Origin of the sequence: Paraburkholderia sp. (assembly GCF_050742655.1) — a bacterium.
In the GTDB taxonomy this organism is placed as follows: Bacteria; Pseudomonadota; Gammaproteobacteria; order Burkholderiales; family Burkholderiaceae; genus Paraburkholderia.
Map to the genome: position 1 here is coordinate 113032 of NZ_JBOIGG010000004.1, position 57671 is coordinate 170702.

50 protein-coding genes (2 of these 50 only partly in view) are annotated in these 57671 nt (G+C 65.4%); 24 read left to right on the forward strand and 26 right to left on the reverse strand.

The annotated features are described in order from the left end of the window. Window positions 1-3230: the 3' portion of a translocation/assembly module TamB domain-containing protein gene (locus tag ACREXZ_RS07740; protein WP_431763464.1), read on the forward strand. Its footprint begins 1000 nt before the window's first position; 3230 of the gene's 4230 nt are visible here — the last part of the coding sequence; the start codon falls outside the window, past its left edge; it ends in the stop codon at window positions 3228-3230. A gap of 141 nt (window positions 3231-3371) precedes the next feature. Here ACREXZ_RS07740 and metG read toward each other — a convergent pair whose 3' ends face one another. Together metG and ACREXZ_RS07750 are read right to left on the reverse strand one after the other, a co-directional pair. Then, window positions 3372-5501: a methionine--tRNA ligase gene (gene metG, locus ACREXZ_RS07745; RefSeq protein WP_431763465.1), complete on the reverse strand. Its 2130-nt coding sequence runs from the start codon at window positions 5499-5501 to the stop codon at window positions 3372-3374. Between the two features lie 346 nt (window positions 5502-5847). Then, complete coding sequence (locus ACREXZ_RS07750) at window positions 5848-6498, reverse strand: OmpA family protein (protein WP_431763466.1); 651 nt, start codon at window positions 6496-6498, stop codon at window positions 5848-5850. A 292-nt stretch (window positions 6499-6790) separates the two neighbouring features. Between ACREXZ_RS07750 and apbC the strand changes: the two genes are divergently transcribed. From apbC to argH, 7 genes are all read left to right on the forward strand, one after another. Further along, window positions 6791-7879, forward strand: a complete 1089-nt coding sequence (gene apbC / locus ACREXZ_RS07755; RefSeq protein WP_431763467.1) for an iron-sulfur cluster carrier protein ApbC — start codon at window positions 6791-6793, stop codon at window positions 7877-7879. 131 nt (window positions 7880-8010) lie between these two features. After that, window positions 8011-8547 carry a superoxide dismutase family protein gene (locus ACREXZ_RS07760; RefSeq protein ID WP_431763468.1) on the forward strand — a complete coding sequence of 179 codons (537 nt, stop codon included), beginning with the start codon at window positions 8011-8013 and terminating at the stop codon, window positions 8545-8547. 150 nt (window positions 8548-8697) lie between these two features. Further along, window positions 8698-9267: a dCTP deaminase gene (gene dcd, locus ACREXZ_RS07765; protein WP_431763469.1), complete on the forward strand. Its 570-nt coding sequence runs from the start codon at window positions 8698-8700 to the stop codon at window positions 9265-9267. Window positions 9268-9349: 82 nt separating this feature from the next. Continuing rightward, entirely contained in the window at window positions 9350-11635 is a 2286-nt protein-coding gene (locus ACREXZ_RS07770; RefSeq protein WP_431763470.1) for an Orn/Lys/Arg decarboxylase N-terminal domain-containing protein, read from the forward strand. A 2-nt stretch (window positions 11636-11637) separates the two neighbouring features. Then, a complete protein-coding gene (locus tag ACREXZ_RS07775; RefSeq protein WP_431763471.1) occupies window positions 11638-12366 on the forward strand; it encodes a lysozyme inhibitor LprI family protein in 729 nt (242 codons plus the stop codon). A 177-nt stretch (window positions 12367-12543) separates the two neighbouring features. Next, the gene (locus ACREXZ_RS07780) at window positions 12544-13389 is read left to right on the forward strand and encodes a helix-turn-helix transcriptional regulator (RefSeq protein ID WP_431763472.1); all 846 of its coding nucleotides are present in this window, start codon (window positions 12544-12546) and stop codon (window positions 13387-13389) included. A gap of 137 nt (window positions 13390-13526) precedes the next feature. Then, complete coding sequence (argH, locus tag ACREXZ_RS07785) at window positions 13527-14933, forward strand: argininosuccinate lyase (protein WP_431763473.1); 1407 nt, start codon at window positions 13527-13529, stop codon at window positions 14931-14933. An 88-nt stretch (window positions 14934-15021) separates the two neighbouring features. Here the strand turns inward: argH and ppc are convergent, their stop codons facing one another. Continuing rightward, window positions 15022-18171, reverse strand: coding sequence for a phosphoenolpyruvate carboxylase (ppc, locus tag ACREXZ_RS07790; protein WP_431763474.1), 3150 nt, complete (start codon window positions 18169-18171; stop codon window positions 15022-15024). 536 nt (window positions 18172-18707) lie between these two features. Here ppc and hemC point away from each other — a divergent pair. Genes hemC through ACREXZ_RS07805 form a run of 3 tightly spaced genes read left to right on the forward strand, consistent with a single transcriptional unit; the run spans window position 18708 to window position 23013 of the window. Beyond that, on the forward strand, window positions 18708-19700 hold the full coding sequence (hemC, locus tag ACREXZ_RS07795; protein ID WP_431763475.1) for a hydroxymethylbilane synthase: 993 nt from the start codon (window positions 18708-18710) through the stop codon (window positions 19698-19700). Beyond that, on the forward strand, window positions 19700-21820 hold the full coding sequence (gene hemDX, locus ACREXZ_RS07800) for a fused uroporphyrinogen-III synthase HemD/membrane protein HemX (RefSeq protein WP_431763476.1): 2121 nt from the start codon (window positions 19700-19702) through the stop codon (window positions 21818-21820). Before hemC ends, hemDX begins: the two co-directional genes overlap by 1 nt. 2 nt (window positions 21821-21822) lie before the next feature. After that, entirely contained in the window at window positions 21823-23013 is a 1191-nt protein-coding gene (locus ACREXZ_RS07805) for a heme biosynthesis protein HemY (protein ID WP_431763477.1), read from the forward strand. Between the two features lie 73 nt (window positions 23014-23086). On the opposite strand, the gene ACREXZ_RS07810 is transcribed toward ACREXZ_RS07805, so the two are convergent. From ACREXZ_RS07810 to ACREXZ_RS07835, 6 genes are all read right to left on the reverse strand, one after another. Continuing rightward, on the reverse strand, window positions 23087-23281 hold the full coding sequence (locus ACREXZ_RS07810) for a YqaE/Pmp3 family membrane protein (protein WP_431763478.1): 195 nt from the start codon (window positions 23279-23281) through the stop codon (window positions 23087-23089). Window positions 23282-23347: 66 nt separating this feature from the next. Beyond that, window positions 23348-23668 (reverse strand): type II toxin-antitoxin system PemK/MazF family toxin, encoded by a 321-nt coding sequence (locus ACREXZ_RS07815; RefSeq protein ID WP_431763479.1) that lies wholly within the window; start codon window positions 23666-23668, stop codon window positions 23348-23350. Next, on the reverse strand, window positions 23662-23910 hold the full coding sequence (locus ACREXZ_RS07820; RefSeq protein ID WP_431763480.1) for an AbrB/MazE/SpoVT family DNA-binding domain-containing protein: 249 nt from the start codon (window positions 23908-23910) through the stop codon (window positions 23662-23664). Before ACREXZ_RS07820 ends, ACREXZ_RS07815 begins: the two co-directional genes overlap by 7 nt. Window positions 23911-24015: 105 nt before the next feature. Beyond that, complete coding sequence (locus tag ACREXZ_RS07825) at window positions 24016-25335, reverse strand: MFS transporter (RefSeq protein WP_431763481.1); 1320 nt, start codon at window positions 25333-25335, stop codon at window positions 24016-24018. Between the two features lie 252 nt (window positions 25336-25587). After that, entirely contained in the window at window positions 25588-26346 is a 759-nt protein-coding gene (locus ACREXZ_RS07830) for an SDR family oxidoreductase (RefSeq protein ID WP_431763482.1), read from the reverse strand. A gap of 118 nt (window positions 26347-26464) precedes the next feature. Beyond that, the gene (locus tag ACREXZ_RS07835; protein WP_431763483.1) at window positions 26465-27904 is read right to left on the reverse strand and encodes an aldehyde dehydrogenase family protein; all 1440 of its coding nucleotides are present in this window, start codon (window positions 27902-27904) and stop codon (window positions 26465-26467) included. A gap of 194 nt (window positions 27905-28098) precedes the next feature. Between ACREXZ_RS07835 and ppa the strand changes: the two genes are divergently transcribed. Further along, window positions 28099-28626, forward strand: a complete 528-nt coding sequence (gene ppa / locus ACREXZ_RS07840; RefSeq protein WP_431763484.1) for an inorganic diphosphatase — start codon at window positions 28099-28101, stop codon at window positions 28624-28626. An 88-nt stretch (window positions 28627-28714) separates the two neighbouring features. Here ppa and ACREXZ_RS07845 read toward each other — a convergent pair whose 3' ends face one another. The 3 genes from ACREXZ_RS07845 to ACREXZ_RS07855 all read right to left on the reverse strand — a co-directional run bounded on the left by ACREXZ_RS07845 (window position 28715) and on the right by ACREXZ_RS07855 (window position 31415). Further along, on the reverse strand, window positions 28715-29020 hold the full coding sequence (locus ACREXZ_RS07845) for a GIY-YIG nuclease family protein (RefSeq protein WP_431763485.1): 306 nt from the start codon (window positions 29018-29020) through the stop codon (window positions 28715-28717). Window positions 29021-29024: 4 nt separating this feature from the next. Next, window positions 29025-30050, reverse strand: coding sequence for an aldo/keto reductase (locus ACREXZ_RS07850; protein ID WP_431763486.1), 1026 nt, complete (start codon window positions 30048-30050; stop codon window positions 29025-29027). 195 nt (window positions 30051-30245) lie between these two features. Beyond that, window positions 30246-31415 (reverse strand): GNAT family N-acetyltransferase, encoded by a 1170-nt coding sequence (locus ACREXZ_RS07855; RefSeq protein WP_431763487.1) that lies wholly within the window; start codon window positions 31413-31415, stop codon window positions 30246-30248. A gap of 144 nt (window positions 31416-31559) precedes the next feature. On the opposite strand from ACREXZ_RS07855, the gene ACREXZ_RS07860 reads away from it, so the two are divergent. Both ACREXZ_RS07860 and glnK read left to right on the forward strand, forming a co-directional pair. Beyond that, on the forward strand, window positions 31560-33248 hold the full coding sequence (locus ACREXZ_RS07860; RefSeq protein WP_431763488.1) for an NAD+ synthase: 1689 nt from the start codon (window positions 31560-31562) through the stop codon (window positions 33246-33248). Window positions 33249-33336: 88 nt separating this feature from the next. Then, complete coding sequence (glnK, locus tag ACREXZ_RS07865) at window positions 33337-33675, forward strand: P-II family nitrogen regulator (RefSeq protein WP_074265470.1); 339 nt, start codon at window positions 33337-33339, stop codon at window positions 33673-33675. Window positions 33676-33895: 220 nt separating this feature from the next. On the opposite strand, the gene ACREXZ_RS07870 is transcribed toward glnK, so the two are convergent. The 5 genes from ACREXZ_RS07870 to ACREXZ_RS07890 form a co-directional block, all read right to left on the reverse strand. Next, window positions 33896-35005 (reverse strand): porin, encoded by a 1110-nt coding sequence (locus tag ACREXZ_RS07870; RefSeq protein ID WP_431763489.1) that lies wholly within the window; start codon window positions 35003-35005, stop codon window positions 33896-33898. Window positions 35006-35568: 563 nt separating this feature from the next. Further along, window positions 35569-36348 carry an ABC transporter ATP-binding protein gene (locus ACREXZ_RS07875; RefSeq protein WP_431763490.1) on the reverse strand — a complete coding sequence of 260 codons (780 nt, stop codon included), beginning with the start codon at window positions 36346-36348 and terminating at the stop codon, window positions 35569-35571. A 17-nt stretch (window positions 36349-36365) separates the two neighbouring features. Further along, window positions 36366-37079 (reverse strand): ABC transporter permease, encoded by a 714-nt coding sequence (locus ACREXZ_RS07880; protein WP_431763491.1) that lies wholly within the window; start codon window positions 37077-37079, stop codon window positions 36366-36368. Beyond that, window positions 37076-37765, reverse strand: coding sequence for an ABC transporter permease (locus tag ACREXZ_RS07885; protein WP_431763492.1), 690 nt, complete (start codon window positions 37763-37765; stop codon window positions 37076-37078). The genes ACREXZ_RS07880 and ACREXZ_RS07885 overlap by 4 nt, the downstream gene beginning before the upstream one ends. 304 nt (window positions 37766-38069) lie before the next feature. Then, window positions 38070-38846, reverse strand: coding sequence for an ABC transporter substrate-binding protein (locus ACREXZ_RS07890; protein WP_431763493.1), 777 nt, complete (start codon window positions 38844-38846; stop codon window positions 38070-38072). Window positions 38847-39242: 396 nt separating this feature from the next. On the opposite strand from ACREXZ_RS07890, the gene ACREXZ_RS07895 reads away from it, so the two are divergent. After that, on the forward strand, window positions 39243-39941 hold the full coding sequence (locus tag ACREXZ_RS07895) for a pirin family protein (RefSeq protein ID WP_431763494.1): 699 nt from the start codon (window positions 39243-39245) through the stop codon (window positions 39939-39941). A gap of 101 nt (window positions 39942-40042) precedes the next feature. Here the strand turns inward: ACREXZ_RS07895 and ACREXZ_RS07900 are convergent, their stop codons facing one another. Continuing rightward, window positions 40043-40594 carry a periplasmic heavy metal sensor gene (locus ACREXZ_RS07900; RefSeq protein ID WP_431763495.1) on the reverse strand — a complete coding sequence of 184 codons (552 nt, stop codon included), beginning with the start codon at window positions 40592-40594 and terminating at the stop codon, window positions 40043-40045. 222 nt (window positions 40595-40816) lie between these two features. Between ACREXZ_RS07900 and ACREXZ_RS07905 the strand changes: the two genes are divergently transcribed. Further along, window positions 40817-41542, forward strand: a complete 726-nt coding sequence (locus ACREXZ_RS07905; RefSeq protein ID WP_431763496.1) for a response regulator — start codon at window positions 40817-40819, stop codon at window positions 41540-41542. Next, window positions 41526-42842 (forward strand): ATP-binding protein, encoded by a 1317-nt coding sequence (locus ACREXZ_RS07910; RefSeq protein ID WP_431763497.1) that lies wholly within the window; start codon window positions 41526-41528, stop codon window positions 42840-42842. Before ACREXZ_RS07905 ends, ACREXZ_RS07910 begins: the two co-directional genes overlap by 17 nt. A 32-nt stretch (window positions 42843-42874) precedes the next feature. Here ACREXZ_RS07910 and ACREXZ_RS07915 read toward each other — a convergent pair whose 3' ends face one another. Next, entirely contained in the window at window positions 42875-43141 is a 267-nt protein-coding gene (locus ACREXZ_RS07915; RefSeq protein ID WP_431763498.1) for a hypothetical protein, read from the reverse strand. Between the two features lie 144 nt (window positions 43142-43285). Then, complete coding sequence (locus ACREXZ_RS07920) at window positions 43286-44962, reverse strand: sensor domain-containing diguanylate cyclase (RefSeq protein ID WP_431763499.1); 1677 nt, start codon at window positions 44960-44962, stop codon at window positions 43286-43288. A 561-nt stretch (window positions 44963-45523) separates the two neighbouring features. Here ACREXZ_RS07920 and ACREXZ_RS07925 point away from each other — a divergent pair. Both ACREXZ_RS07925 and ACREXZ_RS07930 read left to right on the forward strand, forming a co-directional pair. After that, on the forward strand, window positions 45524-47275 hold the full coding sequence (locus ACREXZ_RS07925) for an ABC transporter permease (RefSeq protein ID WP_431763500.1): 1752 nt from the start codon (window positions 45524-45526) through the stop codon (window positions 47273-47275). Window positions 47276-47298: 23 nt separating this feature from the next. Beyond that, complete coding sequence (locus ACREXZ_RS07930) at window positions 47299-48645, forward strand: ABC transporter ATP-binding protein (protein ID WP_431763501.1); 1347 nt, start codon at window positions 47299-47301, stop codon at window positions 48643-48645. Window positions 48646-48706: 61 nt separating this feature from the next. Here the strand turns inward: ACREXZ_RS07930 and ACREXZ_RS07935 are convergent, their stop codons facing one another. The 3 genes from ACREXZ_RS07935 to ACREXZ_RS07945 form a co-directional block, all read right to left on the reverse strand. Then, entirely contained in the window at window positions 48707-49240 is a 534-nt protein-coding gene (locus tag ACREXZ_RS07935; protein WP_431763502.1) for a hypothetical protein, read from the reverse strand. Then, window positions 49237-49815, reverse strand: coding sequence for a hypothetical protein (locus tag ACREXZ_RS07940; protein ID WP_431763503.1), 579 nt, complete (start codon window positions 49813-49815; stop codon window positions 49237-49239). Before ACREXZ_RS07940 ends, ACREXZ_RS07935 begins: the two co-directional genes overlap by 4 nt. A 196-nt stretch (window positions 49816-50011) precedes the next feature. Beyond that, the gene (locus tag ACREXZ_RS07945) at window positions 50012-51067 is read right to left on the reverse strand and encodes a sigma-54 interaction domain-containing protein (protein ID WP_431763504.1); all 1056 of its coding nucleotides are present in this window, start codon (window positions 51065-51067) and stop codon (window positions 50012-50014) included. Between the two features lie 323 nt (window positions 51068-51390). Here ACREXZ_RS07945 and ACREXZ_RS07950 point away from each other — a divergent pair, with 323 nt between their 5' ends. The 5 genes from ACREXZ_RS07950 to otsA all read left to right on the forward strand — a co-directional run bounded on the left by ACREXZ_RS07950 (window position 51391) and on the right by otsA (window position 55327). Then, a complete protein-coding gene (locus tag ACREXZ_RS07950) occupies window positions 51391-51552 on the forward strand; it encodes a hypothetical protein (RefSeq protein ID WP_431763505.1) in 162 nt (53 codons plus the stop codon). A gap of 190 nt (window positions 51553-51742) precedes the next feature. After that, window positions 51743-53146: a sigma-54-dependent transcriptional regulator gene (locus ACREXZ_RS07955; protein ID WP_431763506.1), complete on the forward strand. Its 1404-nt coding sequence runs from the start codon at window positions 51743-51745 to the stop codon at window positions 53144-53146. 37 nt (window positions 53147-53183) lie between these two features. Further along, on the forward strand, window positions 53184-53375 hold the full coding sequence (locus tag ACREXZ_RS07960) for a hypothetical protein (RefSeq protein ID WP_431763507.1): 192 nt from the start codon (window positions 53184-53186) through the stop codon (window positions 53373-53375). Window positions 53376-53478: 103 nt separating this feature from the next. Next, entirely contained in the window at window positions 53479-53688 is a 210-nt protein-coding gene (locus ACREXZ_RS07965; RefSeq protein WP_431763508.1) for a hypothetical protein, read from the forward strand. 214 nt (window positions 53689-53902) lie between these two features. After that, the gene (gene otsA / locus ACREXZ_RS07970) at window positions 53903-55327 is read left to right on the forward strand and encodes an alpha,alpha-trehalose-phosphate synthase (UDP-forming) (RefSeq protein ID WP_431763509.1); all 1425 of its coding nucleotides are present in this window, start codon (window positions 53903-53905) and stop codon (window positions 55325-55327) included. A gap of 104 nt (window positions 55328-55431) precedes the next feature. Here otsA and ACREXZ_RS07975 read toward each other — a convergent pair whose 3' ends face one another. The 3 genes from ACREXZ_RS07975 to ACREXZ_RS07985 form a co-directional block, all read right to left on the reverse strand. Beyond that, window positions 55432-56805, reverse strand: a complete 1374-nt coding sequence (locus ACREXZ_RS07975) for an MFS transporter (RefSeq protein ID WP_431763510.1) — start codon at window positions 56803-56805, stop codon at window positions 55432-55434. A 90-nt stretch (window positions 56806-56895) separates the two neighbouring features. Then, window positions 56896-57399, reverse strand: a complete 504-nt coding sequence (locus ACREXZ_RS07980; protein WP_431763511.1) for a YbhB/YbcL family Raf kinase inhibitor-like protein — start codon at window positions 57397-57399, stop codon at window positions 56896-56898. Between the two features lie 93 nt (window positions 57400-57492). Next, a protein-coding gene (locus tag ACREXZ_RS07985; RefSeq protein ID WP_431763512.1) for a very short patch repair endonuclease crosses the window boundary here: on the reverse strand, window positions 57493-57671 show its final stretch. 301 nt of this gene lie beyond the right edge of the window; 179 of the gene's 480 nt are visible here — the last part of the coding sequence; the start codon falls outside the window, past its right edge — the gene reads right to left on this strand; its stop codon occupies window positions 57493-57495.

The following is a 57671-nucleotide window of genomic DNA, read 5'->3' on the forward strand; positions in this document are numbered from 1 at the left end:
CGGGCGCAGTTGCGACTGCTGGCAGTGCGGCTGCTGCTTCTGCAGCAGTTGCATCCGTCGCATCCGCTTCGAGCACGCCGCGTGTCGATCTGGCAAATGCGTCGAGCGCTTCAGCGGCATCAAGCACCGCAGCACCCCATCCACCCGCCAACCCCGCCTCCCGCCCAGCCGCCTTCGCAGTTACAGGCACCGTATCGATCGTCAACGCAAAGCCCGGCGCGCCCGATCAGCATCTGCTACCGCTCATCGACGCACACGCCGACGTGCGGCTCGACGCATCGACACAGCGCCTGTCGAACCTGAACGTGCGACTCGTGAAGAACGCGACGGTAACCGGCGGCGGCATGCTCAAAGGCAAATACGGGCAGTTCGATCTCAAGGTGGCCAGGCTCGATCTGAACGCGCTCGCATCGAGCGTGCGGCCGACGCAGCTCGCTGGCCCGATCGGCATCCGTCTGAACGACGACGTGCAGAGCATCACGCTCGACCTCGTCGATCCGAAGGCCGGGCTGCGTGCGCAGGGCAAGGTCACGTTCGACCCGGCACGGATGAGCTTCAACGATGTGCGCGTGAGTGCGGGCAAAGGCCGCGTCGATCTGTCCGGCGCGATCAAGCACGATGCGAGTTCGACCTACAACCTGAAGGGGACGCTGACCGATTTCGATCCGCTGGTCTTCACGTCGCAGGCGCCAGCGAAGGTACCTGCGAAACCAACGCCAGGCAAACCCGCCCCACGCCACATCGAAGCCCGCGTGAACGGCACATTCGCCGCAGCCGGCGTGCTCGCCCCCGGCTTCACGACGAAGGCCGATTTCCGTCTCGGCGAGAGCGTCTACGACGGTCTGCCGCTGACCGGCGGCGGCACCGTCCAACTAGCCGGCGCGCGTTTGCTGCCGAGCCGCGCGAACCTGTCAGTCGCGGGCAACGAAGTCGATCTGCAGGGCAGCTTCGGCGGTCGCGGCGACCGGCTGCGCTTCCACGTCGACGCGCCGCAGCTCGAACGGCTCGGCTTCGGGATCGCCGGCACGATCGCGGCGACCGGCGACCTCACCGGCTCGTTCGATCATCCGAACGTCGTGCTCGATTACAACGCGGACAGCGTCGTGTTCGGCTCGAACCGGCTCGGCCACGCGCAGGGTCACGCGGAATTGCGCGACGGCGCGAACGGCGCGCTCGTGTTCACGACCGATGCGCGCGACCTGAGTACCGCCGGCATCGACCTCGCGACGCTCACCGCGCGACTCGACGGCACGCGCGCGAACCATACGCTGACGGCCGCGGCAACCGGCAAGGTGCACGACCGCGCGATCGATCTGACGCTCGGCGCCAACGGCCATCTGACCGAAGCACGCGACGGCACGCATTGGGACGGCACGGTCACGCGTCTGCAGAACCGCGGCACGCCCGCGCTCAATCTCGAGCAGCCGCTCGCGGTGAACGCGGGTGCCGAGCGGGTGACGCTCGGCGCGACGCGACTCACGCTCGAAGGCGCGGTGCTCGATCTGAAGTCGTTCGCGCTCGATCACGGACGCATCCGTTCGGCCGGCTCATTGACCGACGTGTCGCTCGCGCGGCTGCTTGCACTGCGCGAGGAGCTCACGGGTGCGTCGTCGCCGGTGAAGACCGACCTGGTGTTCGACGGCGACTGGGACTTCACGCTCGGCGACACCGCAAGCGGCCACATCCAGATGAAGCGGCGCGGCGGCGACGTGACGGTCGAAGTGGGACGCGGCATCGCGTCGCTCGGCATCACGGACATCGCGGCGCGCGCCGACTTCAGCGGCGGCAATCGCGTCAACGCGACGGTACATGCGCAGGCGAGCCGCCTCGGCGTGATCGATGCGGACGCGCATACCGCGCTTGCGCTGCGCGACGGCGCGCTCGCGGTCGACGACGAAGCGCCGCTGACCGGCCGCATCGACGCGAACCTGCCGTCGCTGAAAACCACCGGCGGCCTGTTCGGGCCGAGCTATCTGCTCGACGGCCATCTCGCGCTGAAGCTCGCGCTCGGGGGCACGGTCGCGAAGCCGAACCTGTCGGGCTCGCTCGTTGGCGACGGATTGTCGGCGACGCTCGTCGACGAAGGCATCCAGTTGAAGGACGGCGTCGTGCGCATCGCGCTGTCGGAAAATCTCGTCGACTTCCAGCAGGTCGAGTTCCACGGCGCGAGCGGCACGCTGCGCGCGACCGGCCGTGTGCGTCTCGACGGCGCCGAGCCGGATCTCGCAGCGAACATCGTCGCCGACAAGCTCGAACTGTTTGCCGCGCCGGACCGCCAGCTGTCGCTGTCGGGCAGCGCGAGCGTCGCGAACGCCGGGCCCCAGGGCGGCATGGCGATCAACGGCAAGTTCACCGTCGACCACGCACTGTTCGACCTGCCCGAGCAGTCGGCGCCGCGTCTCGGCGACGACGTCGTGATCGTGCGCGCGGACGGCACCGTGCGCGGCGAACCGCAGCCCGTCGATACCCCGGGCGCCGCCGCCGCTGCCGCCGCCAAGCCGGTCGGCCGCTTCGCGCCGCGCGCGAACGTCGACCTCGATCTTGGCAACAACTTCCGCTTCCGCGGCCAGGGCGCGGACCTCGGGCTGCGCGGCACGATCACCGCGATGAGCGCGCCGAACCAGCCGCTGCGCGCCGTCGGCAACGTGCGCGTGACCGAGGGGTCGACGTACACCGCGTTCGGTCGCAAGCTCGGCATCGAGAACGGCTTCTTCACGTTCAATGGCCCGGTGTCGAATCCGGGCATCAACATCCTCGCGATGCGTCGCAACCAGCAGGTCGAGGCGGGCGTGCAGGTGACGGGCACGGTGCAGGCGCCGAATGCGAAGCTCGTGTCCGAGCCGAACGTGCCCGACAACGAAAAGCTGTCGTGGCTGCTGTTCGGACACGGCACCGATCAGGGCAACAACCTCGGTCAGCAGAGCACGATGACGACCGCGCTCGCGCTGCTCGGCAGTGCGAGCGGCAAGCGCATCGCGCAGACATTCGGGCTCGACGAATTCTCGGTGGGACGCAGCGAGGTGGGGCTGACCGACCCGCAGGTCGTGATGGTGTCGAAGGCGATCAGCGAATGGCTCGTGCTCGGCTACGAACAGGGACTGCAGTCGGCGGCGAACGCGATCAAGGCGACCGTGAACCTGACGCGTTACTGGTCGGTGGCCGCGTACGGCGGTACGTTCCAGGGGATGGATCTGCTGTACACGCGGCGCTTCGATCGCTGGCGCTGGTGAGGAGGTAGCGCGGGGTGCGCTGTGGCTACGCGCTATAGGTGACTGTTTGTGTGGCTGTTGAAGTTGCTGCCGTGGCTACCGTTGGTGCGGCAGTCGTTGTCGCGGGGCGGCGCCTCAAAAAGCGCGCCGCCCAACCAGCATCTAGCTGACCCGCATCCCCGGCTTCGCGCCGCTGTGCGGCTCGAGCAGGTAGAGGCCCGGTTCGGCTTTCTCGTCGGCGGCGGATGCGGCGAGCACCATCCCTTCGGACAACCCAAACTTCATCTTGCGCGGCGCGAGGTTCGCGACCATCACGGTCAGCTTGCCGATCAGATCTTCCGGCCGGTACGCCGACTGGATTCCCGAGAACACGTTGCGGGTCTTGTCCTCGCCGACGTCGAGCGTCAGCTGCAGCAGCTTGTCCGAGCCCTCGACCGCGCGGCAGTCGACGATCTTTGCAATACGCAGGTCGACCTTCGCGAAGTCGTCGATCGAGATCGTGCCGGGCGCTTCTTCGCCTTTCTTCGCGGGCTTGTTCTTCGCGCCAGCCGTGCTTGCCGCAGCCGGCGCAGTAGTCGTTTCGGTCGCCTGCAACGAGCCGCGGTTCGCCTCGAGCAGCGCGTCGACCTGCTTCGGATCGACGCGCGTCATCAGATGCTGATACGCATTGATCGGACGCTGCGACGTCAGCGGCACGTTCGCGTCGCTCCATACCTGCGGCTCGATGCCGAGGAACGCCTCGACGGACTGCGCGAGCTTCGGCAGCACCGGCTTCAGCGCAAGCGACAGCAGGCGGAACGCTTCGATACTGACGCTGCAGGTTTCATGCAGCGCGACGCCGTTCGCCGGGTCTTTCGCCTGATCCCACGGCTTGGCCGTATCGACGTACGCGTTGACGGCGTCGGCGAGTTCCATCGTCGTGCGCAACGCACGACCGTACTCGCGCGCCTCGTAATGCACGGCGATCTGCGGTACTGCGGCGCGCAGCGTGTCGAGCAGCGGATGGCGCATCGCGCTGTCCTGCACGCGACCGTCGAAGCGCTTGATCAGGAAGCCCGCCGCGCGGCTCGCGATGTTCACGTACTTGCCGACGAGATCGCTGTTCACGCGCGCCTGGAAGTCCCCGAGGTTCAGGTCGAGGTCTTCCATCGTGCTGTTCAGCTTCGCGGCGAAGTAGTAGCGCAGCCACTCGGGGTTCAGGCCGGCGTCGATATAGCTTTGCGCGGTGATGAACGTGCCGCGCGACTTCGACATCTTCGTGCCGTCCACCGTCAGGAAGCCGTGTGCGAACACGTTGGTCGGCGTGCGATGGCCCGAGAACTCGAGCATCGCCGGCCAGAACAGCGTGTGGAAGTACAGGATGTCCTTGCCGATGAAGTGATACTGCTCGGTGGTCGAATCCTTGCGGATCCACGCGTCGAAATCGATGCCGCGTTGTTCGCACAGGTTCTTGAAGCTTGCGTAGTAGCCGACCGGCGCGTCGAGCCACACGTAGAAGTATTTGCCGGGGGCACCGGGGATCTCGAAGCCGAAGTAGGGCGCGTCGCGCGAGATGTCCCAGTCGGCGAGCTTCGCGTCACCCGCGTCGCCGAGCCATTCGCGCATCTTGTTGGTTGCTTCGGGCTGCGCGAGACCGCCGACCCAGCCGCGCAGAAAGTTTTCGCAGCGCGGGTCGGACAGGCGGAAGAAGTAGTGCGTCGACGTCTTGCGGATCGGCGTCGCACCGGAGACGACCGAGTACGGGTTGATCAGGTCGGTGGGCTGGTAGGTCGAGCCGCACACTTCGCAACTGTCGCCGTATTGATCTTTCGCGCCGCACTTCGGGCATTCGCCCTTGATGAAACGATCCGGCAGGAACATTTCCTTGACGGGGTCGTACGCCTGTTCGACGTCGCGCGCCTCGATCAGGCCGGCCGCCTGCAATGCGGTGTAGATCGACTCCGACAGCACGCGGTTCTCTTCCGAATCGGTCGTGTAGTAGTTGTCGTACTGCACGCCGAAGCTTGCGAAATCGCGGGTATGTTCCTGCCACACACGGTCGATCAGCTGCTTCGGCGTGATCCCTTCTTTTTCCGCGCTCAGCATGATCGGTGTGCCGTGCGTGTCGTCGGCGCCGACGTAGTAGACCTCGTGCCCATGCATCCGCAGCGCCCGGACCCAGATATCCGTCTGGATATGTTCGACCAGATGGCCGATGTGGATCTGTCCGTTCGCATAAGGCAACGCGGACGTGACGAGGATCTGGCGGGGCTTCGACGGCGCGTCGACGGCGCCGGGGGCTGATGCTGACATAAGGGAGATTCCGGGCTAGGCGGGAGACGAAACTTCGATTCTAGCAGGGCAGCCGCGCAAAGCGGGGCGGGTACGGCGGAGCGGGAAGTAGCGGGAAGGCGCAGGGAAGCGGCAGAAACGAAAACGTTTCGCCCAAAAAAAACCGGGGCGATGTTGGGCCCCGGAGCAACAACGACAAGAGGAGAATGGTGACGCGGCGGCATCGCCAACCACGTACCGTAAAGACAGACAGCGGATTTTCGGGAGAGTTCGAAAAATTTTGCGCTGCGTCTCGCGATACGTTCCGCTGTCCGCTGGAAGCCCATCTCGACGGGCTTCCAGCGTGTCTCCCCGAGGGGTTGTCGCGTTACTGCGCGTGCTGCGCGGTGGCGCGCAGGAAGATCTCGACGCGGCGGTTTTGCGCGCGGCCGGCTTCCGTGCTGTTGTCGGCGATCGGCTGGGTCTGGCCGCGGCCTTCCGCCGACAGACGTTGCGGTGCGACGCCTTGCTGCGCGAGGTAGTTCGCGACGCTCTGCGCGCGGTTCACCGACAGCGTCTGGTTGTACGCCGGCTGGCCCGTGCTGTCGGTATGGCCGACCACCTGGGCGATGACTTCCGGATTCTGGTTCAGCGTCTGCGCAACCTGGCCGAGGACCGACTGGAACGACGGCTTGATCGCGTAGCTGTTCGTGTCGAACGTGACCGAACTCGGGATGTTCAGCTTGAGCGAGCCGTCCGGCTGCTCGGTGATCTGCGTGCCGGTGCCCTTGGTCGCGCCCGACAGCTTGTTGTGGATGGCCTGCCAGTTGTAGCCGGTGATGCCGCCGGCCGCTGCGCCGACGCCCGCACCGATTGCTGCGCCCTTACCGCCGCCGATCAGCGCGCCGATGCCGGCGCCCAGACCCGCGCCGACGCCGGTACCTACGGCGGTGTTGGTGCCTTGCTGCGTGGCGCAGCCGGCGAGCAGTGCGCCGACAACGGCGAACACCGACAGGCGAGTCATGATTTTTGCATTCATTTTCGTTTCCTCTCTTAAGGTAGTACGGCCCGACGACGAAAGTCCGGCCGTCCGCACTGACAGCGCAACAGGGTCTTCGGGCAGCGGCTGGCGTCAGCCACTACAATGAAGCCTGAAGCATAGGCAGCCATCGAGCCTCGAGGCAACCTTCCCACGGGCTCCAAGCTTGCTGCCGCGGAAGGGTGCCTGGCAAGCCCGTTTTGCGCAATCCCGGCTAACAATTTCTTTCACTTTCCGGCAGACGGCGAAACCTTCGATTCCGCCGCGCCGCAAGCGTTCCCACGGAGTATCAATGAGTATCGATCGGGCTTTGGTCGACGCCGCCCTCGCGGCCGTCGCGGACCCCAACACAGGGCGGCCGTTCGCCGCCGCGAAGAACATCCGTAACGTGACGGTCGAAGGCTCCGCCGTCAGCGTGGACGTGGTGCTCGGCTATCCGGCCAAACGGCAGTTTGAAGCGATCCGCGCGCTCGTCGCCGATGCGCTGCGCGTAGTGCCCGGCGTAGCCGAAGCACGCGTCGAGGTCTCGCAGCAGATCGCCGCGCACACGGTCCAGCGCGGCGTGAAGCTGTTGCCGAACGTGAAGAACATCGTCGCCGTCGCGTCCGGCAAGGGCGGCGTCGGCAAGAGCACGACCGCGGTGAACCTCGCGCTCGCGCTTGCGGCCGACGGCGCGTCGGTCGGCATTCTCGACGCGGACATCTACGGTCCGTCGCTGCCGATGATGCTCGGCATCGAAGGCCGCCCCGAATCGCCGGACGGCCAGTCTATGCATCCGCTGACCGGCCACGGCGTGCAGGCGAACTCGATCGGTTTTCTGATCGAGCAGGACAACCCGATGGTGTGGCGCGGCCCGATGGCCACGTCGGCGCTCGAGCAGTTGCTGCGGCAGACGAACTGGCGCGACCTCGACTACCTGATCGTCGACATGCCGCCGGGCACCGGCGACATCCAGCTGACGCTGTCGCAGCGCGTGCCTGTCACCGGCGCGGTGATCGTTACGACGCCGCAGGACATCGCGCTGCTCGACGCAAAGAAGGGACTCAAGATGTTCGAGAAGGTCGGCATTCCGATTCTCGGTATCGTCGAGAACATGAGCCTGCACATCTGCTCGAACTGCGGCCACGAAGAGCACATCTTCGGCGCCGGCGGCGGCGAGCGGATGGCGCGCGAATACGGCGTCGACGTGCTCGGCAGCCTGCCGCTCGACATCGCGATCCGCGAACAGACCGACTCCGGTCGCCCGACCGTCGTCGCCGATCCGGACGGCCGCGTCGCGGAGATCTACCGGTCGATCGCGCGCAAGGTCGCGATCCATATCGCCGAGCGGGCCCGCGACATGAGTTCGAAGTTTCCGAGCATCGTGATCCAGAACACCTGAGCGCACCGCAGCGCCAACGCGATCAGACCGTCGAACCCGTCAATTTGGCCCTGCGCTCGCGGTATCATGTCGGCTTCATCAGGTCCGGCAGACCGGCCGCAGGGGCGGCCGGACGCCGACAAGAGGATCGCATGAGAAAACGAATCGACGGGCATGCGGCACGTGCGTTCATCATCCTGACCGCCGGCGGGTTATTGCTGAGCGGCTGCTCGACGTTCCTGCGACCCCAGGAAAAGCGCGCTGACGCACAACTGCTGCCCACCGTAGGCAGTCTGACCCGCGGCTCGGTTACTTTCATCGAGCGTTCAGATGGCGTGCAGGTTACCTACAATCTCAACGGCCTGCCGCCGGACAGCGACCACGCGCTGCAGGTTCACGAGCGCGGCGACTGCAACGCCGCGGATGGCTCCAGCGCGGGTCAGGTTTTCTCGCCGGCCGCCGACCGCCTGAAGAGCGGCGCGCGGGTCGAAGGCGATCTCGGCAACATCCACGCGGACTCGAACGGCGTCGCGACCGGCTTCATCGTCGCGCCGGACGTGTCGCTCGATGGCGTGCGCTCGGTGCTGCAGCGTTCGGTGCTGGTCCATCGCGACGCGACCGATCCGTACGCGTACACCCAGCATGGCCCCGGGCCGGCACTCGCGTGCGGCACGATCCGGTGGCAGTGAATTCCGTCGCGCCCAGGCGGCCAGCCTGCGAGCGCGGCGCGTTCCGCGTGATCGCGTAAAATAACCGCCTTTCGCCCGGCAACTGCGTTCCGCGAGCGCCGTCTTCCGTCCGTCGTCAAGCAGCGACCCACTCACGTTCAGCGTTCAACTATGGCAATCAAATCCGACAAGTGGATCCGGCGCATGTCCGAGGAGCACAAGATGATCGAGCCGTTCGTTCGAGATCAGGTGCGCGTGTCCGAGGACGGCCGCAAGATCGTGAGCTACGGCACGTCGAGCTACGGCTACGACATCCGCTGCGCGGACGAATTCAAGATCTTCACGAACATCAATTCGACGATCGTCGATCCGAAGAACTTTGACGAGAAGTCGTTTGTCGATTTCAGGGGCGACGTCTGCATCATCCCGCCGAACTCGTTCGCGCTGGCCCGCACGGTCGAATATTTCCGGATTCCGCGCAGCGTGCTGACGGTCTGCCTCGGCAAGTCCACTTATGCGCGCTGCGGCATCATCGTCAACGTGACGCCGTTCGAGCCGGAATGGGAAGGGTATGTCACGCTCGAATTCTCGAATACGACACCTTTGCCTGCGAAAATCTACGCGAACGAGGGCGTCGCGCAGGTGCTCTTTTTCGAAAGCGACGAGGTCTGCGAGGTGTCTTACGCGGATCGCGGCGGCAAATATCAAGGTCAGCACGGCGTGACGTTGCCCAAAACGTGACGCGCGAGCGCATTGACTCACCGGAATATCGGGTGACCGCTGCGCAACAGAAGCAGCGGTCGTTCTTTTTGGAGAATCGCCCATGAAGTTTCGTTTCCCCGTCGTCGTCATCGACGAAGATTTCCGCTCCGAGAACATCTCGGGATCCGGCATCCGGGCGCTGGCCGAAGCGATCGAAAAGGAAGGCGTGGAAGTCCTCGGGCTGACGAGCTATGGTGACCTGAGCTCGTTCGCGCAGCAGTCGAGCCGCGCATCGTGCTTCATCCTGTCGATCGACGACGACGAGTTGCTGCCGTACGTCGACAACGTCGCGGTCGAAGGCGATACGCCCGAGCTCGCGGCGGCGATCGTCGCATTGCGCGCGTTCGTGGCCGAAGTGCGCCGCCGCAACGCGGACATTCCGATCTTCCTGTACGGCGAGACGCGCACATCGCGGCACCTGCCGAACGACATCCTGCGCGAACTGCACGGCTTCATCCACATGTTCGAGGACACGCCGGAGTTCGTCGCGCGCCACATCATCCGCGAGGCGAAGGTCTATCTCGACTCGCTCGCGCCGCCGTTCTTCAAGGAACTGGTGCAGTACGCCGACGAAGGCTCGTATTCGTGGCACTGCCCGGGTCACTCGGGTGGCGTCGCATTCCTGAAGAATCCGCTCGGCCAGATGTTCCACCAGTTCTTCGGCGAGAACATGCTGCGCGCCGACGTCTGCAATGCCGTCGACGAACTCGGCCAGCTGCTCGACCATACCGGCCCGATCGCGGCATCGGAGCGCAACGCGGCGCGCATTTTCAGCGCCGATCATCTGTTCTTCGTGACGAACGGCACGTCGACGTCGAACAAGATCGTCTGGCACGCCACCGTCGCGCCGGGCGACATCGTGCTGGTGGACCGCAACTGCCACAAGTCGATCCTGCACGCCATTACCATGATGGGCGCGATCCCCGTGTTCCTCACGCCGACGCGCAATCACTTCGGCATCATCGGCCCGATTCCGCGCGACGAATTCAAACCGGAAAACATCCGCAGGAAGATCGAGGCGAATCCGTTCGCGCGCGAAGCGCTCGCAAAGAACCCGAACCTCAAGCCGCGCATCCTGACGATCACGCAGAGCACGTACGACGGCGTCATCTACAACGTCGAGATGATCAAGGATCTGCTGGGCGACCTGCTCGACACACTGCACTTCGACGAAGCGTGGCTGCCGCACGCCGAGTTCCATGAGTTCTACCAGGACATGCACGCGATCGGCGCGGGCCGTCCGCGCACGGGCGCGCTGGTGTTCGCGACGCACTCCACGCACAAGCTGCTCGCCGGTATCTCGCAGGCGTCGCAGATCGTCGTGCAGGACTCCGAGAACAGCACGTTCGACAAGCACCGCTTCAACGAGGCGTATCTGATGCATACGTCGACGAGCCCGCAGTACGCGATCATCGCGTCGTGCGACGTGGCGGCCGCGATGATGGAGCCGCCGGGCGGTACGGCGCTGGTCGAGGAGTCGATTGCCGAAGCGCTGGATTTCCGCCGCGCGATGCGCAAGGTCGACGACGAGTACGGCGACGACTGGTTCTTCAAGGTCTGGGGCCCGGAAGAACTGGCCGATGAAGGCATCGGTTCGCGCGAAGACTGGATACTGCGGCCGAACGAACGCTGGCATGGCTTCGGTCCGCTCGCCGAAGGCTTCAACATGCTCGACCCGATCAAGGCGACGATCATCACGCCGGGGCTCGACGTGGACGGCGAGTTCGGCGAGACCGGCATTCCGGCTGCGATCGTGACGAAGTACCTGGCCGAGCACGGGATCATCGTCGAGAAGACCGGGCTGTACTCGTTCTTCATCATGTTCACGATCGGCATCACGAAGGGCCGCTGGAACTCGATGGTCACCGAGCTTCAACAGTTCAAGGACGACTACGACAACAACCAGCCGCTGTGGCGCGTGCTGCCGGAGTTCGTGTCGCACCATCCGGCGTACGAGCGTATGGGCCTGCGCGATCTGTGCGAGCAGATCCATAGCGTGTACCGCGCAAACGACATCGCGCGTCTCACCACCGAGATGTACCTGTCGAGCATGGAGCCGGCGATGAAGCCGTCCGAAGCCTATGCGAAGCTGGTGCACCGCGAGGTCGATCGCGTGCCCATCGACGAACTCGAAGGCCGTGTCACGGCGATCCTGCTGACGCCGTATCCGCCGGGCATCCCGCTGCTGATTCCGGGCGAGCGCTTCAACGCGACGATCGTCAACTATCTGCGTTTCGCGCGCGAGTTCAACGAGCGTTTCCCGGGGTTCCATACGGACATTCACGGGCTCGTCGGCGAGACGATCAACGGTCGCATCGAGTATTTCGTCGATTGCGTGCACGCCTGACGATGACGAAGAGGATGGACCCGGGGCTGCGTTCCGGCTGCCGCGCGTTTGCGGTGGCTGTATTCGCGTTTGCGGTATGCATCATGCCCCTGGGCATGCGCTTCGCGTGGGCGGAAGTTGCGGCCGCCGATCCGATTGACACCGCGATGCGCACCTGTCTTGCGCGCGGTGACATGTCGTCGACCGCGGGGCAGGTGCAGTGCATGGATACCGCGGGCACTGCGTGGCAGGCCGCGCTCGACATGGCGTACCAGCAGGTGCTCACGAAGGCACTGGCGCCGCGCCGCGCGCGCTGGGAAGCGAGCCAGAAGCGGTGGACCCAGTGGCGCGACGCCGAAGCGAAGATGCAGCACGCGGTGTTCGCGACGACGCAGGGTTCGATGTACGTGCTGTACGCGGCCGACATGCAGTTGCAGCCGGTGCGCGACCGTGCGCTCGGGCTGCGTCGCGCGGCGGCGGTCGAAGGGACCGGCGACGTACCGCCGCGGCTGAGCGCGTGCTCCGCCGATGCACGCTGCGAGCACGCGATGTTCGATCTGAACCGCTACTACCGCCGGCTCAACGCAAAGATGCCGCCGCGAGCGCGGCCGACGCTCGTACGCGCACAACGTGCATGGGTTGCGTACCTTGACGCGACTACGCCGGTGATCGACGAGCACGCGCGCATCGACATCATCGGCGCGCGGATCGCGACCATCAAACGGCTGTCGGAAACGGTCGGCAACGACTGAATCGCTGAATCAGTCGATCGCGGGGTCCGGGCGCGCCCCGAGCGCGAGCCTTGCCTGCAGCCGCTACAATGGATGCCGCCCGATTCCGGTACGCGTCGAACGATTATCCCGGTATCAGGCGATCCGATCTTCATCCCGCCCGCTTGCGACCGGTCCGGTCCGTCGGGCCGACTAACCATGACCCGAACGCCGTCTTCCGATTCCTTCGCTCCTTCCGGCTCTTCGCCGGACGCGCCGCCTCCGCTCGACGCGACGCCCGCCCGCGCGCTCGGCGACTTCATCCGCGCGCATCGCGAGCGTCTGTCGCCGAATGCGGTGGGGCTGCCGCCGGGTCCGCGACGCCGTACGCCCGGCCTGCGCCGTGAAGAGGTCGCGCAGCTGTGCAGCGTGAGCCCGACCTGGTACACGTGGATCGAGCAGGGCCGGCCCGTGTCCGCGTCGGCCGATGCGCTCGCGCGGATCGCCGTCGCGCTGCAACTGTCGCGCGCCGAACGCGCGTATCTGTTCGAGCTGGCCGCGCAACGCGATCCGGCGGGCCCGGATTCCAGCGCCGCCGATGCGCCTGACACGCTGCTGCATGCCGTCGATCTGATCGACGCACCCGCGTACGTGCTCGACCGCCAGTGGACCGCGCTCGCATGGAATGCGCGCGCGGCCGATCTGTTCGTCGGTTGGCTGGACGGTACGCACGACCGCAATCTGCTGCGCTTCACGTTCACCGAGCCGGCCGCGCGCGACCTGATCGTCGACTGGGATGTGCGCGCGCGGCGCCTCGCGGCCGAGTTCCGTGCCGATTCGATCCGCCATCTGAACGACCCGCCGACCCGCGCGCTGATCGACGCATTGAGCGCGTCGAGCGATGCGTTCGCGCGCTTCTGGGCGTCGCAGGACGTTGGCGAACGCGAGGGCGGGCGGCGCGAATTCAATCATCCGCGCGATGGCCGCGTCGTCTACGACCAGATCACGTTCAAGCCCGCGCATCGCGAGGACCTGAAGCTCGTCATGCTGATCCGCGAGACGTGACGGGGCGCGCGGGCCTGGTCTCAGGTTCCCGGGTGTTAAAATCACCGACTTCTCCGGTTCGCGCGGCATCGCCCGTGCGGTCAGCTTCAAGCTGCTTTATCGCCCGCTCATTTTCCCGTTCACTGCCCAACACCATCATGACGTCCCAACTGCACAAAAAAGGCGAAGCCTGGTCGGCCCGCTTCTCTGAGCCGATGTCGGAGCTCGTCAAACGCTATACGTCTTCGGTCTTCTTCGACAAACGTCTCGCGCTCGTCGACATCGAAGGATCGCTCGCGCACGCGTCGATGCTGGCGGCGCAGAAGATCATCGGCGCCGACGACCTCGCGGCGATCCAGCGCGGGATGGCGCAGATCAAGGGCGAAATCGAGCGGGGCGAGTTCGAGTGGAAGCTCGATCTCGAGGACGTGCACCTGAACATCGAGGCGCGTCTCACCGCGCTGATCGGCGACGCGGGCAAGCGTCTGCACACGGGCCGTTCGCGCAATGACCAGGTCGCGACCGACATCCGCCTGTGGCTGCGTGGCGAGATCGACCGGATCGGCGAGCTGTTGACCGGCCTGCGCCGCGCGCTGATCGATCTTGCCGAACAGCACGCGACGACGATCATGCCCGGCTTCACGCATCTGCAGGTCGCGCAGCCGGTCACGTTCGGCCACCATCTGCTCGCGTACGTCGAGATGTTTTCGCGCGACACCGAACGGATGATCGATTGCCGCAAGCGCGTGAACCGTCTGCCGCTCGGCGCGGCGGCGCTCGCGGGCACGAGCTACCCGATCGACCGTCACGCGGTCGCGAAGACGCTCGGCTTCGACGGCATCTGCGCGAACTCGCTCGACGCGGTGTCCGACCGCGACTTCGCGATCGAATTCACCGCCGCGGCCGCGCTCGTGATGACCCACGTGTCGCGCTTCTCCGAAGAACTCGTGCTGTGGATGAGCCCGCGTGTTGGCTTCATCGATCTCGCGGACCGCTTCTGCACCGGCTCGTCGATCATGCCGCAGAAGAGGAACCCGGACGTGCCCGAACTCGCACGCGGCAAGACCGGTCGCGTGAACGGCCATCTGATCGCGCTGCTCACGTTGATGAAGGGCCAGCCGCTCGCGTACAACAAGGACAATCAGGAAGACAAGGAGCCGCTGTTCGACACCGTCGACACGGTCGCCGATACGCTGCGGATTTTCGCGGAGATGGCCGCCGGGATCACGGTGAAGCCGGACGCGATGCGTGCCGCCGCGCTGCAGGGCTTCTCGACCGCAACCGATCTCGCCGACTATCTGGTCAAGCGCGGGCTGCCGTTCCGCGACGCGCACGAAGGGGTCGCGCACGCAGTGCGGATCTGCGTGGACCGCGGCTGCGATCTCGCCGATCTGTCGCTCGACGAGATGCGCAGCGATCTGCCGAACGTCGCGCATCTGCTCGGCGACGACGTGTTCGAATACCTGACGCTCGAAGGATCGGTGGCGAGCCGCAATCATCCGGGCGGCACCGCGCCGGATCAGGTACTTGCGGCGGCAAAGGCTGCGCGGGCGGCGCTCGGCTGATCTGCTCTACGTTCGATACAGCCAATAAAAAAGTCGGCCCCGCGAAAGCGGGGCCGACTTTTTGCTATGTGGACGCAGACCGCTCGCGTTAGCCCGTGTTGCGCAACCCCGCCGCGATCCCGTTGATCGTCAGATGTATCCCGCGCCGCAGCCGCACATTGGTATCGCCGGCACGGTGACGCTTCAGCAGTTCAACCTGCAAGTGGTTCAGCGGGTCGAGGTACGGGAAGCGATTCTTGATCGAGCGCGCCAGCAGCGGGTTATCCGCGAGCCGCTCGCTCTTGCCGGTGATCTCCGACAGTACCTTCGACGTGCGCTCCCACTCGGCGACGATCCGCTCGAACACGTGCTTGCGCAGCTTCTTGTCGGTGACGAGCTGAGCGTAGCGCGACGCGACCGCGAGGTCGGTCTTCGCGAGCACCATGTCCATGTTCGACAGCAGGTTCGCGAAGAACGGCCAGCTCTTGTGCATTTTCTTCAGCAGCGCGAGGCGGCGGGTGCGCTCCGCTTCGCTCGGCGCGCTGTCGAGGTGCTCGGCGACCGCGCTGCCGAAGCCGTACCAGCCAGTCAGCAGCAGCCGGCATTGACCCCACGAGAAGCCCCATGGAATCGCCCGCAGATCTTCGATCTTGCGCTGCTTCGGGTCCTGCAGCTTGCGTGAAGCGGGCCGGCTGCCGATGTTCAGCTCGGCGATTTCGACGATCGGCGTCGACGAGAAGAAGTAGTCGGTGAAGCCGGGCGTTTCGTAGACGAGCGCGCGATACGCAGCCATCGCCGCATCGGACAGGCTCTGCATGGTTTCTTCGTACGCGGGCAGCTGCGTCGGCGCGGTGCCGTGCGGCAGCAGCGACGCTTCGAGCGTCGCGGCAATCACCGTCTCCAGATTGCGCCGGCCGATCTCCGGATTGCCGAACTTGCTTGCGATCACCTCGCCCTGTTCGGTGAGGCGGATCTGGCCGTCGACGGTGCCGGGCGGCTGCGAGAGGATCGCCTGATAGGTCGGACCGCCGCCGCGGCCGACCGTGCCCCCGCGGCCATGGAACAGCCGCAGCGTGACGCCGCGTTCGTTGAAGATCGACACCAGCGCGAGTTCCGCGCGATACAGCTCCCAGTTCGACGTGAGGAAGCCGCCATCCTTGTTGCTGTCCGAATAGCCGAGCATCACTTCCTGCTCGCCGCCCTGATGTTCGATCAGCGCGTCGACGCCGGGCAGCGCGATCAGGTCGCGCATGATGTGCGGCGCGTTGCGCAGGTCGGGGATCGTTTCGAACAGCGGGATCACCATCAGGCCCGCCTTCGCCGGATCGTGCGCGCTGCCGAGGCAGCCTTGCAGCAGACCGGTTTCCTTCTGCAGCAGCATCACCTCGACCAGATCGCTGACCGTCTCCGTGTGCGAAATGATGTAGTTGCGCACCGCGCGCGCGCCGAATTTCTCGCGCGTCGTGCGGGCCTCTTCGAGTATGCCCAGTTCGTTTTTCGCGAGTGCCGAGTATTCGAGATACGGCGAACGCAGCAGTCGCGGCTGCGCGAGTTCGGCGAGCAGCACGCGCAGCTTGTCCGCCTCGGAGAGCGCGGCGTAATCCGCTTCGACGCCCGCGGCGCGTAGTAGCTCCGCGACGACGGCCTCGTGCACGTCGGAGCTTTGTCGCAGGTCGATGCTTGCGAGGTGGAAGCCGAATACTTCGGACGCACGCGCGAGTGGCGACAGCCGTGGCGTGGCGAGCGTCGCGCCGTGATGCTCGGCGAGCGAATCGATCAGTACATGCAGATCGCGCGTGAATTCGGCGGCGTCGTCATACGGCGTCGCGCGGATCGGTGCGACCCCGCGGCCCGCGCTGCGCACCGGCACGCTGCCTTCGCCGAGCCGCACGCGCGCGCTCGCCGCGAGCCGCGTGTACATGCCGATCAGCGCACGGCGATACGGCTCGTCGACGCGGTGCGGCGACTGGTCCGGCGACGCGGCCGTCAGCGCCTTCAATGCTTCGCTCGAACCGGCGAGCAGGTTCGACACGGACAGTTCGGCGCCGAGCTTGTGCACCTGTTCCATGTAGTGCTCGAAGATCACCGCGGCCTGGCGGGTGATCGCGTGTTCGAGCGTTTCTGCCGTGACGTTCGGATTGCCGTCGCGGTCGCCGCCGATCCAGCTACCCATCTGGAAGAACGGCGGCAGCCGCGTGGGCAGACCGTGTTCGGCGAGCGCCGCTTCGATATCGGCATACAGCGCGGGGATTTCTTCGAGGAAGGTGGCGCGGTAGTACGACAGCGCGTTTTCGATTTCGTCGGCGACCGTCAGACGCGAATCGCGCAGCATCCGCGTCTGCCACAGCGACGTGACGCGCGCGCGCAGCAGCGATTCGTTCTGTGCGCGTTCACGCTCCGTGAGCGGCTGGTCGCGCTCGGCGAGCAGGCGCGCGATGTCGTGCTCCGCGTCGAGGATGCTTTTGCGCTGCACTTCGGTCGGGTGCGCGGTCAGCACCGGCACGATCAGCGCGTCGTTGAAGAACTGCTGCACGATCGGCGTGGCGGCATTGCCGGCCTCGACGAGCCGTTCGAGCGCGTGCCCGACGGTGCCCGGCTGCGACGCCGAGCCAGCGAGCGCGTGGATGCGGTGGCGGCGGTTGCGATGGCGGTCTTCGGCGATGTTCGCGAGATGCGAAAAATAGCTGAATGCGCGCACGACGCTCACCGTCTGCTCGGGACTCAGCGAGCGAAGTTTCTTTTCGAGCGTCTGCGCGGCGGCGCTGTCGTCCTCGCGGCGAAAGCGCACTGCCGTCTGACGGATCGTCTCGACGACGTCGAACACCGCGTCGCCTTCCTGCTCGCGCACGACGTCGCCGAGCAGGCGTCCGAGATAGCGGATGTCCTGGAAGAGCGGTTGATCCTTGTCCTCGCGATTGCGGCCGCCTGGCTTCTGTGCGGCTTTGTCGGTGGACTGCACGGCTGGAGCGTTGGACGCCGGCGTCGCGCCGTTCAACGCGGCTTCGATTGCGATCGTCGACGGCTTGCCTCGCTTGTCCACTTTTGCCGCACGCGTGGCCGTCGCGGCCTTACCGTTTGCTTCCAGCTTGCCGGTTCGGGCTTTGTCTTTATGTTTATTTGCAGCCTTGGTCACGGCTTTGGCCTCTTTATTGGGCGCGTCTTTCGGCGAGCGGGTGGGGACATCGGCGGAGACCGCCGCGGAAGCGTTGAGCGATGCAGTGTTGCGGCGGGCGGGGCGCGCCGGTCCGGAAGACGTCACGATGGGTTTCCTCGGGAAAGCCAGGGTCGAAAAAAGATGAACTGCTCCTGCTCTGGACTGCTCGTGGTGCTGGGGTACTCAAACTGCGCGAACTGCACGCCGCGTGTGGGCGCCGCGAAGCCGTGGTCATCGGAGACAGACGACTACAGCATACGGCGTGCACGCGGCACGGACTACCTCAAAACCGCGCGCCGTCTGCGCTGACGCGACACACGGGGATTGCGCGGACTGCGGATACACGGCGCGCAACGCGACTGCGCACCATGCGATGTTCTGTGTTCGATGGTCGGAAGGGGGGAGGCGGCGTGCGTCATGACCTGCCGGCAGCACGCTGCGCCGCATCGCATCATCACGAACAGGGCGGCGGTCTGCGCGAACGACCGTGCGCGGAACCGGGCCATCACACCACGACAAGCCACGACAAGCCGCGGCCTCCTCTTTCGATCATCGGTCGGCACGCCCTTGCACACGGCGGGAATGGCCGGAGCGCGTGCTAACATTCTTCGTTATTACATCCCGCCGTTCGACTATCAGGAATGAATTCCGAGACGCCTTCAGCGCCGCCCCGCACTCTCGTCATCGCTTCGCGCGAGAGCCGCCTCGCAATGTGGCAGGCGGAACACGTGCGGTGTGCGCTGCACAAATTATATCCATCTTGTGACGTAAAAATCCTTGGTTTGACGACACGTGGGGATCAGATTCTCGATCGCACGTTATCGAAGGTCGGTGGTAAGGGCCTCTTCGTGAAGGAACTCGAGAACGCGCTCGCCGACGGCCGCGCGGACCTCGCGGTGCATTCGCTGAAAGACGTGCCGATGGAACTGCCGCCGGGCTTCGCGCTGTCGACAATCCTGGAGCGCGAAGATCCGCGCGATGCGTTCGTGTCGAACCAGTACGACTCGCTGGCGGCGCTGCCGCCGGGGAGCGTCGTCGGTACGTCGAGCCTGCGTCGCGAAGCGATGCTGCGCTCGCGCTATCCGGAACTCGTCGTGAAGCCGCTGCGCGGCAATCTCGATACGCGGCTCGGCAAGCTCGACCGCGGCGACTACGCGGCGATCATCCTCGCGGCGGCCGGCCTCAAGCGCCTCGGCCTCGACGCGCGCATCACCGCGCTGCTCGATCCGCAGGACTGTCTGCCGGCAGCCGGGCAGGGCGCGCTCGGCATCGAGATCCGCGCGGACCGTCACGAACTCGCGGCGTGGCTCGCACCGCTGCATCACGAACACACGGCGACCGCCGTCGAAGCCGAGCGGATGGTGTCGCGCGCGCTCGGCGGAAGTTGCGAAGTGCCGCTCGCCGCGTACGCGACGTGGCACGACGGCGCGCTGCATCTGAGCGGCATCGTCGCGACGCCCGACGGACAGCGCATGCTGCACGCGCACGCGTCGGCGCCCGCAGCGACCGTCGCGGCCGCGCTCGAACTCGGCGGCGAAGTCGCGCGCCAGCTCGAAGCGCAGGGCGCGTTCGACATTGTTCGCTTGCTCGTCGACGCGAGCGACAGCGGCACCCCCCCGCCGGCCGACACGTAATGACAGACGCGCGGACAGACGAGCCTGGCGACGGGCCGGACCGGCCGGCGGACGCCCCCGCGTTCACCGCGGTCCTCACGCGGCCGCTTTCCGGGGTATCGAGGTTGCCCGGTAATGGCCACGGCCATGCCGACACGCTCGGCACGGACCTCGCACAGGCTGGCATCGCAACGTTCGACTTCCCGCTGCTCGAGATCGCCGACGTCGCCGACGACGGCCCGTTGCGCGCCGCACTCGCGTCGCTCGACCGCTACGCGCTCGTCGTATTCGTGTCGCCGAACGCGGTCGATCACGCGTTCGCGCGCTACGCCGCGATCTGGCCGCATGCACTGCCGGTCGGCGTGGTTGGACCGGGCAGTGTCGCGGCGCTCGCACGGCACGGCGTCGAGGCGCCGGCGTTCAGCGTGATCTGTCCGTCGGTGGCCGCCGACGAATCGGCGCGCTTCGATTCCGAAGCGCTGTACGCGTCGCTCGAGGCGGCGCTCGGCGAGCGCGCGTTCGAAGGCCGGCGCGTGCTGATCGTACGCGGCGACGGTGGTCGCGAGTGGCTCGCGGACCGGCTGCGCGAAGCGGGCGCCGAAGTCGAGACGGTCGCCGCGTACCGGCGTCTCGTGCCCGAACCGCCGATCGGCGCGTGGGCGCGCGTGCACGCGCTGTTGGCCGGCGAGCCGCACGCGTGGCTCGTCACGAGTTCGGAGGGCGTGCGCAATCTCGTTGAGTTGGGCGAGGCGCATCTGACCGCCGACGAACTCGTCCGCCTGAAGCGCGCGTCGCTCGTTGCGCCGCATCCGCGGATCGCCGAGATCGCGCGGGGACTGGGTTTTGATAGCATTACGGTGTCCGGGGCGGGCGCCGCGCGGATCGTCGACACGATGCGCTCGCTCGCCGCCTCCACCGTTTCACCCGTTTCCACCGTACCCGCAGCCTCCGTCGTCCAACCGGCATCGTCCACACCGGCTCCTTCACGGGCTCACTCACGCATGACTGATTCGAACGCATCCACGAACCCCGCGACCCCCGCCTCCCAGCCGGCAGCGACGGGCAGCACGCCGCCGCCGACTCCGCCGAATGTGCCGTTTACGCCGTACGAAGCGCAAGCGAAGCAACGCGGCATAAGCGGACCGCTGCTGTGGTTCGTCGTCGTGGTGATCGCCTGCGCGGCCGGGGTCGGCGGCTTTGCGCTGAATCGCAAGGTGATCCGGCTCGACCAGCAACTGACGCAGCGCCAGCAGGCCAACGATGCGCAGACCGCCGACCTGCGCGTGAAGACCGACCAGGCGGTCGCGACCGTGCATCAGATGGACTCGCAGATCTCGCAGCTCGAAGGCAAGCTCGCCGACGCTCAGACTACGCAGCAGGCTTTGCAGCAACAGTACGCGGACCTCGCGCGTAATCGCGATGACTGGACGCTCGCGGAAGTCGGGCAGATGCTGTCGAGCGCGAGCGAACAGCTGCAGCTCACCGGCAACACGCAGCTCGCGCTGTTCGCGCTGCAGAGCGCGGACACGCGGCTCGCCGCATCGGACGGCGCGCAGGTGCTCGCCGTGCGCAAGGCAATCGCGCAGGACATCGACAAGCTGAAGGCCGCGCCGTCCACCGACCTGACCGGCCTCGCGATCAAGCTCGACAACGCGATCGATCACGTCGACACGCTGCCGCTTTCCGGCGAAGCGCCGATCGCACACGCGACCCCGCACGCCACCACGCCCGCCGACACCGCGAAGGTCGCCGCCGCGACCGGCGAGCCGCGCTGGAAAGTATGGTGGCGCGAGTTCTCGGCCGGCGTCGGCCAGCAGTTGACCAGCCTCGTGCAGGTGCGCCGGCTCGATAACGCCGACGCGATGCTGGTGTCACCCGACCAGGGCTATTTCATCCGCGAAAACCTGAAGCTGCGCCTGCTGTCCGCGCGGCTCGCGCTGCTGTCGCGCAACCAGACCACGCTGAAGTCCGACCTGCACGCGGCCGATACGGCGCTCGCGCGCTACTTCGACGCGTCGTCGAAAGAGACGCAGACCGTGCGTGACCTGGTGAAGGACGTCGACGCAGCCTCGGCGGCGGTTGCGCTGCCGAATCTGGACACGAGCCTGCAGGCCGTGCACCAGTACCGTAGCCGGGGTTGATCATGACGATCCGCGCACTCATCTGGCTGGCCTTCCTGTTCGCAATCGCGGTCGTACTCGCGATCGTCGGGCGCTTCGACGCGGGGCAGGTGCTGCTCGTCTATCCGCCGTACCGGGTGGACATCTCGATGAACCTGTTCATCGTTGGCATGATCGTGCTGTTCATCGTCGTGTATGCACTGCTGCGTATCGTGCGCAACGTGTGGCGCATGCCACAGCGCGTCGCCGCGTATCGTGCGCGCTCGCGCGTCGTGAAGGCGCACACGGCGCTGCGCGACGCGATCGGTAACCTGTATGCGGGCCGTTTCTCGCGGGCTGAGAAGGCCGCACGCGATTCGCTTGCGAATGCCGACAACAAGGGTGCGGCCGGTCTGATCGCGGCGAACGCGGCGCACCGGATGCACGAGTACGCGCGGCGTGACGAGTGGCTCGCGCAGATCGACGGCGCCGACTGGCAGGACGCGCGTCTGATGGCGACCGCCGACATGCGCGCCGACGCACGCGATGCGGACGGCGCGCTCGCCGCGCTGACCGAGATGCAGTCGCAGGGCGGCCGGCGCATCCACGCGCAGCAGATCATGCTGCGCGCGCAGCAGCAGCTGAAGAACTGGAGCGAGGTGCTGAAGCTCGTCAAGACGCTCGAGAAGCGCGAGGCGATTCACCCGGCGGTGGCGGTGCGGCTGCGTCAGCTGGCGGCGGAAAACCTGCTGCGCGATCGCCGTCACAACGCGGATGCACTGCTCGAACTGTGGCAGTCGCTGACACCGGTCGAGCGGCATTCGCCGCGTCTCGCCGATCTCGCGGCGGAACTGCTGATCGCACTGAACCGTCCGCAGGACGCGCGCAAGATCGTCGAGGAAGCGCTTGCGCAGAACTGGGACGCGCGGCTGTTGCGGCGCTATCCGGATACCGCAGGCGGCGACGCGCTGCCGCTGATCCAGAAGGCGGAAGGCTGGAAGAACGAGCGCCCGGAAGATGCCGACCTGCTGTTTGCGCTCGGCCGGCTGTGCCTGCATCAGCAGTTGTGGGGCAAGGCGCAGTCGTTCCTCGAAACGGCGTTGAAGCTCGCCGATAACGAGACGCTGAAGATCCGCTCGCATCGCGCGCTTGCGCGTCTGCACGAGCAGCTCGGCGATGCTGAGAAGGCGAGCCAGCACTATCGCGAGAGCGCGCTGGCGATGAATGTGGTGTGATGCGTGTTGAGAGACGATGCGATGAAGAAACCCGCCGCGGCGGGTTTCTATTTGTGATTGCGTCGCCGTACTGTCAGGCGCGACCGGACAGGGCGCGCTCGATTTTCCTATCCGTCTTGTACTGGCTCAGTGCGTAGACAGACCAGATTGCGGCGGGAATCCAGCCGATGATCGTGAGCTGAAGCAGCAGACAGATGATCCCGGCGAAAGGGCGGCCAATCGTGAAAAACTGAAACCACGGCAAAATCAGGGCAAGCAAAAGACGCATTTCGGTCCTCGTGTGGTTAAACGTTGTTATGCATATCGGCAGCTTCGGCGCAAAGGGCTTTTCCCTTCATTCGGCGAACACTTCCTGCAACGTTCGCAGGGTGTCCAGCAAAGTATCATCGGCAACGGAGCCCTCTTTCTTGACCAACCGTATCTTATCGACAGTGCGGATCTGGTCTAGCAAGATCAACCCCCGCTTTCGCCTGAAGGTCACTGGCACGCGGAAGGGGGCAGAGTGGCCCTTCGAGGTCATCGGGGCAACAATGACGGTGCGAAGGTGATTGTGTAGCTCAGGTGGCGATACCACGACGCAAGGACGCGTTTTCTGGATTTCGCTGCCTAAGGTGGGGTCGAGCGCGACTAGCCAAACATCACCGCGCACTACCACGTCAACCCCGCGTCATCCGCATTGCCGAACTCACCCATCACCAGCGAGTCATCCCCTGCTTTCGCAAGCTCTTTGCTTGCATTAGCCCAGCCTTCGCGCACCGTTTTTTGCGGTCGACGAATCACCAGCGCGTCGTTCTCCACTTCCATGTCTACCTCATCTTCTAAACCAAGCTGGGCAAGTATCGGCTTGGGGATCAACACCCCCTGAGAATTGCCCATTCTGCGAATCGTCGTCTTCATGGCGCACCGTATGTACAAAGTTAAACCTTGCAACGTGCTAGGTGGGCACAATGTTATTACATTTTTCGTGTGTTGGAAACAGATCATTGGTCGCCGCCGCCGAGACTATTTGTTAACGAGCCGCGCCGGCACGCTCACCGCGAGCAACCCGCCGAGAATCATGAACGCGGCGAGCATGTACATGCCCGAATCGTTCGCGGCGGTCGCTTGTTTGAGCCAGCCCACTGCGTACGGACCCAGGAAACCAGCGAGGTTGCCGACCGAGTTGATCATCGCGATGCCGGCGGCCGCGCCGGTGCCCGCGAGGAATGCGGTGGGCAGGCTCCAGAACAGCGGTAGCGTCGTGAGGATGCCCATCGTCGCGAGCGTGAGGCCGATCATCGCGAGCAGCGTGTTGTGCGCCCCTATCACCGATAGCACCAGCCCGATCGCGCCCGCGAGCGCCGGCAATGCGACGTGCCAGCGCCGCTCGCGCAGGCGGTCGGCGCTGCGCGCGACGAGCAGCATCGCGACCACCGCCGCGGCGAACGGTATCGCGGACAGCAGACCGATCGTCAGCGAGTCGGTCACGCCGGTCGCCTTGATGATGGTCGGCAGCCAGAAGCTCACACCGTACAGCCCGATCACGAACGAAAAATAGATCAGGCTCATCAGCCACACGCGCGCGCTCGTCAGCACGGTGGCGAGCGGCATGTCGTGCTTGCCGGCTTCCTCGGCGGCGATGTTGCGCTCGAGCAGCGCGCGCTCGTCGTCGGTGAGCCACCTGGCCTTCGCGATTCGGTCGTCGAGCACGAAGAACACGAGCACACCGACGATTATCGACGGGATGCCTTCGAGCAGGAACAGCCACTGCCAGCCCTGCCAGCCGTTCGCGCCGTGGAAGGTCTTCAGGATGTAGCCCGACACCGGGCCGCCGATCACGCCGGACAGCGCGATCGCGGTCATGAACCACGTGGTCATGCGGCCACGCCGGTGCGCCGGGTACCAGTAGGTGAGGTACAGGATGATGCCGGGGAAGAAGCCCGCTTCGGCGAGGCCGAGCAGGAAGCGCATCACGTAGAACATCGTCGTCGTGGTGACGAACATCGTGAGCATCGATACGACGCCCCACGACGCCATGATCCGCGCGATCCACACGCGCGCGCCGACGCGATGCAGGATCATGTTGCTCGGAATCTCGAAGATGAAATAGCCGATGAAGAAGATGCCCGCCCCGAAGCCGTAGACCGCATCGGACAGGTTCAGATCGGTGGTCATCTGCAGTTTCGCGAAGCCGACGTTCACGCGGTCGAGATACGCGACCACATAGCAGAGCATCAGCAGCGGCACGAGGCGCCAGCTGACTTTCCGGTAGGTGGCTTCTTCGAAGGTGGAAGGCGGCGCGCCCGCGCCGGAAGGGGAAAGCGGATTCGCGGGGTTGGACATGGTGTCTCCTGTCGATCAGAGTTAGCGCTTCAGCGTGTCGGCCAGAGTTCGCGCTTTAGCGCGCTACTCTGGTCCCATGCAGAGCACTTACTCTGATCCCATGCCGGAGTAAGGCGCGTTAGCGCTTTACTCCGGCGCCGACCTATATTGGTGAAATGAAGTACCGCCGTTCGCGATTCTAGTCGTGTGTGGCGCCCGCGGATGCATCGCGGGGCCGAGGGAAAACACCGAGGCGAGGCCGTTACCCGCCCGCTACACGCAGCGCCCGCCGTCCACTTCGAGGCACACGCCCGTGACAAATTCGGCCTCGTCCGACGCGAGGAACAGGCACGCGTTCGCGATGTCCTGCGGCGTCGAGAAGCGGCCGAGCGGAATCCCGGCAAGGAAGCGCTGGCGATTCTCGGGCGTATCCTCGACGCCCATGAATTCGGACAGCAGTGCCGTTTCGCCGATGACCGGATTCACGCAATTCACGCGGATGCGGTCGGGGCCGAGTTCGGCGGCAAGCGATTTGCTCGCGACGATCATCGCGCCCTTGCTGCCGTTGTACCAGACGAGGCCGGGCCGGGGCCGCACGCCTGCTGTCGATGCGATGTTCACGAACACACCACCGCCGCGCTCGCGGAAATACGGCACGAACTCCTGCACGCTCCAGTAGAGGCTTTTCACGTTCACCGCGTAGACACGATCGAATTCGCTTTCGGTGACGTGGAGCACCGGCTTGTTCCGATGCGTGGTGCCCGCGTTGTTGACGACGATCTGCACGCTGCCGAAGTCTTCGAGCGCTGCTGCGCGCAGGTGCTGCCAGTCGGCCGCGCGGGTGACGTCGCCGGCGACCGCGATCGCCTTGCCGCCCGCGAGCGCGATTTCACTCGCGACGCGTTCGGCCGCCGCACCGTTCAGATCGTTGACGACGACGTTCGCGCCTTCGCGCGCATAGGTTTTCGCGATGCCTTCACCAAAGCCCGAACCGCCGCCTGTGACGAGTGCAGTTTTGCCTGTTAGACGCATGATGTCTCCTGTGTCGACCGCAGTTAGCGCTTCAGCGCTTACTGCGGTCCCATGTCGGAGTTGGCGCTTTAGCGCCGTACTCCGGCGTCGATTGGTCGTTGCTCCCGCAGCAGCATGACTACCCGTGCCGGATCGCGATCGTTTTCAGCGTGGTGAAACCGTACAGTGCCTCGAAGCCTTTCTCGCGCCCGTGCCCCGAGCGCCCGACGCCGCCGAACGGTAGTTCGACACCGCCACCCGCGCCATAGTTGTTGATAAACACCTGGCCCGCGCGCACGCGCCGCGCGACCCGCAGTTGCCGTGCGCCGTCGCGCGTCCATATGCCCGCGACGAGACCGTATGCGGTGCCGTTCGCGAGCGCGAGCGCTTCGTCCTCATCGGCGAACGGTAATGCCGCGAGCACCGGCCCGAACACTTCCTCGCGTGCGAGACGGTGCGTGGGCGGCACGTCGCGCAGCAGTGTCGGTGCCTGATAGAAACCGGTTTCCGGCGCGTCGGCGATCACCTCGCCGTGCGCCGCCATCGGGATACCGTCGTGCTGCGCATCCGATAGAAAGTCCCATACACGTTGCTGCTGCTTCGCGTTGATGAGCGGCCCGCAGTCCAGATCCGCATGCGACGGCCCGACGCGCAGTGCGTGGAACGCACCGGCGAGCCGGTCGAGCAGCGGCTCGTAGATGCTGCGCTCGATCAGTACGCGGCTGCCCGCCGAGCAGGTCTGCCCCGCGTTCTGCACGATCGCCGATACGAGCACCGGCAACGCGGCGTCGAGGTCCGCGTCCGCGAACACGATTTGCGGCGACTTGCCGCCGAGTTCCAGCGTGACCGGCACGTGATGATCGGCGGCCATCTGCGCGACGAGCCGACCGGTGTCCGGCGATCCGGTGAACGAGATGTAATCGATGCCCGGATGACGCGCGAGCGCTGCGCCGGCCTCCTGGCCGAAGCCGGTCACGACGTTCAGCGCGCCGGCCGGCAGACCCGCCTCGGCGGCGAGCTCCGCGACGCGCAGCACCGACAGGCACGCATCCTCCGCGGGCTTCACGACGCACGCGTTGCCAGCGGCCAGCGCGGCACCGACGCTGCGACCGAAGATCTGCATCGGGTAGTTCCACGGCACGATGTGGCCGGTGACGCCGTGCGGTTCGCGCAGCGTGAGGACCGTGTAGCCCGCCTGATAGGGCAGCGTCTCGCCGTGAAGTTTGTCGGCGGCGCCCGCATAGAATTCGAAATAGCGCGCGAGCGCGGCGGCATCCGAGCGGGCCTGCTTGAGCGGCTTGCCCGTGTCGCGCGCTTCGAGCTGCGTGAGTTCCTCGTGGCACGCACTGACGAGCAGCGCCAGACGCTGCAGCACGCGACCGCGTTCGGCGGCGCTCGCGGCGCCCCACGGACCTTCGAACGCGCGCCGGGCGGCGGCCACTGCGAGGTCGACGTCGGCCGCGTTGCCGCGTGCGAGCCGCGCGAACGGCTGGCCGTCGGACGGATCGACGACAGCCAGCGTATCGCCGCCCGCAGGCGGTACCCATTCGTTGGCGATGAAATGCTTCGCTTCTTCCATGCGCGCTCCTTGCCGAAGGTCGGACTACGTCCAGGTCGAGGCCATTATCGCGCCGATCGCTGAAGGGACGCCACCGGGATGCCATCGGCCGATTGGCTATAATGGCGCCTTCCGCACCCGCCATCCGCGGCGCCGCGCAGCGATTCGCGCGCCACGCCACGCGTGCCCGATTTCATCCTGACCAGAGAGCGCCCATGAGCTTCAATCACGTTCCCGCAGGCAAGGACCTGCCGCACGATTTCAACGTCATCATCGAAATTCCGGCGCAAAGCGACCCGGTCAAGTACGAGGCCGACAAGGATCTCGGTCTGCTCGTCGTCGATCGCTTCATCGGTACCGGCATGCGCTATCCGGCGAACTACGGCTTCATTCCGCAGACGCTGTCGGGCGACGGCGATCCGGTCGACGTGCTCGTCATCACGCCGTTCCCGCTGCTCGCCGGCTCGGTGGTTCGCGCCCGCGCACTCGGCATGCTGCAGATGACCGACGAATCGGGCGTCGACGCGAAGCTGATCGCCGTGCCGCACGACAAGGTCTGCCCGATGACGGCCGGCCTGAAATCGGTCGACGACGTGCCGCAATACCTGAAGGATCAGATCAAGCACTTCTTCGAACAGTACAAGGCGCTCGAGAAGGGCAAGTGGGTGAAGGTCGAAGGCTGGGCCGACCTCGAAGCCGCGCATAAGGAAATCACCGAAGGCATCGCGAACTTCAAGAAGTAATCGAGGGCAATAAGCAAAGTCCTCCGCTGCAGACGAAAAACCGCGCAGACCCGTCAGGGCTGCGCGGTTTTTTATCGTTACCTGAAAGTCAGGCCGCGTCTGTGATCGGCGCTTCGCCGGTGTCCGCCGGCAACACCGATTCGAGCGAGCGCTTACCCGCCGCGAGCGCGCGTTTTTCTGTAGGGCTCAGCCGCTTCACCCAGTATTCCGCGCGCGATGCGCTTGCGCGGTCCGCGAGCCCGAACGATGCGAGTACGCGCACCGGCTTGCGCGAGCGCGTATAGCGCGCGCCCGTGCCGTTGACGTGCTTGTCGAAGCGCGCGTCGACATCGACTGTGATGCCGGTGTAGACGCTGCCGTCCTCGCATTCGATCAGGTACAGGAACCACGCCATCGCGTCAGACCGGCGACGGATTGCGCTCTTCGAACCCGCGCTGATGCCAGTACGGGTACGGCAACGGCAACTTGCTGGCTTCGTCGAGCTTCGCGATCTGTTCGGCGGACAGCGACCAGCCGATGCTGCCGAGGTTCTCGCGGAACTGCGCCTCGTCGCGCGCACCGACGATCACGTTCGCGACTGTCGGCCTTTGCAGCAGCCAGTTCAACGAGATCTGCGGGATGCTCTTGCCGGTTTCCTTCGCGACTTCGTCGAGTGCGTCGACGACGCGGTACATGTATTCGTCGTCGACTGGCGGACCGGCTTCCGATGTTTTGTGCAGGCGGCTGTTCGCGGGCAGCGCCGCGCCGCGCCGGATCTTGCCCGTCAGACGGCCCCAGCCGAGCGGGCTCCAGACGATCGTCGATACGCCCTGGTCCAGTCCGAGCGGCATCAGTTCGTGTTCGAAATCGCGGCCGATCAGCGAGTAGTATGCCTGGTTCGCCGAATGGCGCACGAGCCCTTCGCGGTCCGATGCCGCTAGCGACTTCATCAGGTGCCAGCCGGAAAAATTCGAGCAGCCCACGACGCGGATCTTGCCGGCGCGCACGAAATCGTCGAGTGTGCGCAGCGTCTCTTCGACGCGCGTCAGCGCATCGAAACCATGCAGCTGGTAGACGTCGATGTAGTCGGTGCCAAGCCGCTTCAGGCTGTTGTTGATCGCTTCGGTCAGGTGATGTCGCGTCGAACCGACGTCGTTCGCGCCTTCGCCGAGGCGGAACGTACCCTTCGTCGAGATGATGACCTGCGAGCGGCGACCGGCGATCGCCTGGCCGAGGATGGTTTCGGCGAGGCCGTCCGAATAGATGTCGGCGCTGTCGAACATCGATACGCCGGCTTCGAGCGCGATGTCGACGAGCTTGCGGGCGCCGTCCGAATCGGTCGAGCCCCATGCCTTGAAGAAATCGTTGCCACCGCCGAAGGTGGCCGTGCCGAGGCTCAGTACCGGGATCTTGAAACCGCTGTGTCCAAGCAGGCGATGTTCCATGTGTGCTCCTTCAAACGAAAGATGAAGTCTGCCCAGGGGCAGGGTGTCGTGTGCAGGGGAGCGGGGCGTGGCGATGCCGTATGGTTCGACGCGGCGGCCGCGGGCTCCGAAGGTTCATTTCATGATATCGCTCATCGGCAGGCGGTGCTGCGAGCACGGCACGCGTGCCGCGCAGCGAGCCTCTAGCCGCCACTTCTAGCCACGAAACGGATTGTGCTCGCGCAGCTCGTCGACGTACGCATGGATGTTGTTCGTCTCGCTGTCGAGAAAACGCGCGACCGCGTCGGCGAACGCGGGATGCGCGAGCCAGTGCGCCGACTGCGTGACGGTCGGCAGAAAGCCGCGAGCCATCTTGTGCTCGCCCTGCGCGCCGCCTTCGAAGGTGGAGAGCTTTTCCTCGATGCAGAATTCGAGCGGCTGGTAGTACGCGGTTTCGAAGTGCAGGCAGGGCACGTGTTCGAGCGCGCCCCAGTAGCGGCCGTACAGCGTACCGCCGCCAGCCGCGTCGCGCTGGTAGACGACGAGCGAGCTCGCGATTGGCTTGCCCTCGTATTCGGCGACGACGAGCATCAGGTTGTCCGGCATCGATGCGCCGATCGCGCGGAAGAACTCGAGGTTCAGATACGGGCTCGAGAAGTGCTCGCGATAGGTTTGCCGGTAGCACTTGCTGAAGAAGCGCCAGTCGGCGTCGCTGATATCCGGGCCACGCACGCGTCGTAGTGCGATGCCCGCTTCGCGCACCTTGCGGCGCTCCGCGCGGATGTTCTTGCGCTTCTTCTGTTCGAGCGTCGACAGGAAGTCGTCGAAGTCGCGATAGCCGTCGTTGAGCCAGTGGAACTGCACCCCTTCGCGCCGCATCATGCCGAGATCGGCGAGGACGTCGGCTTCACCGGCGGTGGGGAATAATACGTGCAGCGACGACACGTCGGCCTGTTCCGCGAACGCAACCAGCGTCGCGGCGAGATGGCGCCGCGCGTGGTCGTCGGTCGCGAGGAGACGCGTGCCTTGCACGGGCGTGAACGGCACCGCGCACAGCAGCTTCGGGTAGTACTCGATCCCGTTGCGTTTGTACGCGTCGGCCCATGCCCAATCGAACACGTACTCGCCGTACGAGTGGCCCTTCGCATAAACCGGCGCGGCGGCGACGAGGCGCTCGGTGCGCGGGTCGGTCAGCGTGACGAACTGCGGGGCCCAGCCGGTTTCCGCGACCGCGCACTGCGCGGTGTGCAGCGCGCTCAGAAACTCGTGACGCAGAAACGGCGTGGGTTGCGCCTGGCGGGCGAGGAGGGCGTTCCATTCGGCTGCGTCGATCTCGAGCGGCGAGGCCAGAATGCCCGTGCGATAATCAAAACGTTCCTGAGTCAATCTGTGTGATTGTTCCGATGGCCGGTGTGCGCCGATGAGGCACGCGCCGTTCGTTGTTCCGGTGTTCGATCCGTTTCTATCCGTCTTGCCGAGCCACTGAAGCCGCCGCAGCCGGCAAGCCGCGCGGCTTGCCACTATCCCGCCATGAAGACCCGAATCGCTCTTGCCCAACTCAATATCACTGTCGGCGATTTCGCCGGCAACGTCGCGAAGATCGTCGACGCGGCACGTGCTGCGCACAACGATGGTGCGAAGCTGCTGATCGCGCCGGAGCTTGCGCTATCCGGCTATCCGCCCGAAGACCTGCTGCTGCGTCCCGCGTTCTATGCGGCGAGCGCCGCGGCACTCGCCGATCTCGCGCAACAGCTACGGCCGTTCGCGGGGCTGCACGTGGTAGTCGGACATCCGTATCGCGACACAGGGCTCGGCCATGGTAATGCAAACGCGCCGATCGAGCGCGGTCTGCCGCCGGTCGACACGTTCAACGCGGCATCGCTGATCGTCGACGGGAACGTGGTGGGCACCTACCGCAAGCAGGATCTGCCTAACGCCGAGGTGTTCGACGAGAAGCGTTACTTCGCGTCGAGCCCGAAGCCGTTCGTGTTCGAACTCGACGGCGTGAAGTACGGCATCGTGATCTGCGAAGACGTCTGGCATGCATCGGCGGCGCAGCTCGCGAAGGCGGCCGGCGCGCAGGTGCTGCTGATCCCGAACGGCTCGCCGTATCACCTGAACAAGGAAGCGGTGCGCATCGACATGCTGCGCGCACGGATTCGCGAGACCGGTTTGCCGATGGTCTACGTGAACATGGTCGGCGGCCAGGACGAGCTGGTGTTCGACGGCGGCTCGTTCGTGCTCGACGCGCACGGCGAAATGGTCGCGAAGATGGCGCAGTTCGAGGAAGGGCACACGATCGTCGAGTTCGATGGCGCGGTGCCGGTGCGAACGACGATCGCGCCCGAGCAGTCGATCGAGGCGCAGGTCTACGCGGCGCTCGTCGTCGGCGTGCGCGACTACATTGGCAAGAACGGTTTTCCGGGTGTGCTGATCGGGCTGTCGGGCGGTGTCGATTCGGCGCTGGTGCTCGCGGTTGCGTGCGATGCGCTCGGCGCCGATCGCGTGCGCGCGGTGATGATGCCGTCGCGTTACACCGCGGACATTTCCACGACCGATGCGGCTGAAATGGCGCGGCGCGTCGGCGTGCGCTACGACGAGATCGCGATCGCGCCGATGTTCGACGCGTTCCGCACGTCGCTCGCGGGCGAATTCGCGGGCCGCGCGGAAGACGCGACCGAAGAGAACATCCAGGCGCGCGTGCGCGGCACGCTGCTGATGGCGCTGTCCAACAAGTTCGGCTCGATCGTGCTGACCACCGGCAACAAGAGTGAAATGGCCGTTGGCTATTGCACGCTGTACGGCGACATGGCCGGCGGTTTCGCGGTGATCAAGGACATCGCGAAGACGCTCGTATACCGGCTGTGCCGCTATCGGAACGACGCGACGACGTTCGCAACGCGCGATGTGATTCCAGAGCGGATTCTGACGCGCGCGCCGTCGGCCGAACTGCGCGAGAACCAGACCGATCAGGACAGCCTGCCGCCGTACGAGGTGCTCGACGCGATCATGCGGATGTACATGGAGGAGGACCGGTCGCTTGCGGAAATCGTCGCGGCCGGTTTCGCCGCCGACGACGTGAAGCGCGTCACGCGCCTGATCAAGATCAACGAATACAAACGGCGTCAGGCGCCGATCGGTATCCGCGTCACGCATCGCGCGTTTGGTCGCGACTGGCGCTATCCGATCACGTCTCGCTACATCGAACCGATCGAATGACGCGACGTGCGGCCGACGATGCGCGGCGTAGAATCGGCAGCATCCACTCCGTTGTTCCAGCCTGTTTTTGCACCGAAAGAGGGACGCCATGAAACGCATCACTGCAGTCATCAAACCGTTCAAGCTCGACGAAGTGCGTGAAGCGCTGGCCGAAGTCGGTCTCACTGGCCTGACCGTGACCGAGGTCAAGGGCTTCGGACGCCAGAAAGGCCATACCGAGCTTTATCGCGGCGCGGAGTACGTGGTGGATTTTCTGCCGAAGGTGAAGATCGAAGTGGTGGTCGCGAACGATCAGTGCGATCAGGTCATCGACGCGATCATCGGTGCGGCGCGCACCGGCAAGATCGGCGACGGCAAGATTTTCGTTGCGGAAGTCGAGCGGGTGATCCGCATCCGCACCGGCGAAGAGAACGAAGCCGCCGTTTGATTGGCCCGATGTCGTTCGACGTCGTACGGTCGTAGGTAGTATCGCGAAGCTGGCGTCGGAGCCGGCTGGCTGTTTAGCGTCCGCCTGCTTTGCACTTACCTGCATCACGTACCACGCAGGCAATAAAAAACGGTGCGATCCCCTTGCGGACATCGCACCGATACGCGCCTCTCGCAGCAGCGTGAAAAGTCTCTACTTCTGTTCTGTCAGCTACGTTCGTTTAGAACGAGTGCTGGATACCTGCGTACACGCCCGACTGGCTGTGGCCGATGAGCGGGTTGTCGGTCGCGGCGGTGTCGCCTTCGTTGTTTGCGTTCAGGCCGAAGTTAGCCGTCTTGCTGTTGCGGACCGTGGCGATCTGGATGTCGAGCAGCGTGCGCTTCGACAGGTTGTAGCTGCCGCCGATCGTGTAGATCGTCGCGTTGCCCGCACCCTTGTTCGCGTTCACGTGGTAGACCGCCGCGATCAGCGCAGCTGCCGGTGTGGCTTGCCACGTAATGCCACCCCATTCGTGATCGAGCGACGTCGGTGCCTGGCCGGCCGTTGCTGTGCCGCCCGACGTACGGATCGCCTGATATGCGCCCTGGATCTTGAACTGGCCGAGGAACACGTTGACCGCTGCCGTGTATTCACGCGAAGCCGTGAACGGGTCTGTGAACTGACCGTTGGCCGGGTTGCGGATTTCGTCGTACATGCCGCGAACCTGGAACAATGCGCTCGTGTAGGTGACTTGTGCGCCGCCTTCACGACCTTGCGCCGTCGTGCCGTTGCCGTTCCAGTTCGTTGCGTTCGACAGCGCGTACTGGCCATAGAAGTCGAACCCGGCGATCTTCGGCGACTGGTACGAAATGTTGTTGCTCGATTGCGGCCAGTTACGACCACGGACCAGCGATGCCGACGACCAGTTCGACTGACCGAACGGATCGAAGTCCCACACGCCGTTCGAGATGAAGAGTTCGCGGCCGAGGAGCAGGGTACCGTATGCGTCGTTAGACATACCGACCGTCGCCCACCGATTGAAGAGACCGCCACCGCCAGGGCCTGCGCCCGTCATGGTGTTGAAGCTGCCTTCCAGCTGGAACAGGACCTTGTTGCCGCCACCGATGTCTTCGACACCCTTCAAGCCCCACAGGCTCGTGCCCCAGTCGCCGCTTTCAGCCTTGAAGCGATGGCCACTGCCAGTTGCCTGACCGTTCGCACCGACGCCCGTCGGGACGCCAGTCATGTATTCGAGGCCGGCGTCGAGGCGCCCGTACAGCGTCACACTGCTCTGTGCATGTGCCGCTACGCCGATCGACAGCAGCGAAGCCGCGAGCAAAGCTTTCTTCATCTTCTCCTCCATACCCTGTCAGAAAGTAAACCCAGTACTGCAACAGTGCCCGGACGCGGTAAAACGCCGGGCAGAATTTGTTTTGGGGAGATTCGCGGACGGGGCGCGGGCATTGTCTCGTGACGGGCAGCCGTGCCGGCTGTCTACTCGTCTGCCGATCCCTCGCGACCGGTATCTCCTGTGTGCTTTGAAGTGAAACTACTTTTAATCAACTTTGTTTTGCTACTTTGGTTACTAATTTAGCAAAAATAGGCTGATGTGGGCGAACAAATTGCAGCCCCTACGAACAGTTGTCGCCAAATTGCAATACTGTCGTGCGCAACAGTACTAAACAAACCTGCTTTACACCCTTCAAAGCCTTGTGTGGTAAGGGAAACACGGATTCACACGGGCAATCCTAAGGATTGCCACTATTGACGCTGAAAATCGTCGGGAGTAAGCCCCAATATGCTTGTTTCAAGGCACTTTTGAGGCTCTGGAAGCGCGAAATGTGCGTACACCGGGCAATAAAAAAGGCGCCGTAAGCGCCTTGTAAAACTACTTTGACTACATCCGGGTTGGAGCTATTTCAGGCTGCCGGCCAGAAACTGACGCAGGCGCTCGCTCTTCGGCGCACCGAACACGTCGTTCGGCGCGCCTTCTTCCTCGACTCGTCCCTGGTGCAGGAACATCACGTGGTTCGACACGTTGCGTGCGAATGCCATTTCGTGCGTGACGACGATCATCGTGCGGCCTTCCTCGGCGAGTGTCTGCATCACCTTCAGCACTTCGCCGACGAGTTCGGGGTCGAGTGCGGAGGTCGGCTCGTCGAACAGCATCACGTCCGGATGCATCGCCAATGCCCGCGCAATCGCGACGCGCTGCTGCTGGCCGCCCGACAGGTGCGACGGATACTGCTTCTCGACGCGCGGCGCGAGTCCGACCTTCTCGAGATAGGTGCGCGCGCGGTCCTCGGCTTCCTTGCGCGATAGCCCGAGCACGTGAAGCGGCGCCTCGACGATGTTTTCGAGCACCGTCATGTGCGCCCACAGGTTGAAATGCTGGAACACCATCGCGAGCCGGGTGCGCACGCGCTGCAACTGTTTGTGATCGATGACGCGCAGCGCGCCGTTGCGGTCTTTCCCGGTACGCACTTCCTCGCCGTCGACGAAGATGCGGCCCGCGTTCGGCTGCTCGAGGAAGTTGATGCAGCGGAGCATCGTGCTCTTGCCCGAGCCCGACGAGCCGATCACGCTGATTACGTCGCCGCGGTTCGCGCGCAGCGTCACGCCCTTGAGGACTTCGTTGTCGCCGTACTGTTTGTGCAGGTTGTCGACGAAAAGCTTTTGCGTCTGGGTGTTCATCGGATTCCTTGACTGGCTTATTTGCCCTGCGGCCGCAGGTAGGCGAGCCAGCGGCGTTCGGCGCGGCGGAACAGGCCCACCAGCGTGAACGAAATGGCGAGGTACAGCAAAGCGGCGATGCCGAATGCCCCGAACGATTGATAAGTGGCGGAGTTCACGTCGCGCGCGATCTTCAGGATGTCCGGGACGGTCGCGGTGAAGGCCACCGTCGTCGCGTGCAGCATCAGGATCACTTCGTTGCTGTAGTAGGGCAGTGCACGGCGCAGGGCGGACGGCAGGATGATCCGGCGGTACAGCGTGAACGACGACATCCCGTAAGCGCGGGCCGCCTCGATCTCGCCGTAGGCGGTCGCCTTGATCGCGCCCGCGAAAATTTCGGTCGTGTACGCGCAGGTGTTCAGCGTGAACGCGAGCAACGTGCAGTGCATGCCGTCGCGGAAGAACGCGTTGGTCAGCTCGTTATTGCGGATGATCTCGAGGCTGTAGAGACCGGTGTAGCACAGCAATAGCTGCACATAGAGCGGCGTGCCGCGAAACACGTAGGTGTAGAGCCACACGAGTCCCGCGAGCCATTTCTTCTTCGACACGCGTGCGACCGCGAGCGGAATCGACAGGCAGAAGCCGAGGCCGATCGACACCGCGAGCAGCCACAGCGTGATCGCGACGCCGGTGAAACGATAGCCGTCGGTGTACAGATAGTTGCGCCAGTATTCCTGAAACAGCTCGGTCATAGGTCCGCCTTGCGCACGCCGGTGGAGTAGCGCTTTTCGAGGTACAGCAGCACGAAGTTCGATACGGTGGTGATCACGAGATAGATCGCGCCCGCGAGCAGCGTGAAGAAGAAGAACCGCAGCGTGCCCTTGCCGGCGTCCTGCGATGCTTTCACGACGTCTGCGAGGCCGATGATCGACACCAGCGCGGTTGCCTTCACCATCACCTGCCAGTTGTTGCCGATGCCCGGCAGCGCGAAGCGCATCATCTGCGGGAACATGATTCGCGAGAACACCTGCCAGCCGCTCATCCCGTATGCGGCACCTGCTTCGAGCTGACCGCGCGGCACCGCGAGGAACGCGCCGCGAAACGTCTCCGTGAAGTACGCGCCGTAGATGAAGCCGAGCACCGCGACGCCGGCAACGAATGGATCGATGTCGATCTGGTCCCAGCCGAGCAGGTCGGTCAGGTTGTTGAGCCAGATCTGGATGCTGTAGAACAGCAGCAGCATCAGCACGAGATCGGGAACGCCGCGGACCAGCGTCGTGTAGAGCGTGCCGAGACCGGACGAAAGCCGGTTCTTCGACAGCTTCGCCGCCGCGCCGAGGAGGCCAAGCAGGAACGCGAACGCGAGCGACAGAACCGCCAGCTTGACGGTTTGCCAGGTGCCCGACAGGATCAGCGGGCCATAGCCTTGAAGCAACATAGGTGGGTCCCCGACGGCGCACTCGTGGTGCGCCGCGAAAGACGCGGCCGCCGCGTGTTGCGCACCGGCGGTCCCGATTCCGACTGATTCCGGTTCCGGGCGGTGCGCGGCACGCGGCGGACCGCTGTGCAAATCATGACTGCTGTGCCGTTGCCGGCGCGGCAGCGCGTTTTCCAACTCGATTCTTGCCGCCTGTACGACGACTGTATTACGTCGGCTCCGGACCGCCCATCGGGCGTGGCCCCGAGCCGTGTGCTGCCATGCTGCGCTGCGGCCGCGGCGGTGGACCGTCGCGCGCCTCGTTTCAGTTATCCGGATAGATGCGGGTCGCGAAGTACCGTTGCGCGAGCCGATCGAAGGTGCCGTCGCGATGGATCTCGATCAGTGCCTTGTCGAAGGCCGCCTTCAGATCGGCGTCTTCCTTGCGCAGACCGATCGCCGTGCCGTCGCCGAGTGTCCCCGGATCCTGCAGCGCCGGGCCGGCCCATGCGAAACCCTGACCGCGAGGTGTCTTCAGGAAGCCGGCATCCGCCTGCAGTTCGTCCTGCAGCGTCGCGTCGAGACGGCCGGCGGCGAGATCCGCGTACACCTGGTCCTGGTTCTGGTACGCGACAACGGTGACGCCCTTTGGCTCCCACCAGGTCTTCGCGTAGGTCTCCTGAGTCGAGCCCTGTTCGACGCCGATGTGCTTGCCCCGCAGCGACTGTGGCGTGGGCAGCAGCGGCGAGCCGCGTCGCGCGATCATGCGGGCGGGCGAGTCGAACAGCTTGCTGGAGAAGTCGATCTGCTCGCGACGCCGGTCGGTGACCGTCAGCGACGACACGATCGCATCGAATTTCTTGCCCTTCAGCGCGGGAATCATCCCGTCGAGATCCTGCTCGACCCACACGCAGCGGACCTGCATCCGCGCGCAGAGTGTCTTCGTGAGATCGACGTCGAAGCCGACGACGTCGCCGCTGGCCGCCTTCGATTCGAACGGCGGATAACTGGCGTCGACCCCGATGCGCACCGTCTTCCATTCTTTTGCGGTAGCGCCCGTGGCCATCATGGCCAGCGCTACGCACAGTGCGAGCTTCCTCATGTTTCTCCTGTGTTGCGGATCGCCGTGATACGTCGTCCCGGCGACCGCCGGCGGGTAGCCGACCGTCGCTATTCTAGGCGGTCAAAAATGCCGCGCGCATCCGGGCGCGCATCTCTCCGAACCCCTCTCCGCACCGGTCACCCGGCTGCCGAAAGCCGCCACGGCCGGCCCGCGCCGACCGCCTGGGACCGTTCGTCCGCAGCCGTCCGCCTGAAAAGCGCGGTATTTTACCCGAAGCGGCGCCCGGCGCCAGTCGGGCGGAACGCCGCAGCCTTAGGCGCAGGCACGCTGCAGGCATTGAGCGGATTACCGAAACGATCCGGTGCGGCGATGCGGATTGTCCTTCGGGCAGGTCGGCCATACATTCGTTCCATCGCAATCACACTGGAGATCGACATGATCGGGATTCGCCGCTCGGCCGAACGTGGCCATGCCAACCATGGCTGGCTCGACTCGTATCACAGCTTTTCGTTTGCCGATTACTACGACGACGCGCATGTCCAGTACGGACCGCTGCGCGTGATCAACGAGGATCGCATCGCGGCGGGGCGGGGCTTCGGCACGCACGGCCACCGCGACATGGAGATCGTCACCTATGTGCTGGACGGCGCGCTGTCGCATCGCGACAGCATGGGCAATGGCTCGACGATCAGCCCCGGCGACGTGCAGCGGATGAGCGCCGGAACCGGCGTGATGCACAGCGAGTTCAACGCGTCGAAGGAGGCGTCGCTGCATCTGCTGCAGATCTGGATTCTGCCGAAGCGTCAGGGCGATCAGCCGGGCTATGAGGAAAAGCGCTTCGAAGAAGCGGACAAGCGCGGCCTCCTGCGCGTGGTTGCATCGCCCGACGGTCGCGACGGCTCGGTGACGATCCATTCGGATGCGTCGATTCACGCGGGGCTGTTCGATGGCGACGAGCGCGCGCAGTTCGCGCTGCCGGCGGGGCGGCGTGCGTACGTGCACGTCGCGCGCGGCGCCGTGACGGTGAACGGCAATGCGTTGCAGGCCGGCGACGCCGCGATGATCGCCGACGTCGATACGGTGACGATCGAGAACGGCGACGCGGCCGAGGTGCTGCTGTTCGACCTCGCGTGAGTGCAAGGCGGCAGGAGTTGCTGCCGCAGCTAGCCACGAACGCGGAACGCCACGGGTTTAGCCCGTGGCGTTTTTTCTTGCCGGCGACGCTGGTGTGGGGCTTACGGCTTCAGGCCGATCCCCGACGCAGCGCCGTCGTGGTGCTGCCAGCGTTCGCTCATCTTCTCGTGGCGCGCGGCCATCTTCGCGAAGTGTTGCTTGAGCGCGGTGCTGACGATGGTCTTCTGCTGGTCGTTCAGACCGTTATAGAAGTTCAGCCATGCGGTCGTGGTCTGCTCGCGCAGTTGCGCGTCCTGCTGCTCGATACGCTGATGCGCGCTGTGCAGCGCGTTCAGGTCGAGGATCGGTTGCTGTTGCAGCGCCTGGAACTGCTGCTTCATCTGCTCGTGATTGGCGCGGGCAGCGGTGCGATCCTGCTTCATCGTGTCGAGCGCGGCCTGCCACTGCTTTTCCTCGTCGGCGTTCAGATTCAGCTTGTCGTGCAGCTCCGTCAGTTGCTTCATGAAGTGGCCGTCATGCCGGCCATGCCAGCCGGGGCCACCGTCGGGACCGCCGGCTGGCGCGGCCGCATAGGCGAGGCCGGTGACGAGCGCGAGCGACGCCGCGGCGACAGCGAGAAAGCGCGAAGTTTTCGCGGATATAGTGTTGGACATTGAGAGGCTCCGTGTGATGAAGTAGCCGGCGACGCGGCAACCCATCAATCGACGTGGCCGCATCCGGTAGGACACAGCGTAGAGGTGGGCACGATGCGTCGTGTTACGGCACGCATCGCCGGTGTTACGCGGCATTACCCGCGCCTTTCGCGGTAACACCCGGTAACCCTTTGACGACCGGCGAGGGCCATCCGGCTGGTCTGGCGCGTTAAACTTCGCCCCATGGCTACTCAAATTCTTGTCGTCGACGACGACGTCGAACTGCGCGATCTGCTGCGCGACTATCTCGCCCGTCAAGGCATCGAGGTTTCGGTGCTGCACGACGCGGGGTCGCTCGAACGGCGGCTCGAACGCGAACGTCCGGACCTGATCGTGCTGGACCTGATGATGCCGGGCGTGGACGGACTGACCGCGCTGCGCAAGCTGCGCGCGTCCGGCGACGACATCCCGGTCATCATGCTGACCGCGCGTGCCGACGACGTGGACCGCATCGTCGGTCTCGAACTGGGCGCGGACGACTACCTCGGCAAACCGTTCAATCCGCGCGAACTGCTCGCACGCGTGCAGGCGGTGCTGCGCCGCCGCCGCACGCTGCCGTCCGCGGCGGCGCCCGAACAGCGCGAGCCGTTTTCGTTCGGCCGCTTCACGCTCGATTTCCAGTCGCGCACGCTGCATCAGGAAGGCCGGCCGATCACGCTGTCGGGCAGCGAATTCGCGCTGCTGAAGATCTTCGTCAATCATCCGATGCGTACGCTCACACGCGAGCGTCTGCTCGAACTGCTGCACGGTCCCGAGTACGACGGCACCGACCGCGGCATCGACGTGCAGGTCTGGCGCCTGCGGCGCATCCTCGAATCGGATCCGTCGGTACCGCGCTTCATCCAGACCGTGCGCGGGCGCGGCTACGTGTTCGTGCCGGACGGCGAACAGCATGCGCCGTCCCATTGATTCGCTGTTCGGCCGGCTGGCCGTTCTGGTCGTCGGCGTGCTGCTCGTGTCGCATTTCGCGGGCTACGTGCTGTTTCGACTCGAACGCAACCAGGCGCAAAGCCGCTATGCGGTAGAAGAGGCGATCTTCCTCGTCGACGCCGTGCGTCAGCACGTCGTGCACAGTCCCGATCAACCGTTGCCGTCGCGGGTGCGACTCGTCGATCCGTCGAGTGCCGACGTGCCGCCGGACAACCCGAACCTGCCTGCGGGGCTGCACCGCTTCGTCGATGAGGTGCGCGACCGGGTGCCGTCCACGACGCAGGTGCGAATCGGCCTGCCGGGCAAGCCGCCCACGTTGTGGGTACGGGCGGCCACCGACCCCAACTGGATCGTCGTGCCGGTGCAGCCGCTGCGGCCGCCGCGCTCGCTCGACCGGATGGTGCTGTGGCTCACGGTGATCTTCTCGGTTGGCGTGATGGCCGCGCTGTTCGCCGCGTGGCAGTTGCAGCAGCCGCTGCGCTCGCTCGCGCAGGCCGTCGCGCGCTTCGGGCGCGGGCTGCCGGTGCCGCCGGTGCCCGAGCGCGGGCCGCGCGAGTTGCGTCAGCTCACGCACGGTTTCAACCAGATGGTGCAGGACATCGCGCGTACCGAGAACGACCGCGCGGTGATGCTCGCGGGCGTCGCGCACGACCTGAAGACGCCACTTGCGCGGCTGCGGCTGCGGGCCGAGATGCTGGAGGAGGCGAAGGTGCGCGACGGCGTCGTGCGCGACGTCGATTCGATGACGCACATCGTCGAGCAGTTTCTCGTCTTCGCGCACGACGGCGCGGACCGCAGCGAAGCGGTCGAGGTCGATGCGCAGTGCGAGCGGATCGTGCGCAGCTATCGCGCGGTTGCGGCGGGTGCGCCCGCCGTGCGCACGAATCTGACCGCGGGTCCGGCGTTCCGGCTGCCGGCGGCGACGCTCGACCGCGTCCTGTCGAATCTGCTCGACAACGCGCATGCGTATGGCGCGCCGCCGATCGTCGTGGCAACCGCGCGGGTCGGCGACGGCTACACGTTATCGGTCAGCGACAACGGTAAGGGCATCGCCGCACAGGACCTGATCAACGCGAGCCGACCGTTCGTGCGGCTCGATCCCGCGCGCGGCGGCAACGGCCATAGCGGCCTGGGTCTCGCGATCGTCGAGCGGCTGGTGCGCCGCGCGGGCGGCGAATGGGAAATCGGCAATCACGACGGCCGCGGTCTGCGCGTGCTGATGACGTTCCCCGACGAAGTGATGCCGAAGCTCGTCGCGGCCGCGCAGAGCGCGTGGTGATGCGCGGTGGCGCGTAATACCGCCTTTGCGGGCTATTCGGCGAACAGCGTGTTGAGCGCGGCGGCGGCATCGCTGTCCACCGTGTTCCACGTGACCGTCTCCGCCTCGAAGATGTAGTGCGTCGTGTACTTGCCGAGGCGCGCGAGAATCTCCTCCTGAATCACCTCCGGTGCGACGTCCAGCTTCAGGTACCACGCCGTCGACGACAGGCGTGTCTGGAACGCGCCGTATTCGGCCAGCAGATGGTCGAACGCGTCGGCATCCTGATCGCGGCAGACGATGACCAGATTCCCCTTCATGCAAACCTCCCGATAGAGCGATAGCTAGCGGCGACAACCTTCAGATGAAAGTGTCCTGAAGGTTGATGATACCTTGCTTCGCTTCGTACCTTTTCACGCTTGCCTTCGTCGAGTCCGCTCGCAGGTCATCCGGAATCAGCAGTGCTACCGCGTGGTCGAGGCGGTCCGGGCGGGCGGCGCCGTGTCGCCGGGATGAACCGCTTCGCAGCGATCGCGGCCGCGCGACTTCGCCGTGTACAACGCGTGGTCGGCACGGCTCATCAGCCGTTCGGACGGCTCGTCAGGACCAAGCTCAGTGATGCCGATGCTCACGCTCAGCCTGACCGTCGCCGGCAGGCTCGCCGACGGCATGGCCTGCAACCGCTGGCGCAGCCGCTCGACCGTTTCGAAGCCCGCGGCGAGACCGGTCGCGGGTAGCAGGATGCCGAACTCTTCGCCGCCCAGCCGGCCGATCGCATCGCCGTCGCGCAGTTCGGTGCGGCACGTCTCGACGAAATGCTCGAGCGCGCGATCGCCGGCTGCGTGGCCGAAGCGGTCGTTGATCTGCTTGAAGTGGTCGAGGTCGGCGATCGCCATGCACAGCGGCTCGCCGGCGAGCCGCGCGTCTTCGATCTCGTGGCGCAGCAGGTCGAGGAAATAGCGCCGCGACAGCGCGCCGGTCAGCGCGTCGTGGCGCGCTTCCGCTGAGAGCAGCGTATTGGCCGACTGCAGCTGTTCGGCCAGATGCCGTGTCGCGCGATGATGGCGCCGCTCGCGCAGGTACGACATCGCGATCACGCATGCGAGCGCGCTCGCGCCGGCCAGCGTGACGAACACCAGCAACCGGTCGCGCTTGTGGGTACGCAGCAGTTCCGGCCACGCGACGACCGGATCGACGAGATGCGCGCCGAGTCCCGAGTTGAGCCCGCTGCGCGCTTCGTACAGCGCGGGCCTCCGCCGCACCGACGTATCGAACAGCTGGGCGGCAAGCGCGTCGGGCACCCACGGCGCGTCGCGATGCAACTGCGCCGCCGGGCGGATGCGGATGTCGGGAAAGACGTCGCGTCGATAGATGTTGTGGCGCTCTTCCGGGCTCATGCTCATCACGTTCGAGCCGGGCAGCGCATGGCCTTCGAGCGACGCATCGTGCGCCATGATGACGACGCCGTTGCCGTCGGTGACGAAGGTGCCCGCGCGCGCGACCCAGTGGCGCAGCCGCGCGATGCCGACCTTCGCGACGACCGCGCCGACCAGCAGACCATCGTCGTAGACCGGCGCGGCGATGAAGATACCGGGCTCGCCGCTCGTGCGACCTACGCCGTAGACCTCCGTGAAAGCACCGAGCAATGCGTTCGTCAGGTAGGCGCGTGAGCGCATGTCGATACCGACGAACGAGCGCTTCGTCGTCGCGTTGCTCGACGCGACGCACAGGCCGTTCGCGTTGACCACCCAGACCATGTCGAGTCCCGAGTAGCCTTGCGCGTCGTGCAGGAAGGCGCTCACTGCGGCGAGCGACGGTTGTCCGAGCAGTTGCGCGCGACGCGCGGGTTCCGTGCCGCCGGCGTTCGCGGCATAATCCTGCGATTGCGTGAGCGCGTGCTGGATCACGTCGAGTTCGGCCATCGTCGCGGGGATGGCCCGGGACATCGCCAGGTCGCTGGCGATCACCTCGGCCATGTTGTCGACGACGGACGCGGACATCTGCCGCTGCGTGCGCAAGGCGGTGTCGAGTTCTTGCTGTACCATCCGGTCCGCGACGGCGTCGGCTGCGAACCAGCAGGCGAGCGCGATCAGCAGGAAGCTGATCGGCCAGGCCGCACGGCGCAAGGTTGTGCTGTTCATCGACCCTCTGGTCTGTCCAACTGTCTATATGCCGCGCCCCCATGCGTCGCGGCCGGCGGCCGGATGGGCCGCGTGCATGGCCGCCGGCGCAGGGCCCTGGGCGCAGCGTCTCGATTTTAACCGTCGGGCGGTGGCCCGGCTGTGTTCCCGTGCGCACGCACGCTGTCAGGTTCATAACGGCTTGCGGCGATGTTTTCTGAATGGGAGTGTGCCCGCCTGCTGTGGTTCGCACGCGACGGTCAGCCGTCCTACGCGCTGCGAGGCCATCCATCTAGCGGTCCGCGAGCGGCGAAAGGTTGTGCCTGAAACACAGGTTGTAGTAGTGTCGTGCCGTCCAAAACAAGGAAAGCCCGCCGGCTTCCGGGCGCATCGCGCCGCACAACCGGCACCGCGTCTCAACGCCAACGCTTAACGCCAACGAATCATCGCGCACATGCGTCCAGACCTGTTTGATCTCCGCTTTCCGGACCGATCCCTTTGCCGCGCCGCGCGCCCGTCATGTTCGTTGCGGCCGTTCATTGCCCGCCTGGCTTCGGCCTGCCGTGTCCGGGAGAGCATCTGATGGATTTCAGTTTCGACCTGAAACGGACCGCCAATGCATCAGCCTGGCGGTTGTTGCCCAACGGCTGGGACTTCGTCGCGTTTCCGCTGATCCTCTGTGCGATCGCGATGGCGGCGATCGGTTTCCACCAGACGATGGCGCCGATCTCGACGTTAAAGAGCCAGGTCATCTCGCTCGCGCCGGCGAATCTGCCCGAATACGCGATGCGCACGACGCTGCGGATGCTGGCCGCGATGGTCGCATCGCTGTCGTTCACGCTGATCTACGGCACGCTCGCCGCGAAGAGTCGCCGTGCGGGTCTCGTGCTGGTGCCGATTCTCGACATCCTGCAGTCGGTCCCGGTGCTGGGCTACATTTCCTTTACGGTTACCTTCTTTCTTGCCTTGTTCCCCGGGCGAGTACTCGGTGCCGAACTCGCGGCGATCTTCGCGATCTTCACGAGCCAGGCGTGGAACATGACGTTCAGCTTCTACCAGTCGCTGCGCACGGTGCCCCGCGATCTCGACGAAGTGTCGCGCGGCTTTCACCTGACCGCATGGCAGCGCTTCTGGAAGCTCGAGGTGCCGTTCTCGATGCCGGGCCTCATCTGGAACATGATGATGTCGATGTCGGGCGGCTGGTTCTTCGTCGTTGCGTCCGAGGCGATCACGGTCGGCAACAACACGATCACGCTGCCGGGCATTGGCGCGTACCTCGCGCAGGCGATCACCGACAAGAACATGCACGCGATCGGCTGGGTGATCCTGACGATGACGGTCGTGATTCTCGCGTACGACCAGTTCCTGTTCCGGCCGCTCGTCGCGTGGGCCGACAAGTTCCGCATGGAGAACACGAGTTCGGGTAACGCGCCGGAGTCGTGGCTGCTCGATCTGATCCGCCGCACGCGGCTGATCCACCGGCTGCTCGTGCCGCTCGGCTGGATGTTCGCGCGGGCTGCACGGATACCGCTGCGGCTGCCATCGTTCGACCGGGTGCGCTTCCAGATTCCGCAACGTCAGAAGTCGTCGCGCATCGGCGACATCGTGTGGACGATTCTCGTGATTCTGCTGACGGTGTACGTCGTGTATCACGTGGTTTCCTACGTGCGCACCGGCGTCACGCTCGACGAAGTCGGTCACGTGTTCGTGCTCGGTCTCATCACGCTGTCGCGCGTGATTCTGCTGATCGCGATCGCGTCGGTGGTCTGGGTGCCGATCGGCGTGCTGATCGGACTGCGTCCGGCACTCGCCCAGAAGATTCAGCCCATCGCGCAGTTTCTGGCCGCGTTCCCGGCGAACCTGCTGTTTCCGGTCTTCGTGATCGTGATCGTGCGCTTCCACCTGAACCCGGACATCTGGCTGTCGCCGCTGATCGTGCTCGGCACGCAGTGGTATATCCTGTTCAACGTGATCGCGGGGGCGAGTTCCTATCCGAACGACTATCGCGAAGCGGCGAAGAATTTCCGCATTCGCGGCTGGCAGTGGTGGCGCCAGGTGATGCTGCCGGGCGTGTTCCCGTACTACGTGACGGGTGCGATCACCGCATCGGGCGGCGCGTGGAACGCGAGCATCGTCGCCGAATTCGTGCAGTGGGGCGACACCAGGGTCGCGGCACATGGCCTCGGTTCCTATATCGCGCAGATGACCGCCGCCGGCGACTACCCGAAAATCATTCTCGGCATTGCCGTGATGTCCCTGTTCGTGACCTTGTTCAACCGCCTGTTGTGGCGTCCGATGTACGCCTATGCCGAGGCGAAGCTCCGGCTCGATTGAACGCACCATTAAGGCAAAACGCGATGCAAAATCTCAAAGCTGCCGCTACGCCGGCCTCGCTCCAGACGCCGCCTTCGCCGCCCCGGCTGGGCGACGAGATCCTGCGGGTCAAGGACGTGTGCCGCGGCTTCAACAAGACGCAGGGCGAACTGCTTGTCCTCGACGACGCGAACCTGTCGCTGCGTGAAGGCGAGATCGTCGGGCTGCTCGGTCGATCGGGCTCCGGCAAGTCGACGCTGCTGCGCATCATCGCCGGGCTGATCGAACCGACCGGCGGCGAAGTGACCTACCTGGGCAAGCCGCTGGCCGGGCCGGCCGAGGGCGTCGCGATGGTGTTCCAGACGTTCGCGCTGTTCCCGTGGCTCACGGTGCTGCAGAACGTGGAAGCAGGGCTCGAGGCGCAGGGCGTCGGCGCGCGCGAGCGGCGCGAACGTGCGCTCGCGGCAATCGATCTGATCGGTCTCGACGGCTTCGAGAACGCGTACCCGCGCGAGCTGTCGGGCGGCATGCGGCAGCGCGTGGGCTTTGCGCGCGCACTCGTCGTCGACCCGACGCTGCTGCTGATGGACGAGCCGTTTTCCGCGCTCGACGTGCTGACCGCGGAGACCCTGCGTACCGACTTGCTCGATCTGTGGACGCAGGGCCGCATGCCGATCAAGTCGGTGCTGATCGTCACGCACAACATCGAGGAAGCGGTGTTCATGTGCGACCGGATTCTCGTGCTGTCGTCGAATCCGGGCCGCGTGATCGCGGAGATCAAGGTGCCGTTCAAGCACCCGCGCAACCGGCTCGACCCGGCATTCCGCCGGCTCGTCGACGACATCTACGCGAAGATGACCGCGCGTCAGACCGACGAGGGCACGAAGAAGGGGCTCGAGCTCGGCAGCTGGCTGCCGCAGGTGTCGACCAACCTGATGGCCGGTCTGATCGAGACGCTTGCCGCGCCGCCGTATCACGGCCGTGCGGACATGCCGGAAATCGCCCGTTCGCTGCATCTCGAAGTGGACGATCTGTTCCCGATCGCCGAAGTGCTGCAGTACCTCGGTTTCGCCGATGTGCGCGAAGGCGATGTGTTCCTGACGCCGCCCGCACGTGTGTTCGCGGAGTTCGGCACGCAGGAGCGCAAGATGATGTTCGCCGAACATCTGCTGCGCAATGTGCCGCTTGCCGCGCGGATCAAGAAGGTGTTGAACGAACGGCCGGGACATCGCGCGCCGCGCGTGCGTTTCGAACAGGAGCTGGAAGATTTTCTGTCGGACAGCGCCGCGGAAGAGACGCTCGATTCGGTGATCGACTGGGGCCGCTACGGCGAGATTTTCTCGTACAACGACCAGACGGAAATCTTCAGTCTCGAGGACGTCGAGGCCTGAGCGTGGCGTAGCTCGTGCGATGCCGCGGCGGATGTCTTCATGGCAGCCGCGGCTGCTGCGCTTACTGCAGGTTGCCCCAGCGTTCGACGGCCGGTTCCGCGGCCGCCCACTTCCATCCCTTGTCCTGACGGCACGCGCTCGCGGTGTACCACTGCGCCGGCGAGGTCGGCTCGTCGCCGTCAACGACCGAGAACACGAACTCCTTGCAGATCGCGAGCGCCGATGCGAACGCGCGCGTGACGCGCACTTCGCCGTGGCCGTTCTCGAGCGGCAGCGTGTGCTTCACGCGCCACGGCCGCGTGTCGCCGACGGGCATCGCGCCCGCGAGCGCGGCGATCAGGTTCTGCTGATCGGTGTGCATGTTGCGCATGAAGGTGTTGATCGCTTCGTCCGTCGCCGCCTGCACCGCGATGCCGACGCCGATGCCGACCGCGGGGTTCGTCGTGACGATGCCCGATGCGATGCCGGCCGCGGCGCCGCTCGCCGCACCGATCGACGAGCAGCCGTTCAGCAGCACGCTCGCGCCTAAACACAGCGCACCGGCCAGCACGATGTGTACGCCGACGCGGCCGAAGCGGCCGACGCGCGCGCTCATTGCAGCGAGCCCCAACGTTCGGTGGCGGGCTCGGCGGATGCCCATTTCCATGCGTCGCCGTCGCGGCAGATCGACGCGACGTAGAACGCGCTGGTGGCCGGGACATTCGGCGTCGCCGGTTGATCGACCGAGAAGACGATTTCCTTGCAATCGAGTGCACCGCTGCTGATCGTGCGGCTGACGGTGACGCGGCCGTGTTCGTCGTCTTCGATCGGCACCGAGTGCGTAACGCTCCACGGGGCGATCGCGCCGACGTCGAGCGGCCCGGCGATTTTTGCGATGCCGTCCTGCGTGTTGCGGTGGATGACGCGTTCGGAGTACTGGACGCCGGCTCTCGCGGCGGCGACGGCGCCGAGACCGATGCCGGTGGCGACGGCGGCGTTGTTGGTGACCTTTGCGGCAAGTGCGGCGCCGGCGATACCGGCACCGGCTGTCGCGCCTTCGGTGTAGAACGAACCGCATCCGCTCAAACCCGAAACGACGACCAGTGCGAAGGTCAGCGCGGCAAGCGGCGCCGCAAGTGGCGCGATAGGTGAGGGCGCGACGCGGCCGGCCCGATACGTTTTATTTTGCATGTTCCCTGCTGTGCTCCTGCTTGGCGCCGGCCATCGATCGTTGCAGGTAAAGCGCAGTCAATGGCGACGCGGCGGTTCCTCTTTAAGCAGTGGCATTGTGCAGGATGTGTTTTGTAAATGGCAGTGGAAAAATGCAAGGAATTGCAAACGCGCGTGCACGTGCGACGCGTTTTTGCAAGGCCTTCGCAAAACGTTTTTACGTTTCTTCTGCGGGCGGTTCTTCTTCGTCGTCGCCGTAGGTGCTGAGGCGGTTGTAGAGCGTTTTCAGACTGACGCCGAGGGCCTTCGCCGCGCGACGCTTGTCGCCGCCGCAATACTTCAGCGTGCCGAGGATGATCTGCTTCTGCGCATCGGCGAGCGGCGTGCCGATCCACACGCTCATCGACTCGCCCTGCGTGACCGGCTTCTTCACGCGCGACACGAGATGCGGATGCGGCAGTTCGACGACCTCCTCCGCGAGGATGAACGCGCGGTACACCGCGTTCTTCAGCTCGCGCACGTTGCCGGGCCACGACCACGTGCGCACCGTATCGAGTGCGCGTTTGCTGAGGGTCTTGCTCGCGCCTTCCTGCTCGTTGAGCGTCGCGAGAAAGTGCTGTGCGAGCAGCTCGCGGTCGCCTTCGCGTTCGCGCAGCGGCGGCGCACGCAGCGGAAAGACGGCGAGCCGGTACATCAGGTCTTCGCGCAGGCCGTTTTCCTTTACGGCGACGGCGGGGTCGCGGTTGGTCGCGGCGATCACACGCACGTTCGAACTGATCAGATCCGAACCGCCGACGCGAAAGAACGTGCCGGTCTCGAGGGCGCGCAGCAGCTTCACCTGGCGCACCGGCGACATCTCGGTCACCTCGTCGAGAAACAGCGTGCCGTTGTTCGCGTGCTCGAAGTAGCCGATGCGTCCCTGGACGGCGCCGGTGAAGCTGCCTTTCTCATGACCGAACAGTTCGGCCTCGATCAGCTCGTCGGGAATCGCACCGCAGTTCACGGCAATGAACGGCGCATCCTTGCGCGCGCTGTGATCGTGAATCGTCCGGGCGATCAGTTCCTTGCCCGTGCCCGATTCGCCGATGAGCAGCGCGGTGGCGTCGGTGGACGCCACGCGGCCGATGTGCTCGTAAAGCTCGAGCATCGCGGGCGACGAGCCGTACAGCAATCCGTACGACCTGAGCCCCGCGACGCCCTGAGCGCCGCGTTGCTTCGCCGTTGCCTTGGCGGTGCCGTCGGCCGTGGGCGAGTCCAGATCGATTGACGCCATAAGCGGGTAGTCCTCTGCAAAGTGTGAGCGGGATGCCGCGGTGCGTTCGCCGTCGAGGCGAGTCGTGCCGGGCGTGGCTCTTTACGCTATCGACGCTTTTACTATCTCACAAAAGTTGAGCTAACCATTCACGAGGCAATGTACGCGAACCAGAGGCAGCGCGTTCGACGTCTGCTGCGGCACATCATTCGCAGACTGCGAAAAAGCGACAGGGAGAGTCTGTGTGTGGGCGCCCGTCGCGCAGTCTATCGCGGGTTTATCGCAAGCTTGTTCGCGGAATCAGTGGAACTCCCGGCGCTGTCCGGAATCGACATTGAAGGGGGATGCCGCTTGCACATACCCATGATCCGCGTGTGCACGCGATGCCGGGCAAGGGCGTCGACGCGCTGCGCGAGCGGTTGCGCAGGCATATCGATTCGCTGCAGGACATGCTGCCGGATGCGCAATCGGCCGCGCGTTCGCTGAATCGGGATATCACCTTATAATGTACGAAATCACAACAATCGAGTAATAGTTTCCGCTTAAAATCAGTAACTGTTGCAAGGTTGTGCCAAGTGGCCCGGGAATCGCGCTTGAGGCGCCCCACTTGGCAGGCAGGCGCTAACCTGGCTTTGTCCGCTTCCCGCGCGCGCCGTCCCGTTCCTTGACTCACGCTATCCACGCTACCGAGGCGCAATGCCACACGTATTGATTGTCGACGACGACCCCGCGACCCGCGAGGCCCTCGCCACCGTCATCGGAGAAGACGGACTGACAACGGCCACCGCGGGCGATCTGCGCGAGGCGCGTATCCAGCTCGTCCGGCAGATGCCCGACGTCGTGTTCACCGACCTGAAGCTGCCGGACGGCAGCGGCGTCGATCTGTTCGAGGATCTCGATCCGCGTTCGGGCGTCGAGGTGATCGTCATCACCGGCCACGCGACCGTCGAGTCCGCGGTGAGCGCGCTGAAGATGGGCGCCGCCGACTACCTCGTGAAGCCGATCAACATGCAGCGCGTGAAGGCGATCCTCGCGCGCCTGCCGCGTCCCGGCGACCTGAAGGCCGAGATCGGCACGCTGCGCGGCGAGCTGCGCCGGATGGGCCGCTTCGGCCTGATGCTCGGCAACTCGCCGGTGATGCAGGAGGTCTACGACCAGATCGGCCGCGTCGCGCCGACCGCCGCGTCGGTGATGCTGGTCGGCGAATCCGGGACGGGCAAGGAAGTGGCCGCGCAGACCCTCCACGAACTGAGCCTGCGCCGCAAGCACGCGTTCCTCGCGGTGAACTGCGGCGCGATTTCGCCGAACCTGATCGAGTCGGAGATGTTCGGTCATGAGCGCGGATCGTTCACCGGCGCCGATCGTCAGCACAAGGGCTATTTCGAACGCGCGAACGGCGGCACGCTGTTCCTCGACGAGATCACCGAGATGCCGGTCGAGCTGCAGGTCAAGCTGCTGCGCGTGCTCGAGACCGGCATGTTCATGCGGGTCGGCACGACGAAGGAAATCGAGACCGACGTGCGTGTGATCGCCGCGACGAATCGCGATCCGGAACAGGCGGTGCTCGAAGGCAAGCTGCGCCTCGACCTGTATCACCGGCTCAACGTGTTTCCGATCAGCCTGCCGCCGTTGCGCGAGCGCGGCAAGGACGTGGATCTGCTGGCGCAGTCGTTCCTCGACGCACTCAACGAGCGTCACAGCACGCGCAAGCATTTCCCGCCCGCGGTGAAGGACATGCTGCTGTCGTACCCGTGGCCGGGCAACGTGCGCGAGCTGAAGAACTACGTGCAGCGCGCACACATCATGTCGTCGACGGATTCGGACACGACCGCGGCGGTACCGCTGCAGATCACGCTGTCGAAGCCGGCGGCCGGCACCGCGGTGACGATTCCGTTCGGCACGTCGCTCGCGGAAGCGGACCGTCAGCTGATTCTCGCGACGCTCGAACAATGCGGCGGCGTGAAGACGCGCGCGGCGGAGATTCTCGGCATCAGCCTGAAGACGCTGTACAACCGGCTCGTCGAATACGGCAACGATGCGAGCCGTTCGGACGAAAGCAATGCGGCCGACGAATCGCGCGCTACCCGCCCGGCGGCATAGCGCTTGCTGCCGCACGAGATCAGGAACAGGAGCCCCCATGCCGCGCAGCCCATCCGATCCGCTCTACGCCCATCGTCCCGAACCGACCGATCCGCCGACACCTGACGACCCCGACACGGTGCCGGACCCGGCTCGCGAACCCATCGAGCCGGACCCGCAGCCGATCGGCGATCCGCCGCCCGAGCCGACTCAAACGCCGTATGGCGTGGCGCGCCGCTTATTGATGTAGTCGTTACAAAAACGGCGCATCTTTTACCGGCGCTTTATCCCGGCGAGCCCTAGACTACGTGAAGGCCACCGGCACGGTGGCGGCCTTCTCAGGAGGCACGACCATGAGACACCCTGCATTGCGGCGCTCCGCGCGCCATACGAAGCGCGATTCGCATCCCGGCGGTACCAGCAGCACGCCATCCACGCCGGATCCAGCCGGGCAGAACCGCGTCGCGCCCGACGCACCGCCGGACGGCGAGCACAACCAGGGCGGCGTGCGTCCCGAAGGGCTGGACTACCAGCGCGACCTCGGCTCGGAACAGGACGCCTGACACAGTTGGCGAGGCGCCGTCCCGGCGCTCAGCGGACTCGCTCGCCCATCACGCAACGACACCGCTATGCGATACGCAACCCGTCGCGGGAAGGCACTCGTCTCGCGCATTCGTGAAGTGCCTTTCGTTCCTGATTTTTGAGACGGGGCACGCGGATTGCGTGCAACGACGACGCACTTCCGCATGCAACTTCAACGGAACGAGGTGAAGCTGAATGAGTAGATTGATCGTGGTATCGAATCGCGTCGCGCCAATCCAGGAAGGACGCCCCTCAGCAGGGGGCCTCGCGGTCGGCGTGCTGGACGCGCTGAAGGAGACGGGCGGCGTATGGTTCGGATGGAGCGGCGAGATCGTCGCGGAGCCGTCCGATCCGGCGATCGAACAGCAGGGCAACGTGACCTATGCGACCGTGGGTCTGACGAAGCGCGACTACGACCAGTACTACCGGGGTTTTTCGAACGCCACGCTGTGGCCGGCCTTTCACTATCGCAACGACCTGTCGCGCTACGACCGCGAGGAGTACGGCGGCTATCTGCGCGTGAACGAGACGCTCGCGAAGCAGCTGAAGGCGCTGCTGCGTCCCGACGACATCATCTGGGTACACGACTATCATCTGCTGCCGTTCGCGCGCTGCCTGCGCGAGCTCGGCGTGAAGAACCCGATGGGCTTCTTCCTGCACATTCCGTTTCCGGTGCCCGAGGTACTGCGGACCGTACCGCCGCACGACGAACTGGTCCGCGCGATGTGCAGCTACGACGTGATCGGTTTCCAGACGGATGCGGATCGTCAGTCGTTTGTCGATTACATCGAGCGTGGCGGGCACGGCACGTCGAGCGATGACGGCATGCTGCACGCGTTCGACCGTTTTCTGAAGGTCGGTGCGTACCCGATCGGCATCTATCCGGATGCGATTGCGAAAGCATCCGAACAGTTCGGCGATCGCAAGGCGGTGAAGAGTCTGCGCGACGGTATGCGCGGCCGCAAGCTGATCATGAGCGTCGACCGGCTCGATTACTCGAAGGGACTGGTCGAGCGCTTCCAGGCGTTCGAGCGGCTGCTGCTGAGCGCGCCGGGCTGGCATGGTCGTGTGTCGCTGGTGCAGATCGCGCCGCCGACGCGCTCGGACGTGCAGACCTATCAACGCATCCGGCAGACTCTCGAAGGCGAGGCGGGACGTATCAACGGACGCTTCGCGCAGCTCGACTGGACGCCGATCCAGTACCTGAACCGCAAGTACGAACGCAATCTGCTGATGGCGCTGTTCCGGCAATCGCAGGTCGGCTACGTGACGCCGCTGCGCGACGGGATGAATCTGGTCGCGAAGGAATACGTCGCGTCGCAGGATCCGTCCGATCCGGGCGTGCTGGTGCTGTCGCAATTCGCCGGCGCGGCGGAGCAGTTGCCGGGCGCGCTCGTCGTCAATCCGTTCGATCTGTCGCAGATGGCCGAGGCGCTCGAGCGCGCGCTGTCGATGCCGCTCGCCGAACGGCAGGCGCGGCACTCGGACATGATGGTGCGGCTGCGCGAGAACAACCTGTCGGTGTGGCGCGATACCTTCCTGGGCGACCTGCGCAACGTGGCGACGGCTTCGTCGGTGACGGAGCGGGCGGTGAAGCTAGCCGACGCGACTGCGTCGTGATGGACGGCGAATGCTGCTGAGTGCGTGAACAGCGCGCGAAAGAACTGAAGAGCCGGCCGGTGCGTGTGGGCGCACCGGCCGGCTTTTTTTATCGAGCATTTCGCTCAATGCGCCGCGGCAACTCCACGTTGCGCGCGCCGCAACATGCTGACGACCGCCGCGACCGCGGAGAAGCCGCTCGAGACGTACAGCGCGACCGTCGGGCCGTTCTGCGGCACGACGCCGAAGATCAGCGCGACGAGCGCGGCACCGAGCGTCTGCCCGGTGAGTCGCGCGGTGCCGAGCATGCCGCTTGCGCCGCCGCTGCGTTCGCGCGGCGCGGACGCGAGCATCGTGCGGTTGTTCGGCGACTGGAAGATGCCGAAGCCCGCACCGCACAGCGCCATGCGCCACGCGATGTCGAGCGGCTGCGGATGCGGGCCCAGTGTCGCAAGCAGCAGCAGGCCGCAGGTCAGTGCGACGAGCCCGATGCCACCGAGCAGTCCGGCCGATATACGATCCGACAGCACGCCGGAGATCGGCGCGGCGGCGACGATCACGAGCGGCCACGGGGTCATCAGCAGGCCGGTCTGCACTTGCGACAACCCGAGCGTGTTCTGCAGCAGGAACGGCAGCGACACGAACGCGAGCATCTGCGCGGCGAACGAACACACCGACGTGCCGACCGACAGCGCGAACACCGGAATGCGCAGCAGATCGACGGGGAGCAGCGGCGCCGGCTGCGTCAACTGGCGCCGCACGAACACGTAGCCGATCGCCACTGCTGCGATCAGTTCAGCGGCGACGTAGGCCGACCGCTCGCCGTGGCCGAGACCATCGACCGCGAAGATCAAGAGGCCGAACACCAGCGCGTTCATCACCGCGCTCGCGTAGTCGTAGGGCGAGTCGTGCCGTTTGTTTGCCGGCAGTGCGCGGATACCGAGCACGAGCGCGACGATGCCGATCGGTACGTTGATTGCGAAGAGCCACGGCCACGACGCGACCGACAACACGGCGGACGCAACGGTCGGCCCCACCGCCGACGATATCGCGACCACCATCGCATTGATCGCCACGCCGCGGCCGAGCTGTGCCCGCGGATAGATCATCCGCACGAGCGCGGTGTTCACGCTCATGATGCCGGCCGCGCCGAAGCCCTGCACGACGCGCGTGAGCGCGAGTGCGGGCAGCGACGTCGCGAGCGCACAGCCGAGCGATGCAACGGTAAACAGCACCATCCCGCCCAGATAGATCCGCCGGTAGCCGATGCGATCGCCGAGCGACGCGAGCGGCAGCAGCGAGATCGTCACCGCGAGCTGATACGCGTTGACGACCCAGATCGACGATGCGGCGCTTGCGTGCAGATGGCGGGCGATGGTGGGAAGCGCGACGTTCGCGATCGCGCTGTCGAGTACCGCGAGCGTGACGCCGAGTGCGACGACGACGATGGCCCAGTAGCGGGCGGGCAGTGGGAGTCCCTGTTCTTCTTGTGTGTTCATCGGCAACGGAGGCGAGAATGAAAAGCGCCGATCGCGGGCAGGTCGGGCCCGGCGGCCGGAGCAACCGCGAACGGCGAACGGCGGCGCGGATTACTTGAGTTCGTACAGGCCGGTATACGTCGCGGAATCGAGTTCGTTCAGGTGCGTCATGAAGCGCGCGACCGCGTTCGTCGTTTCGGCGGTGATCGGCAGATGCGTGACCTTCAGCGCGTGCAGCCGGAACACATAGCGATGCGGCTTGTCGCCGCGCGGCGGTGCGGCGCCGCCGAAGCCCATCGTGCCGTAGTCGTTGCGCACCTGCAGCGCGCCTTTTGGCAGCAGCGTGCCGTCGGCCTTGCCCGCGTTGCGCGGCAGCGAGCGCGTGTCGGCGGGAAGGTTGACGACGACCCAGTGCCAGAAGCCGCTGCCGGTCGGCGCGTCGGGATCGTAGACCGTCAGTGCGAGGCTTTGCGCGTCCGCGGGCGGCGTGTCCCATTGCAGCGCGGGCGACACGTTATCGCCGTCGACACCGAACGATTTGTCGTCGAACTCGTGTGCTTTCGGCATGAAACCATTGGCGGGAAAGTCATCGGACCAGAGTCGAAAATCGGCCATCGAATGTCTCCTTCAAAGCAGGTTCTGAAGACGAATGGGCGCTGAGGATGCACCCGGCGAGACGATCGAGTGTAGCACTGGCACGCGGCGGGGTTATGCGGGGCCGGCAGGCTTTGCCGGTGTCGGGGCGCCGCGTTCGTCGAGCGTTTCGGCGTCGCCGTGCAGCCAGTCGACGAGACGTTGCAGCACGCCGTCGAGATCGCGATTCGCGCCTCGCAACGCGCATTCCCACACGGTCGCGACGCGCCAGCCACGCTCGCGCAGTAGTTGCT

Coding starts and splice junctions, on each gene's coding strand:
- metG (WP_431763465.1), bottom strand. CDS start 5,501: ATGTCAGCATCAGCCCCCGGCGCCGTCGACGCGCCGTCGAAGCCCCGC.
- ACREXZ_RS07750 (WP_431763466.1), bottom strand. CDS start 6,498: ATGAATGCAAAAATCATGACTCGCCTGTCGGTGTTCGCCGTTGTCGGC.
- apbC (WP_431763467.1), top strand. CDS start 6,791: ATGAGTATCGATCGGGCTTTGGTCGACGCCGCCCTCGCGGCCGTCGCG.
- ACREXZ_RS07760 (WP_431763468.1), top strand. CDS start 8,011: ATGAGAAAACGAATCGACGGGCATGCGGCACGTGCGTTCATCATCCTG.
- dcd (WP_431763469.1), top strand. CDS start 8,698: ATGGCAATCAAATCCGACAAGTGGATCCGGCGCATGTCCGAGGAGCAC.
- ACREXZ_RS07770 (WP_431763470.1), top strand. CDS start 9,350: ATGAAGTTTCGTTTCCCCGTCGTCGTCATCGACGAAGATTTCCGCTCC.
- ACREXZ_RS07775 (WP_431763471.1), top strand. CDS start 11,638: ATGACGAAGAGGATGGACCCGGGGCTGCGTTCCGGCTGCCGCGCGTTT.
- ACREXZ_RS07780 (WP_431763472.1), top strand. CDS start 12,544: ATGACCCGAACGCCGTCTTCCGATTCCTTCGCTCCTTCCGGCTCTTCG.
- argH (WP_431763473.1), top strand. CDS start 13,527: ATGACGTCCCAACTGCACAAAAAAGGCGAAGCCTGGTCGGCCCGCTTC.
- hemC (WP_431763475.1), top strand. CDS start 18,708: ATGAATTCCGAGACGCCTTCAGCGCCGCCCCGCACTCTCGTCATCGCT.
- hemDX (WP_431763476.1), top strand. CDS start 19,700: ATGACAGACGCGCGGACAGACGAGCCTGGCGACGGGCCGGACCGGCCG.
- ACREXZ_RS07805 (WP_431763477.1), top strand. CDS start 21,823: ATGACGATCCGCGCACTCATCTGGCTGGCCTTCCTGTTCGCAATCGCG.
- ACREXZ_RS07810 (WP_431763478.1), bottom strand. CDS start 23,281: ATGCGTCTTTTGCTTGCCCTGATTTTGCCGTGGTTTCAGTTTTTCACG.
- ACREXZ_RS07820 (WP_431763480.1), bottom strand. CDS start 23,910: ATGAAGACGACGATTCGCAGAATGGGCAATTCTCAGGGGGTGTTGATC.
- ACREXZ_RS07825 (WP_431763481.1), bottom strand. CDS start 25,335: ATGTCCAACCCCGCGAATCCGCTTTCCCCTTCCGGCGCGGGCGCGCCG.
- ACREXZ_RS07830 (WP_431763482.1), bottom strand. CDS start 26,346: ATGCGTCTAACAGGCAAAACTGCACTCGTCACAGGCGGCGGTTCGGGC.
- ACREXZ_RS07835 (WP_431763483.1), bottom strand. CDS start 27,904: ATGGAAGAAGCGAAGCATTTCATCGCCAACGAATGGGTACCGCCTGCG.
- ppa (WP_431763484.1), top strand. CDS start 28,099: ATGAGCTTCAATCACGTTCCCGCAGGCAAGGACCTGCCGCACGATTTC.
- ACREXZ_RS07845 (WP_431763485.1), bottom strand. CDS start 29,020: ATGGCGTGGTTCCTGTACCTGATCGAATGCGAGGACGGCAGCGTCTAC.
- ACREXZ_RS07850 (WP_431763486.1), bottom strand. CDS start 30,050: ATGGAACATCGCCTGCTTGGACACAGCGGTTTCAAGATCCCGGTACTG.
- ACREXZ_RS07860 (WP_431763488.1), top strand. CDS start 31,560: ATGAAGACCCGAATCGCTCTTGCCCAACTCAATATCACTGTCGGCGAT.
- glnK (WP_074265470.1), top strand. CDS start 33,337: ATGAAACGCATCACTGCAGTCATCAAACCGTTCAAGCTCGACGAAGTG.
- ACREXZ_RS07870 (WP_431763489.1), bottom strand. CDS start 35,005: ATGAAGAAAGCTTTGCTCGCGGCTTCGCTGCTGTCGATCGGCGTAGCG.
- ACREXZ_RS07875 (WP_431763490.1), bottom strand. CDS start 36,348: ATGAACACCCAGACGCAAAAGCTTTTCGTCGACAACCTGCACAAACAG.
- ACREXZ_RS07880 (WP_431763491.1), bottom strand. CDS start 37,079: ATGACCGAGCTGTTTCAGGAATACTGGCGCAACTATCTGTACACCGAC.
- ACREXZ_RS07885 (WP_431763492.1), bottom strand. CDS start 37,765: ATGTTGCTTCAAGGCTATGGCCCGCTGATCCTGTCGGGCACCTGGCAA.
- ACREXZ_RS07890 (WP_431763493.1), bottom strand. CDS start 38,846: ATGAGGAAGCTCGCACTGTGCGTAGCGCTGGCCATGATGGCCACGGGC.
- ACREXZ_RS07895 (WP_431763494.1), top strand. CDS start 39,243: ATGATCGGGATTCGCCGCTCGGCCGAACGTGGCCATGCCAACCATGGC.
- ACREXZ_RS07900 (WP_431763495.1), bottom strand. CDS start 40,594: ATGTCCAACACTATATCCGCGAAAACTTCGCGCTTTCTCGCTGTCGCC.
- ACREXZ_RS07905 (WP_431763496.1), top strand. CDS start 40,817: ATGGCTACTCAAATTCTTGTCGTCGACGACGACGTCGAACTGCGCGAT.
- ACREXZ_RS07910 (WP_431763497.1), top strand. CDS start 41,526: ATGCGCCGTCCCATTGATTCGCTGTTCGGCCGGCTGGCCGTTCTGGTC.
- ACREXZ_RS07915 (WP_431763498.1), bottom strand. CDS start 43,141: ATGAAGGGGAATCTGGTCATCGTCTGCCGCGATCAGGATGCCGACGCG.
- ACREXZ_RS07920 (WP_431763499.1), bottom strand. CDS start 44,962: ATGAACAGCACAACCTTGCGCCGTGCGGCCTGGCCGATCAGCTTCCTG.
- ACREXZ_RS07925 (WP_431763500.1), top strand. CDS start 45,524: ATGGATTTCAGTTTCGACCTGAAACGGACCGCCAATGCATCAGCCTGG.
- ACREXZ_RS07930 (WP_431763501.1), top strand. CDS start 47,299: ATGCAAAATCTCAAAGCTGCCGCTACGCCGGCCTCGCTCCAGACGCCG.
- ACREXZ_RS07935 (WP_431763502.1), bottom strand. CDS start 49,240: ATGAGCGCGCGCGTCGGCCGCTTCGGCCGCGTCGGCGTACACATCGTG.
- ACREXZ_RS07940 (WP_431763503.1), bottom strand. CDS start 49,815: ATGCAAAATAAAACGTATCGGGCCGGCCGCGTCGCGCCCTCACCTATC.
- ACREXZ_RS07945 (WP_431763504.1), bottom strand. CDS start 51,067: ATGGCGTCAATCGATCTGGACTCGCCCACGGCCGACGGCACCGCCAAG.
- ACREXZ_RS07950 (WP_431763505.1), top strand. CDS start 51,391: ATGCCGCTTGCACATACCCATGATCCGCGTGTGCACGCGATGCCGGGC.
- ACREXZ_RS07955 (WP_431763506.1), top strand. CDS start 51,743: ATGCCACACGTATTGATTGTCGACGACGACCCCGCGACCCGCGAGGCC.
- ACREXZ_RS07960 (WP_431763507.1), top strand. CDS start 53,184: ATGCCGCGCAGCCCATCCGATCCGCTCTACGCCCATCGTCCCGAACCG.
- ACREXZ_RS07965 (WP_431763508.1), top strand. CDS start 53,479: ATGAGACACCCTGCATTGCGGCGCTCCGCGCGCCATACGAAGCGCGAT.
- otsA (WP_431763509.1), top strand. CDS start 53,903: ATGAGTAGATTGATCGTGGTATCGAATCGCGTCGCGCCAATCCAGGAA.
- ACREXZ_RS07975 (WP_431763510.1), bottom strand. CDS start 56,805: ATGAACACACAAGAAGAACAGGGACTCCCACTGCCCGCCCGCTACTGG.
- ACREXZ_RS07980 (WP_431763511.1), bottom strand. CDS start 57,399: ATGGCCGATTTTCGACTCTGGTCCGATGACTTTCCCGCCAATGGTTTC.